46 protein-coding genes (1 of these 46 running past the window's edge) are annotated in these 57,671 nt (G+C 67.6%); 26 read left to right on the top strand and 20 right to left on the bottom strand.

What is annotated here, in order from left to right:
* Positions 1-66, top strand: the final stretch of a protein-coding gene (locus RA24_RS15060; protein WP_039192598.1) for a UDP-glucose dehydrogenase family protein. 1,251 nt of this gene lie to the left of the window's left edge; the window shows 66 of its 1,317 coding nt (coding positions 1,252-1,317); its start codon lies off the left edge, out of view; its stop codon occupies positions 64-66.
* A gap of 127 nt (positions 67-193) precedes the next feature.
* Here RA24_RS15060 and RA24_RS15055 read toward each other — a convergent pair whose 3' ends face one another.
* Complete coding sequence (locus RA24_RS15055) at positions 194-1,375, bottom strand: ParB/RepB/Spo0J family partition protein (protein ID WP_039192595.1); 1,182 nt, start codon at positions 1,373-1,375, stop codon at positions 194-196.
* Positions 1,376-1,435: 60 nt separating this feature from the next.
* A complete protein-coding gene (locus RA24_RS15050; RefSeq protein ID WP_039192593.1) occupies positions 1,436-2,845 on the bottom strand; it encodes an AAA family ATPase in 1,410 nt (469 codons plus the stop codon).
* Between the two features lie 482 nt (positions 2,846-3,327).
* Between RA24_RS15050 and RA24_RS15045 the strand changes: the two genes are divergently transcribed.
* Positions 3,328-4,350 carry a replication initiator protein A gene (locus RA24_RS15045; protein WP_039192591.1) on the top strand — a complete coding sequence of 341 codons (1,023 nt, stop codon included), beginning with the start codon at positions 3,328-3,330 and terminating at the stop codon, positions 4,348-4,350.
* 384 nt (positions 4,351-4,734) lie between these two features.
* Here the strand turns inward: RA24_RS15045 and RA24_RS15040 are convergent, their stop codons facing one another.
* From RA24_RS15040 to RA24_RS15020, 5 genes are all read right to left on the bottom strand, one after another.
* Entirely contained in the window at positions 4,735-6,156 is a 1,422-nt protein-coding gene (locus tag RA24_RS15040) for an HlyD family type I secretion periplasmic adaptor subunit (RefSeq protein WP_039146674.1), read from the bottom strand.
* A complete protein-coding gene (locus RA24_RS15035) occupies positions 6,153-7,922 on the bottom strand; it encodes a type I secretion system permease/ATPase (protein ID WP_052254328.1) in 1,770 nt (589 codons plus the stop codon). The genes RA24_RS15040 and RA24_RS15035 overlap by 4 nt, the downstream gene beginning before the upstream one ends.
* Positions 7,923-8,076: 154 nt before the next feature.
* Complete coding sequence (locus RA24_RS15030; protein WP_039192589.1) at positions 8,077-10,599, bottom strand: calcium-binding protein; 2,523 nt, start codon at positions 10,597-10,599, stop codon at positions 8,077-8,079.
* A 195-nt stretch (positions 10,600-10,794) separates the two neighbouring features.
* The gene (locus tag RA24_RS15025) at positions 10,795-11,427 is read right to left on the bottom strand and encodes a hypothetical protein (RefSeq protein WP_052269606.1); all 633 of its coding nucleotides are present in this window, start codon (positions 11,425-11,427) and stop codon (positions 10,795-10,797) included.
* On the bottom strand, positions 11,424-12,392 hold the full coding sequence (locus RA24_RS15020) for a helix-turn-helix transcriptional regulator (protein WP_241480950.1): 969 nt from the start codon (positions 12,390-12,392) through the stop codon (positions 11,424-11,426). Before RA24_RS15020 ends, RA24_RS15025 begins: the two co-directional genes overlap by 4 nt.
* A gap of 812 nt (positions 12,393-13,204) precedes the next feature.
* Here RA24_RS15020 and RA24_RS15015 point away from each other — a divergent pair.
* Positions 13,205-13,861, top strand: coding sequence for a helix-turn-helix transcriptional regulator (locus RA24_RS15015; protein WP_029204671.1), 657 nt, complete (start codon positions 13,205-13,207; stop codon positions 13,859-13,861).
* A 410-nt stretch (positions 13,862-14,271) separates the two neighbouring features.
* Here the strand turns inward: RA24_RS15015 and RA24_RS15010 are convergent, their stop codons facing one another.
* Positions 14,272-15,513 carry a glycosyltransferase family 4 protein gene (locus RA24_RS15010; protein ID WP_039192586.1) on the bottom strand — a complete coding sequence of 414 codons (1,242 nt, stop codon included), beginning with the start codon at positions 15,511-15,513 and terminating at the stop codon, positions 14,272-14,274.
* Between the two features lie 140 nt (positions 15,514-15,653).
* Between RA24_RS15010 and rfbC the strand changes: the two genes are divergently transcribed.
* The 4 genes from rfbC to rfbA are packed head-to-tail and all read left to right on the top strand — an operon-like array spanning position 15,654 to position 19,032.
* A complete protein-coding gene (gene rfbC, locus RA24_RS15005; RefSeq protein WP_019294850.1) occupies positions 15,654-16,208 on the top strand; it encodes a dTDP-4-dehydrorhamnose 3,5-epimerase in 555 nt (184 codons plus the stop codon).
* A gap of 3 nt (positions 16,209-16,211) precedes the next feature.
* Entirely contained in the window at positions 16,212-17,264 is a 1,053-nt protein-coding gene (gene rfbB, locus RA24_RS15000; protein ID WP_039192584.1) for a dTDP-glucose 4,6-dehydratase, read from the top strand.
* Between the two features lie 47 nt (positions 17,265-17,311).
* On the top strand, positions 17,312-18,163 hold the full coding sequence (gene rfbD / locus RA24_RS14995; protein WP_039192581.1) for a dTDP-4-dehydrorhamnose reductase: 852 nt from the start codon (positions 17,312-17,314) through the stop codon (positions 18,161-18,163).
* Positions 18,160-19,032: a glucose-1-phosphate thymidylyltransferase RfbA gene (gene rfbA / locus RA24_RS14990; protein WP_039192578.1), complete on the top strand. Its 873-nt coding sequence runs from the start codon at positions 18,160-18,162 to the stop codon at positions 19,030-19,032. The genes rfbD and rfbA overlap by 4 nt, the downstream gene beginning before the upstream one ends.
* Before the next feature lie 244 nt (positions 19,033-19,276).
* Here rfbA and RA24_RS14985 read toward each other — a convergent pair whose 3' ends face one another.
* Positions 19,277-20,395, bottom strand: a complete 1,119-nt coding sequence (locus RA24_RS14985; protein WP_039192574.1) for a polysaccharide biosynthesis/export family protein — start codon at positions 20,393-20,395, stop codon at positions 19,277-19,279.
* 81 nt (positions 20,396-20,476) lie between these two features.
* Between RA24_RS14985 and RA24_RS14980 the strand changes: the two genes are divergently transcribed.
* The 6 genes from RA24_RS14980 to RA24_RS14955 all read left to right on the top strand — a co-directional run bounded on the left by RA24_RS14980 (position 20,477) and on the right by RA24_RS14955 (position 27,688).
* On the top strand, positions 20,477-21,391 hold the full coding sequence (locus tag RA24_RS14980; protein ID WP_241480949.1) for an NAD-dependent epimerase/dehydratase family protein: 915 nt from the start codon (positions 20,477-20,479) through the stop codon (positions 21,389-21,391).
* A gap of 18 nt (positions 21,392-21,409) precedes the next feature.
* Positions 21,410-22,021, top strand: coding sequence for a sugar transferase (locus tag RA24_RS14975; RefSeq protein ID WP_019294856.1), 612 nt, complete (start codon positions 21,410-21,412; stop codon positions 22,019-22,021).
* 279 nt (positions 22,022-22,300) lie between these two features.
* A complete protein-coding gene (locus RA24_RS14970) occupies positions 22,301-24,181 on the top strand; it encodes a polysaccharide biosynthesis protein (RefSeq protein WP_019294857.1) in 1,881 nt (626 codons plus the stop codon).
* 190 nt (positions 24,182-24,371) lie between these two features.
* Positions 24,372-26,585, top strand: a complete 2,214-nt coding sequence (locus tag RA24_RS14965; RefSeq protein ID WP_039192568.1) for a YjbH domain-containing protein — start codon at positions 24,372-24,374, stop codon at positions 26,583-26,585.
* 2 nt (positions 26,586-26,587) lie between these two features.
* Positions 26,588-27,274, top strand: a complete 687-nt coding sequence (locus tag RA24_RS14960) for a YjbF family lipoprotein (protein ID WP_241480948.1) — start codon at positions 26,588-26,590, stop codon at positions 27,272-27,274.
* A gap of 186 nt (positions 27,275-27,460) precedes the next feature.
* A complete protein-coding gene (locus RA24_RS14955; RefSeq protein WP_039146712.1) occupies positions 27,461-27,688 on the top strand; it encodes a hypothetical protein in 228 nt (75 codons plus the stop codon).
* Between the two features lie 258 nt (positions 27,689-27,946).
* Here the strand turns inward: RA24_RS14955 and RA24_RS14950 are convergent, their stop codons facing one another.
* Positions 27,947-28,459, bottom strand: a complete 513-nt coding sequence (locus RA24_RS14950) for a hypothetical protein (protein WP_039192565.1) — start codon at positions 28,457-28,459, stop codon at positions 27,947-27,949.
* A 189-nt stretch (positions 28,460-28,648) separates the two neighbouring features.
* Positions 28,649-30,247, bottom strand: a complete 1,599-nt coding sequence (gene xrtE / locus RA24_RS14945) for an exosortase E/protease, VPEID-CTERM system (RefSeq protein WP_039192563.1) — start codon at positions 30,245-30,247, stop codon at positions 28,649-28,651.
* Between the two features lie 313 nt (positions 30,248-30,560).
* On the opposite strand from xrtE, the gene RA24_RS14940 reads away from it, so the two are divergent.
* The 10 genes from RA24_RS14940 (at position 30,561) to RA24_RS14895 (ending at position 42,260) form a co-directional block, all read left to right on the top strand.
* The gene (locus RA24_RS14940) at positions 30,561-32,021 is read left to right on the top strand and encodes a mannose-1-phosphate guanylyltransferase/mannose-6-phosphate isomerase (RefSeq protein ID WP_019294863.1); all 1,461 of its coding nucleotides are present in this window, start codon (positions 30,561-30,563) and stop codon (positions 32,019-32,021) included.
* A 4-nt stretch (positions 32,022-32,025) separates the two neighbouring features.
* Positions 32,026-33,192 carry a nucleotide sugar dehydrogenase gene (locus tag RA24_RS14935; protein WP_039192560.1) on the top strand — a complete coding sequence of 389 codons (1,167 nt, stop codon included), beginning with the start codon at positions 32,026-32,028 and terminating at the stop codon, positions 33,190-33,192.
* A gap of 60 nt (positions 33,193-33,252) precedes the next feature.
* Positions 33,253-34,227: an NAD-dependent epimerase/dehydratase family protein gene (locus RA24_RS14930; protein WP_019294865.1), complete on the top strand. Its 975-nt coding sequence runs from the start codon at positions 33,253-33,255 to the stop codon at positions 34,225-34,227.
* A gap of 10 nt (positions 34,228-34,237) precedes the next feature.
* A complete protein-coding gene (locus RA24_RS14925; protein WP_039192557.1) occupies positions 34,238-35,434 on the top strand; it encodes a glycosyltransferase family 4 protein in 1,197 nt (398 codons plus the stop codon).
* A complete protein-coding gene (locus RA24_RS14920) occupies positions 35,424-36,596 on the top strand; it encodes a polysaccharide pyruvyl transferase family protein (RefSeq protein WP_039192555.1) in 1,173 nt (390 codons plus the stop codon). Before RA24_RS14925 ends, RA24_RS14920 begins: the two co-directional genes overlap by 11 nt.
* Positions 36,596-37,870 carry an oligosaccharide flippase family protein gene (locus RA24_RS14915; RefSeq protein WP_082020372.1) on the top strand — a complete coding sequence of 425 codons (1,275 nt, stop codon included), beginning with the start codon at positions 36,596-36,598 and terminating at the stop codon, positions 37,868-37,870. The genes RA24_RS14920 and RA24_RS14915 overlap by 1 nt, the downstream gene beginning before the upstream one ends.
* Position 37,871: 1 nt before the next feature.
* Entirely contained in the window at positions 37,872-39,158 is a 1,287-nt protein-coding gene (locus tag RA24_RS14910; RefSeq protein WP_039192549.1) for a glycosyltransferase, read from the top strand.
* Entirely contained in the window at positions 39,155-40,396 is a 1,242-nt protein-coding gene (locus RA24_RS14905; protein ID WP_039192546.1) for a hypothetical protein, read from the top strand. Before RA24_RS14910 ends, RA24_RS14905 begins: the two co-directional genes overlap by 4 nt.
* The gene (locus RA24_RS14900) at positions 40,389-41,330 is read left to right on the top strand and encodes a glycosyltransferase (protein ID WP_039192543.1); all 942 of its coding nucleotides are present in this window, start codon (positions 40,389-40,391) and stop codon (positions 41,328-41,330) included. Before RA24_RS14905 ends, RA24_RS14900 begins: the two co-directional genes overlap by 8 nt.
* 63 nt (positions 41,331-41,393) lie before the next feature.
* On the top strand, positions 41,394-42,260 hold the full coding sequence (locus tag RA24_RS14895) for a sulfotransferase domain-containing protein (protein ID WP_019294872.1): 867 nt from the start codon (positions 41,394-41,396) through the stop codon (positions 42,258-42,260).
* A 22-nt stretch (positions 42,261-42,282) separates the two neighbouring features.
* On the opposite strand, the gene RA24_RS14890 is transcribed toward RA24_RS14895, so the two are convergent.
* Genes RA24_RS14890 through RA24_RS14880 form a run of 3 tightly spaced genes read right to left on the bottom strand, consistent with a single transcriptional unit; the run spans position 42,283 to position 46,449 of the window.
* Positions 42,283-43,698, bottom strand: coding sequence for a polysaccharide biosynthesis/export family protein (locus tag RA24_RS14890; RefSeq protein WP_237754635.1), 1,416 nt, complete (start codon positions 43,696-43,698; stop codon positions 42,283-42,285).
* Positions 43,688-44,323, bottom strand: coding sequence for a YjbF family lipoprotein (locus tag RA24_RS14885; protein ID WP_039192540.1), 636 nt, complete (start codon positions 44,321-44,323; stop codon positions 43,688-43,690). The genes RA24_RS14890 and RA24_RS14885 overlap by 11 nt, the downstream gene beginning before the upstream one ends.
* Positions 44,320-46,449, bottom strand: a complete 2,130-nt coding sequence (locus RA24_RS14880) for a YjbH domain-containing protein (protein WP_029204673.1) — start codon at positions 46,447-46,449, stop codon at positions 44,320-44,322. Before RA24_RS14880 ends, RA24_RS14885 begins: the two co-directional genes overlap by 4 nt.
* Positions 46,450-46,762: 313 nt before the next feature.
* Between RA24_RS14880 and RA24_RS14875 the strand changes: the two genes are divergently transcribed.
* A complete protein-coding gene (locus tag RA24_RS14875) occupies positions 46,763-47,050 on the top strand; it encodes a hypothetical protein (protein ID WP_152612440.1) in 288 nt (95 codons plus the stop codon).
* 128 nt (positions 47,051-47,178) lie between these two features.
* On the opposite strand, the gene RA24_RS14870 is transcribed toward RA24_RS14875, so the two are convergent.
* The 6 genes from RA24_RS14870 to RA24_RS21810 all read right to left on the bottom strand — a co-directional run bounded on the left by RA24_RS14870 (position 47,179) and on the right by RA24_RS21810 (position 55,440).
* Positions 47,179-49,323: a polysaccharide biosynthesis tyrosine autokinase gene (locus RA24_RS14870; protein ID WP_039192535.1), complete on the bottom strand. Its 2,145-nt coding sequence runs from the start codon at positions 49,321-49,323 to the stop codon at positions 47,179-47,181.
* 94 nt (positions 49,324-49,417) lie between these two features.
* A complete protein-coding gene (locus RA24_RS14865) occupies positions 49,418-50,122 on the bottom strand; it encodes a sugar transferase (protein ID WP_039192533.1) in 705 nt (234 codons plus the stop codon).
* 193 nt (positions 50,123-50,315) lie between these two features.
* On the bottom strand, positions 50,316-51,113 hold the full coding sequence (locus RA24_RS14860; RefSeq protein WP_029204675.1) for a sulfotransferase family protein: 798 nt from the start codon (positions 51,111-51,113) through the stop codon (positions 50,316-50,318).
* A 111-nt stretch (positions 51,114-51,224) separates the two neighbouring features.
* Positions 51,225-51,497 carry a VPEID-CTERM sorting domain-containing protein gene (locus RA24_RS14855; RefSeq protein ID WP_019294880.1) on the bottom strand — a complete coding sequence of 91 codons (273 nt, stop codon included), beginning with the start codon at positions 51,495-51,497 and terminating at the stop codon, positions 51,225-51,227.
* A gap of 132 nt (positions 51,498-51,629) precedes the next feature.
* The gene (locus RA24_RS14850) at positions 51,630-52,421 is read right to left on the bottom strand and encodes a metallophosphoesterase family protein (RefSeq protein WP_052269605.1); all 792 of its coding nucleotides are present in this window, start codon (positions 52,419-52,421) and stop codon (positions 51,630-51,632) included.
* A 109-nt stretch (positions 52,422-52,530) separates the two neighbouring features.
* Entirely contained in the window at positions 52,531-55,440 is a 2,910-nt protein-coding gene (locus RA24_RS21810; RefSeq protein WP_052269604.1) for a calcium-binding protein, read from the bottom strand.
* Between the two features lie 271 nt (positions 55,441-55,711).
* On the opposite strand from RA24_RS21810, the gene RA24_RS14840 reads away from it, so the two are divergent.
* Positions 55,712-56,896 carry a peptidase G2 autoproteolytic cleavage domain-containing protein gene (locus RA24_RS14840; RefSeq protein ID WP_039192531.1) on the top strand — a complete coding sequence of 395 codons (1,185 nt, stop codon included), beginning with the start codon at positions 55,712-55,714 and terminating at the stop codon, positions 56,894-56,896.
* A gap of 86 nt (positions 56,897-56,982) precedes the next feature.
* Positions 56,983-57,663 carry a sulfotransferase family 2 domain-containing protein gene (locus RA24_RS14835; protein ID WP_019294892.1) on the top strand — a complete coding sequence of 227 codons (681 nt, stop codon included), beginning with the start codon at positions 56,983-56,985 and terminating at the stop codon, positions 57,661-57,663.
* Positions 57,664-57,671 lie beyond the last annotated feature (8 nt).

Genomic DNA, 57,671 nt, shown 5'->3' with positions numbered 1-57,671 from the left:
GCCAAATCCGCCAAACGGGCGGGTTTCGAGACCTATACCTCGGTGGGACGGGGGGATGCAAAATAGGTCCGGTGCGGACCAAATGTTTCGCGCGCGAAACATTTGGTCAATCATACTGACCTAATATCAGGCTCTAACAAGGCAAAAAGAAGGGCGCGGAAACCGCGCCCTTTGCTGTTTTATCAGAGTCTGATCAGAGCTTTTTCAGCCAGGCCTCCAGCTCTTTCACCAGCGCGGCGCTGACGGCCTCGCCGCTGATTTCGATCTTCTGCTCGCCGGGGGTATAGGCCAGCCGCACGCCGCGGCGGGGGGCGGGCAGGATGATCCGCTCGCCCGGCATGGCAGCGTCCCAGTCGCCGGCGCCGCGCACCCGCGGGCCGCTGACCAGCGGCGGCACCGGGGATGCCGGGGGCAGGGAGTTTTCCGCTTCCCGGCCTGCATTCCGCTCCTTAACCTGGGCCGCCAGTTGCTCCAGGGTCGGCGGGGCAGGGGGTGTATCAGGCTCTAACTTGGGCGTTTCAGCCGCCTCTCCCTCCACCAGGCGGGTCAGCACCGCCAGCTCTGCCTCCGGGGTGCTGCGGTCGGCGGCCTGCAGCGCGGCGGTGGCGCGTTCCGCAAAACCCTCATCCGCCTCGATCGCCCGCACCAGCGCCAGGCCCAGCTTCTCGCTGATCGCAGTGGGGTAGAACAGCACCGCATCCAAGGCTTCCACCAGGGTGACAAAGCTTCCGATCTTGGAGCGCTTGGCGCGGGTCGCATTGCCGAACAGAGCCTGCAGCGCGTATTTGCGGCGGGTGAAGACGCCTTCCTTACAGGCGCGCACCGCAATCCGGGCGCGCTCGTAATGGGACAGGTTCACCCGGATCTCGTTTTCCTCGACCATCGCCACATAAGCGCCTTCGGCGCTGTCCGGGTGGATCACCAGCGCCTTCAAGGTGGCGAATTGCGGGTCTGAAGTCTCTTCATAGAGCCTGCGAAGCGCGGTCAGGCGGCGCCAGCCGGAGATGAGGCCATGGGTGCGGCCACCGAATGTATCTTCCAGCGGCACCACTTCTGCCGGGGTCTGCTGGCCGCGGGCGCGGATCGAGTCCATGAGCGATTGCAGCTCTTCCTCGTCCTGCTCGATGCGGTCGCGCACCAGGTGGTTCTCGTCGATTGCCGCCAGCGGCAGCTCCTCGATCATCAGCCCCTTGGCGCGGGCGTTTTCCAGGACGCCGCTGAGTTCCTGCAGCGCCGCCTGGGCGGACGCATCCGAGGCCACCTGGGCAATCGGCGCGGCACCGACGCTGGACGGGGTGCCAAGCGCGGGTTTGCCGGCAGGCGCCGCTGACAGGTAATCACTTTGCGCCGGGGAGAGCCGTTTGCGTTTTGCCATGATCCTCGTGCCTCTTTCCGGTTGGGGTGCTCACTCTACCCCAAATCTCTTGTTAGGGCCTTAGCCCGCCGCGCGCTGTTCGGCCTCTTGATGCAACACCTCGCGCCGCCAGACGCCGATCAGCAGCTTCTTGAAGGCGGCATAGGTCTCGTCAAAGGTCTCGCGCCCTCTCGCATAGGTCTCGCGGTTGAAGTCGCGGTAGTCGGCCTCGTAGATGCCGCTCACCTGCTCCCCCGCTTGACCGATCAGCGCGGTGAAATCCTGCTTATGGGGCGACAGCACCCGGCCCATATAGGCCTGCATCAGCGCCGCCAGCTCGCCCTGCTGGGCGCCGTCGTAGCGGGTGATGACGGCGCGCACCGCATCCCATTCGAAACTGAGGCCGGGGCGGCCGAGGGCGCGGGCGGCCAGGTTCTCACCCTCCTCGATGCTGGCAAAGGTGGAATGCAGCATGTCGAAGAAGCGGCCCGTCGAGTCGAACTCCAGGAAGGACGCGCCCATCGGCACCAGGAGGATGTCGGCCGCCGAGAGGCCGTTGATGGTCAGGTAGCCAAGCGCGGGGGGCGTGTCGATGAAGATCACATCATACTGGTCCAGCACCCCGTCGGCCTCCAGCCGTTCGGTCAGCGCATCCCACAGCTTCCAGCTGCGCGCCGCCATCCGCCAGACCGGGATCTGGAACTCGGCCCAGTAGAGGTTCAGCTGGGCGCCGATCAGGTCGATGTTGGGCCAATGGGTTTTCTGAATGACGTCCTGCGCCGTCATCTCCATGGCCGCGTCCAGCGCCTCGTCCAGCGGCTGCGGGGCGTCGCCGCGGTCGAGGCGGCGCTGGTTCTCCAGCCGCAGATGCTCGCCGTAGTGGCGCGCCAGCAGCGGAAAGGCGGTCTGCCATTCGTCGTCCACCTTGCCGCCGAAGATCGAGGTCATCGAGCCCTGGCTGTCCAGATCAATGACCAGCACCCTGTAGCCGTCCAGTGCCGCCGACATCGCCAGATGCGCCGCGGTCGAGGTCTTGCCGACGCCGCCCTTGAAGTTGGCCACCGCCACCATTTTGGCGGGCAGCCCTTCGGGACGGTAGGGGGTGTAGTCCTTGGCCTTGGACCCTTGCGCGGCAAAGAAGGCGCGCAGGCGCAGCACCTCATCCAGGGTGAACCATTTGGCGCCGCCCTCGGTCTCACTGCGGCCCTGGGGCAGATCGGGGTTGGCCTTCAGCACCCGGCGGAAATGGGCCTGGGCAACCGGGATCAGGTAGCGGGTGATCTCCCAGGTGGAGAACAGGCGCAGCTCCTTGCGGCCTTCCTCATTGAGGCCCCGGCTGGCGAGGTCGGCGCGGCCTTGCGCACAGGCGCTTGCAATCTCGGCAAAGCCTGCGGTGCTGGTGGGGGCATCAAGCTCTGCCAATGCGGCGTCCGGGTCGATGCTGAAATAGGGGGGGAGGCTGCTGCCTGCCTTGTGGATATCTCTGGCCATGAGGATCTGCCTGCTGTCCTTGGACCTCTGCGGCCCAGCTCATGTGAAGTGCTTATGGTTCTGCTCTGCAGCCCCTATGTGCTGCCTTTTTACCAGAATACCCAAAAACACGGCACATGGAAGAAAAATGCGCATCCCCCTTGGTTTTTCTAAGCAAATCCAGCGGTTGCGGCAGGGGAAAGCGGGGGTGTTTCAGGGCGTGCAAAAAATTCTGCCCTGTTAAATATGGGTTATTTATTAGTTACAGGGTAAGCGTGACTCGCGCAAAGCCCTTTTTTCATGGGGGATCGGGGCAGATTCCGGGGGAGGGATGACTCTGAAACCCCGTTGAAATGACTCCGAACCCCCGATCAGACGATTCCGAACCCCCGTTGCGGGGGCATGTGGATAACCCTAGGGTGAGTGTAATCAAAACCACGATAAACGAGTCGCACGGGATCGGCAGAATTCCGGCGGCGTGCAGAGCAGATACGGGCAGGCAGATGGCAGCAGAGCTGACAGCGGAAGGGATTCCGCCAGAGGGGCAGGGGGACTTTTTCCTCTGCGATATCTTCGGGGCGATCCCCAAGAATGATCTCGCATCGATGGAGCATCCGCTGTTCTCGCTTGGCACACGGCCGGACCGGCGCATTCTGAACTACCAGCACAATGGCGCCGAGATCACCGTGACCCCCTCGGTCAAGGGGCTGGCGACGATCCATGACAAGGACATCCTGATCTTCTGCATCAGCCAGCTGATGGCGGCGCTGAATGCCGGGCGGCAGGTGAGCCGGGTGCTGCATCTGAAGGCGCATGACCTGCTGGTGGCCTGCAACCGCGAAACTTCCGGCGATGCCTACCGGCGGCTGCGCGAGGCGTTCGAGCGCCTCGCAGGCACCCGCATCACCACCAATATCGTCACCGGCGGCCAGGAGGTGACCACCGGTTTCGGCCTCATTGAGAAATGGGAGATCGTGCGCAAGGCGCCGGCCGGCAAGAAGGGTGCCGGCAAGATGGTCAGCGTCGCGGTGACGCTTTCGGACTGGCTGTACCGCGCGGTCTTGTCGAAATCGGTGCTGACGCTTTCCCGCGATTACTTCCGGCTGAGGAAACCCTTGGAGCGGCGGATCTACGAGCTGGCGCGCAAGCATTGCGGGCGGCAGAACAGCTGGCAGGTCTCGGTGGAGACGCTCTTGAAGAAATCCGGCTCCGCCAGCCCGCGCCGGGTGTTCCGCAAGATGATCCGCGACATGATCGAAGCGCAGCCCTTGCCCGATTACGCGCTGGAGGAGCTGGAGGGTGATATCATCCGCTTCAGCCAGAAGGCGGCAGTGACCGAGGCGGTGCTGAATGCGCCCAGCCTGAAACCGCAGACGCTGGAGGAGGCGCGCGCGCTGATCCCGGGTGCCGATGCCTATGCGCTGGAGGCGGAATGGCGCGCCATGTGGGTGCGGTCCGGCAGCCCGCGGCTCAGGATGCCCGATGCGGCGTTTCTGGGCTGGGTCCGCAAACGCGCCGCGGAATAGGCGGCGGCCGCCCCCCGGGACTCACCGGGGAATTGGGTATTTGAAACCAGAAAGAAGCGGCCGGGCAGGGTGCCTTGCCGCTTCTTTCTGGTCTTAAATACCCGCGCCGCAGGCCGCCGCTTTTGCTGGGAAAGCGGCGTTCGGCCCCGCTTGAAAAAGGGTCAGCATGATTGACCAAATGTTTCGCGCGCGAAACATTTGGTCCGGTCCGGACCTATTTGCGGGCCGCGGGTTTTGCTGCAGCGCCGGGCGCAGAACGGATCAGGCCCGCTCCGGCACATGGCCGGAGCGGGCCCGGTCAGGCGGGCGGCCCTCCCCCCTGGGCCGCTGCCTTTCCTGCCGCCGCCCGGTCGGGGGGCGGCGGGTGTCTGTGCGGTTCCCGCCTCAGGTATCGCCTTCCTTCAGCGCCTGCGACATGCTGGCGAGCACCGGGCTGATCAGATAGTTGGCCAGGGTCTGGCGGCCGGTTTCGATCATTGCCTGGGCCGGCATGCCGGGCAGGGTCTTCACATTGGGCAGGGCCGCCAGTTCCGCGTCCTTGATGCGGATATGCACCGGGTAGTAGGTCTCGCCGGTGGCCCGGTCGGTGGTGGTGCCGGCCGCGACCATCACCACTTCGCCCTGCACAGGCGGGGTGGAACGGAAGCTGTAGGCGGTCAGCGAGACCCGCGCCTGGCTGCCCATCGACACCTCGTCGATGTCCGCCACTGCAACCCGGGTTTCCACCAGGAGGCCTGCATCCTCGGGCATCAGCTCCAAGAGGGTGCGGCCGGGATCGACCACCTGGCCCAGGGTGTTGATCTCAAGCCCGACCACCCGGCCGCTGCGCGGCGCGCGGATGGTCAGCCGCTCCTCCACATCGCGGGTGGCATCCAGCCGCTGGCGCAAGTCCAGCACCTCTTCCTGCACCTCCAGGCTCTGGGCGGCGATCCGCGCCACCCGGTCGCGGCCGGTCTGCAGCAGCCGCTCTTCCATCTCGCCGATCTGCTCCAGAACATTGCCGCGGTCGCTTTCCAGCGCGCCGAGGGTGCCCAGGAGGTCGCTTTGCTGCATCTGCCGCTGGCTGATGCGGGTTTTCGGCACCAGGCCCTTTTCGAACAGGCCGGTCAGATCCGCCAGCTCCGTCTGCACCAGATCCAGCTGCTCCTCGGTGGCGCGGATGCGGGCATCGCGGCCCTTGAGCTGGTCGCCCAGCTGGGTGATGCGGCCCTGGATGATTTCGATCTGGCCCTGATGCAGCGACTGGTTGGAGGCCAGCAGGTCCTGCTGCACTGCCACCAGCCGTGCCAGTTCCGGCGCCGCGGTGATCAGCCGGTCCAGCTCGGCGCCGGGCTGCAGGGTATCGGCCCCTGCCAGATCAGCCTCCAGCCGCGCCTGCTGCGCCAGGGCGCTGGCCAGCTGGCTGTTCAGGATCGACAGCTGCGCCTGGATCCGGCGGCCGTCGAGCCGGGCGATCACCTGGCCTTCGCGGACGCGGTCGCCTTCATTCACATTCAGCTCGCGCAGGATGCCGCCTTCGAAATGCTGCACCGCCAGCCGGTCGCCGGCCACGTTGAAGCTGCCGCCGGCCACCACCGCGCTGGTCAGCTCCGCCTTGGAGGCCCAGAACACCAGCCCGCCGAACAACCCGAAGCCGCAGACCACCAGCCACAGCACCAGCTGGCGCACCCGGGTGGGCGGGTGCTTGGGCAGCGGGATGTCCTGGCCGGTCCCTGCCGGCATCAGGTCGCGGAAGCCGTTCTGCAGCCCGTCCGGGCTTGTGCTGCTGCGGGCCGGGGTGCGGGTCTCTTGCTTGACCAGGCTCATGCGCTTTCTCCTTCAGCCGGAGGGATCCGGTTGTCCTGGTCCGCCGGGCCCTTGCGGTGGCGGAACGGGGCGATCTTGGGGTCGTCGGGATGCGCCGGGGCGGCCGCCATCGGCTGCGCCGCCGCCTCGATCACCTGGCGGGCCTCGCCGAAGCGGGCCAGGCGGCCGTCCTGCAGCAGCGCCGCATGGCTGACCCGGCGCAGCAGGCTGAGCCGGTGGGTCACGGCCACCACCGCAGCGCCGCGGGCGCAGGCTTCCTCGATGGCGCAGGCCAGCGCCTCTTCGCCCTCGGGGTCGAGATTGGCATTGGGCTCATCCAGGATGATCAGCTTGCGGTCGCCGAAGAAGGCGCGCGCCAGGCCGATGCGCTGGCGCTGGCCTGCGGACAGGAACTCGCCGCGCGGGCCGACCTCGGCGTTGTAGCCGCCGGGCAGCGCCAGGATCATCTCATGCACCTGCGCCAGCTTGGCCGCCGCCACCACATCGGAGGGTTTGGCGTCCGGGTCCATCAGCGCGATGTTTTCAGCCACCGTGCCCTGGAACAGCTCGACCCGCTGCGGCAGGAAGCCGACATGCTGGCCGATCTGCGCCGGATCCCAGTCCGAAAGCGCGGCATCGTCGATGCGGATATGGCCGCGCACCAAGGGCTGCAGCCCTGCCAGCGCATGGGCCAGGGTGGTCTTGCCGGCCCCGGAGGGGCCAATGAGCCCCAGCGACTGGCCGGGCTTCAGCTCAAAGGAGATGTCCATCAGCAGCGGGTCCGGGCGGCCGTGCAGCACCACGGTGGCGTTCTCCACCGCCAGCCGGCCTTCCGGCTCCGGCAGGGTGAGCCGCTCCGGCGCGGCGCCGAGATGGGCCAAGAGGGTGTTGAGCCGCCCTTGCGCGCTGCGCGCCTTGAGAAAGCCGCGCCAGCCGGCGATCGACTGTTCCACCGGCGCCGCGGCGCGGCCCAGCAGGATCGAGGAGGCAATCATCAGCCCCGGGGTCAGCTGGTTGTTGATCACCAGCACCACGCCGACGCCCAGCACCGCGATCTGCAGCCCCATGCGCGCGGCCTTGGCCAGCGAGGTGATCAGCGCCACCCGGTCGGTGGCCAGCGTGTTGAACAGCAGCGCCGAAAACGCCTTGAGCTGCCAGCGCCCGATCAGCGGGCCGGTCTTGCCCATGGCGCGGATCAGGCCTGCGTTCTGCATCATCTCGGAAACCGCGGCATTGGTCTCGGTGGCCTGCTTGCCGGCTTCATCCATCGGCTTGCGGGCCAGCATCTCGTTGAGCAGCGCCAGGCTGAACAGCACCGCGATGCCCGCCAGCGCCACCATCCCCAGCACCGGGCTGAACATGAAGATCAGCGCCAGGAATATCACCGACCAGGGCGCGTCCAGCAGCGCCAGGAACACCGGGCTGGTGACAAAGCTCCTGAGCTCCTGGATGTCGCGGACCGGTTCCGCCTTGCGCAGGGCCGGCGGCAGTTCGCCGTTGATCATGCCTTCCAGCACCACCGGGCTGAGCCGGGCCTCGAGGCGGGAGCCGAGCCGCGCCACCAGGCGCTGGCGCAGCATGTCGAAAATAAAAAAGAACACCAGCGCGATGCACGCGCCGGTGGTGAGAGCAATCAGGGTTGGAATGCTGCCCGAGGCCATGACCCGGGCAAACAGTTGCAGCATGTAGAGTGGCGCTGTCAGGATCAGGAGGTTCACAAAGATGCTGGCGGTGAAGATGGCTGCCAGCACACCCCTTTGTCCGTCGAATACCCGTTTTGTCTTCATTGTCGTTGCCCCCCGGCTGCACGAAGTGAAGTTGTAAAATCTGGAGGTCAGCGCCCTGGTCCAAGGATGCAATCCTTGGCCGGGGACCAAATCGCTGTCCTGAACCAGGGCTGGACGGGCCCGGAGCAAACCCCGGGCCCGCCGTTCCTATAGCTCAGGCACCGTAGTTGAGGTGGCCCCAGATGTTGTCGTAGCTGTCATCGAAGTCGTCAGCTGTGACCACACGGATCGCTTCATAGCTGCCCGCGTCGCCGCTGGAGACCGCGTTGATGCCGACACCGCCCCATGGGTTGGTGTCATGGCCCAGCGAGGAGAACGGCGCTTCGTTGCCCTGCAGGTCCTTGATGGTGACCCAGGCGCCGCCCACTTTGATCTGGGTATCGCCGCCGGATTCGGAGACCTGTGCGTGGCCGCCAACACCGTCCGGTCCGCCATTGAGCTTCTCGAAGGCATCCTGCGCCGAGATGTCGCCGTGGACACGGAACAGCAGCACGTCATGATCCTCGTCGATGTCGAAGTCATGAATGGTGTCATGGCCATCGTTCGACGTGAAGCTGTAGCCGTCCCACTTCAGATCGATGATGAAGACGTCCTTGCCGGTGCCGCCGGTCAGCCAGTCGTCGCCGGTGCCGCCTTTCAGCCAGTCGTTGCCGGCGTTGCCGAACAGCTTGTCGTTGCCGGAACCGCCATCCAGGAAGTCGTTGCCGAAGCCGCCGTAGAGGGTGTCGTAGCCCTCTTCGCCATAGAGGCAGTCCTTGCCGGTGTTGCCATAGAGCTTGTCGTCGTTGTAACCGCCCTTGAGCACGTCGCCGGCTTTGCCGCCATACAGCGTGTCTTCGCCTTTGCCGCCATCGATGAAGTCCTGGCTGCGGCCGCCCATCAGCTTGTCGTCACCGTCGTCGCCGAAGATCACGTCACGGCCAGTGCCGCCGCTGATGTAGTCGTCGTTATCGCCGCCGTGCAGCGTGTCATCGCCTTCCTGGCCGAAGATCTTGTCGTTGCCGGTGCCGCCAAAGGCCTTGTCGGCATCATCGCCGCCCTTGATGGTGTCGTTGCCGGAGCCGCCTTTCAGCAGGTCGTGGCCGTCTTCACCATGCAGGCAGTCATGGCCGTCATCGCCGGACAGCTTGTCGTTGCCGAGGCCGCCTTTGATGATGTCCTCGCCGTCGCCGCCGCTGACCACATCATTGCCGGTCTGGCCGTAGATGACGTCATTGCCGCCTTCACCGAAGATGGTGTCGTTGCCGGAGCCGCCGCGGATCACGTCGTGGCCTTCGACCTTCTCGCCGTTGTCTTCCGGCTCGTAGCAGTCCGGGCAATCAACCGGCTTCATCTTGTGGCCGCCGCCATGCTCGGTGGACGCCGTGGACGGTTCCTGGTCATCGTCGTCGCAGCAGCGCCAGTCAACATAAGGCATCTCGTAGTGGTCGCTGCCAAGATTGTCGGCCCGGTCGCCGAAGATCAGGTCGCCCTGGGCGCCGCCTTCCAGCACATCATTGCCGGTGCCGCCGCGCATGGTGTCCTTGCCGGCGCCGCCGTTGACGTCATCGTCGCCTTCGCCGCCGCCCATCACGTCGTTGCCGCGGCCGCCCTGCATCAGGTCGTTGTCTTCCTCACCGAACATGGTGTCGTTGCCGCCCTGGCCGTCCATGGTGTCTTCACCGGTGCCGCCCAGCATGCAGTCGTCGCCATCGACCTCGCCGTTCTTGTCGCCGGTGCCGCTGTCGGCGCCGAAGTCAAGATCGTCGCCCTGGCCCTGGCGTTCATCGCCGAACATCTCGTCGTCGCCGGAGCCGCCGATCACCAGGTCGTCGCCGAGGCCGCCGGACATCCGGTCGTTGCCCTGCTGGCCGTTCATCCGGTCATTGCCGTCGCGGCCGTACATGGTGTCGTTGTTGTTGGAATGGTCGTGGTCCAGATTGCCGTAGAGGTCGAACTGGCCGTCGTCGCCCCACATGCAGTCGTCGCCGCCTTCGCCATCCATGCAGTCGTTGCCGTCGTTGCCGTAGAGGTAGTCGCCGGCATCGCCGTCGCCTTCCGGCTTGCCTTTGCCGTAGTGGTCATAACCCCATTTGTCGTCGCTGCCGCCGCGCATGCTGTAGTCGCCGTCGGCATCGTCGCCGAAGATGTGGTCATCGCCGTCGCCGCCGAACACGGTGTCGGCGTCCAGGCCGCCCAGCAGGGTGTCGTTGCCGGTTTCGCCGTCGATGTAATCGCAGCCTTCCTCGCCGTCGATCCAGTCATCGCCGTCGTCGATATAGACCGTCTTGTAGACCGGCACCTGATATTCTTCCCAGGTGTCGTAGTCGATCTTGGTCTCGTAATAGGCCACCACCTTCTCGTAACGGCCCTTGCCGTCGCCGTCGCCGCCGAACAGCTTGTCGTTGCCGGTGCCGCCCTTGATCTTGTCGTCGCCGTCCTGGCCTTCGATGTAATCCTGGCCTTCTTCGCCATCGAGCTTGTTGTTGCGCTCGTTGCCGTAGATCGCGTCATCGCCGGCCCCGCCGCGGGCGTTGTCTGCCGCATAGTGGTCGTTCAGGTTGATGACGTTGCCGCCGCCGTCGCCCTGTTCTGTGGCGCCGTTGTTGTAGTTCGGATCATTCTTGTCCTTGGAGAACTCGATCCTGCACTCCGGATCACAGACTTCCCACTCAGGATTCTGGTCTTCAATACCCATGGTAAACTTCCTCCTCGTTAAAATGCGGGGCGGGGCTGCGGGCGGATGCCCGGGGCCGCGCCCCCGCCGGTGCCGCGGCCCTGGAAGGAATTCCCCGGGGGGCCGCTGGCGCAAAAAGGCGAGATCATGCCTTCTGGGAGTATTGCAGCGCATCCGCGCCGCAGCGGATGCCCCCAAATGGGGACAAAATGCCGATTAAAGGCCGGGCAGCTGCCAGCCGGTGCGGCTTTCGGCAGCCGCGGCAGCGGCCTGGGCCATTTCCTGCAGGGGGGCGTGCCAATAAACCCCGGCCGCCAGACCGGCGGCGCCCAGCAGGAGCGCGGCCGCGGCCAGCCCGCGGCGGCGGCGCGGCGGCGGCGCGGCCTGCGCCAGCGCCTCGGCCACCGCGGCCTTCAGCACCGGTTCGAACTCGATCCTGAGCGCCCCCTCCATCCGGTTCACCGCGGTTTCCAGCTGGTCGATGCGGGCGGTCAGCGCGGCGCGGTCGGCCGCGGCCTTCTGCGCGTGGCGCTCGCCCAGCCCCTCGTTGAGGGTGGTGAACATCTCGGCGATGCGCTTGTGCAGCGCCACCAGGTCGGCCTGGGCCGCCAGCGGCTCGCCGCCCTGGCGCAGCGCGGCGGAGATCTGCGCCAGCACCGCGTTGCTCAGCCGCGGCGGCTGCACCGGCTTGTCCTGGGAATTGCCCTGGGGTTTGTCCTGTGCGGGCTGCTCCATCCGGGCCGCTGCGGCCTGGGCCTGCGCGGTTTGGGGCTGAGCTGTCTGAGCCTGAGTTGCCTGGGCCGGCGCGGGCGGGCCCTGGAACGGGGTGTCCTGTGCCATCTTGTTCATGACGCTCTCCCCAGCGAGGCCTGCCAGGTCAGCCGCTGCGCCATTTCAGCCCGGCCGGGGGCCTGCATCTTGGCCAGCACCCGCTTGGCATAGGTGTTGAAGGTCTGCACCTTGAGGCCGGCGATATGCGCCGCCTCGCGGTTGGAGAGCCCGAGCTGAATGAGCGCCGCCACCCGCGCTTCGGCCGGCGACAGCCCCATTTTCTGGGCCAGCATCTCGATGCGGCGGCGGTCGGGCTGGCGCGGCAGGATCGCCACCACCAGCGGCTGGCCGGAGCCGGCGCAGCGGTAGCGGGTCAGCGACACCGGCAGCCGCATGCCGCTCTTGCGGTCCTCCAGGAACAGGATCAGCTCCTGCGGGCCGCGGGCACTGCCGCGGCGCGAGCGGGCGCATTCGGCGACGGCTGCATAAAAGCCCGCGGTCTCGCCGGGGCGGGCGCAGCTGAGGCGGCCGGACTGGTCGCTCAGCAGGTCGCCGCCATCCAGCATGTCGCGGCCCGATTCATTGCAGTGCAGAAGGCTGCCCTCGGCATCGAGCACCAGCACCGCGCTGTCGGTCTTCTTGGAGACGGTCCACAGCAGCGCGCTGGTCACTGCCGCCTGGGTTTCGCCGGCCAGCTCGCGCAAGCTGTCCTCGCGCAGCACCGGCCAGATCGCCTGCAGGATGTCGCCGCAATGGGCATCATGCGGGCCGCCTTCGAGGCGCAGCGCGATCAGGTCCTCGCTGCCGTCCTCGAAGCTGCAGGTGAACATGGCCCAGCCGCGCCCAGCCGCCAGCTCCGCTGCCAGCTCAGCCAGCTGCGGCTGGTCTGCCGCGGCCAGCTGTGCGGCCAGCATCCGCGCCGCGGCGCCGCCGGGCTGGCGGGGGCGGAAGGCGGTGGCGCTGCCGGGCTGCAGCTGGCGCCGCAGCACCGCCGCGGCGGCGCTGGAACAGGCGCCGCCCAGGCTGTCGTCGCTGGTCAGCACCGGGGCATGCCGGTGGCCGGGCTGGACCAGGGCCAGATGTGTCAGGGATGAGATTTGCCTCTGGAGAGACCGCGTGAAAAACAACCTGCCCGTTTGCGAAACGGACGCACTCAACATAACCATGTTGCCCCCCGGCATGACATAATGAATGTCTTGAGGGTAGCACTCTGGCGTCAGGGTCAAACCGGGCATAGGGGGTACGCCAAAGGCCGGGCGGCGCTGCGGCCTTTGGCTGGGCGCCCGGGCAAAATACCACCATGGGGGTAGCTGCCGGGGCCGGAAGCGGCGAATCGCTGAAACCTGAGGTTGTGATTCCAAAAAGTACGAATGTCTTAAAATTGTAGAAATTCAATCGGAAACACTGCGTTTCCGCTTTGGGGACAATGCCAAGGGGGTAGGGCGCCGGGGGCAGATCGCGTGAAAAAACAGGCCAGTAGGGCGGGGCAGGCCCCGGAGCCAGCCCTGCCGCTGCCAAAAAGCACTGCTCCGGGAGGGGAAGTTTCTTAACAATAAAGGCTGGATTCGCTACGGTTTATCCACAGCAATGCGCATCTGAAGTGTTTGAATGCCGGCGTGCGCTGCCTGGTCCGGGACGTTTTTTCCGGGTGTGTTCTGTATTTATCACGATCCGGAAACGGCGGCGCGCGGGCGCTGCCGGGGCCCAGGCGGCGGCAAGCAGGTGAGTTGTGTTCCGGGGTGTGCCGGCGCATTGCAAATCCGGCGGTCTGCGGGGGTGGGCCAGCCGAAACAGCACGCTCCAGGGGGACGGGCCGGAGGCAATTTCCGGCATGTTACGAGTAAAGGAGTTTTGGATGCCTGTGCACGTTGTGGGGGAAAGCAGGCTTCTCAGGGACATGTTTCTGACCATCTGTGAAGCAAACGACTATGAGACCGGGCGCTGCTGCGGCGCCCTGGCGGAACTGCCGCAGCTGCCGGAGCGCGACATGGTGCTGTGCTACAGCCATGCGGCCGGCGCGGAGCTGCAGCAGGAGCTGCAGGCCTTCCGCAGCCGCAACGGCGCGGTGCCGCTGATCCTGATCACCGGCGACGGCTGCCCGGCCTCGGCCCAGATGCAGCTCAGCCAGTATGCCGAGGCGGTGATCCCGGAGCGCAAATCGGCCGGCGCGCTGATTGCGGCGCTGCAGGTGGTGCAGGATGGCTACCGCATCGTGCTGTCCGCCGCAGCGGCGGCAGGGCCGGTGCCGGAGATGCTGAACGGGGCGGAGCCGCAGGCGGCGGCACCGGCCCGCCAGGACGTGCGGCACGGGCTGTCGGACCGCGAGCAGCTGATCCTGGCCAAGCTCACGGAAGGCGCCACCAACAAGAGCATCGCCAATGAACTGGGGATCTGCGAAGCCACGGTGAAAGTGCATCTGCGCACCTGTTTCCGCAAGATCGGCGCCAAGAACCGCACCCAGGCGGCGCTCTGGGCCTCCGAGCAGCTGCCGCCGCAGGCGCACCGCCACTGAACGGGCTGCGGGCGGCAGCGCCAGACATGCAACAGGCGCCCCGGCCCATGGCCGGCGGCGCCGCTTGCCGGATGCGGGCGGGGCCGGGGCCCGCCGCATCCGGCCGGTGCGCCAACCCGGTGCGCAAAAGTTTTCGAAAACTTTTGCCAAGACTTTTCGAAAAGTCTTGGGTGCCGCGCGCGGCGTTTGTTTGCTGAGAAGCGCTTGAGCGGCAGGTCTGCCTCTCAAGACGCCTTGCCCATTTTGGGACACGCCCGTTCCGCCTCAAGGCCAAGCCGCTGCGCGGCGGCTGCGCCGGTCTTGACCCGGAACAGGCGGAAACGGCCTGAACAGAGCCTGATCCGCCGCACCTCCGGCTGGACTTTTATTCTCCGTGCCTCCGGCTAGACTTTTATCCTCCGTGCCTCCGGCTAGACTTTTATCCTCCGTGCCTCCGGCACGAGCGCATTGATCTGCGCGATATGCTCCGGCAGGCAGCGGGTCAGGAAATCATATGTCTCCACCACATGGGCGCGGGCGGCGGGGCCGATATGGGCGTAAGCGCCAGGATTGGCCAGCACATCCGCCACCTGATCGGCCAGCGCCTCCGGGCTGAAGAAATCAACCAGCAGCCCGGTCTCATTATGGGTGATCGCCTCGCGCACCGGGGCGACATCCGCCGCCACCACGGTGGCCTGCATCGCCATCGATTCCAGGAGCGACCAGCTGAGCACAAAAGGCATCGTCAGATAGATGTGGCAGCGGCTGATCTGGATGATCCGGGTGAGGTCGTCATACGGCACCTTGCCGAGGAAATGCACCCGGCTCCAGTCGACGCTATCGCCCAGTTCCTCCTCCATCTCGCCGCGCAACCCGCCGGGGTGCTTGCTCTCGGCGCCATAAGAGGTCTCGTTGCCGCCGATCATCAGAATGCGCGCATTCGGGCGCTGCGCCTGGATCCGGGGCAGGGCGCGCATCATGATGTGGAAGCCGCGGGCGCGCTCCATGTTGCGGGCAATGTAAGTGACCACCTCGTCGTCGCGGGTAAGCGGCCTGTCCAGCCGCCCGAGGCTGACCGAGGCCGCCGGATCGGGGCCCAGCCGGTCGGTGCGGATGCCGTCATGGCAAAGATACATGCGGTCATGGAAGCTGGCCGGAAAACGGTCGCGCTGCCAGATGGTGGGCACATGGCCCAGGTCCACCTGCTCAATGCTGGCGTAAGGCACGGAGTTGCGCGCCTCGGCAAAGAAATAGGCCTGGTCGTTGGCCGGGTTTTCCGGGTCGAACCCGACCAGCCCGCCGGTTGTCTGGTAGAAATACTCGAAGAAGCCGATCACCGGCACATCGGGGTAGGGGTCCTTGATGAACATCAGCTCGCCCCAGCCGGTGTGGCCGATGATGATGTCGGGGGTGAAGCCCGCATCCCGCAACTGCCGCGCCGCCAGCGCCGCGCCAAGGCCCGCGCCGGCCGCCGCCTCCCAGTCCTTGGAGAGGCCGAAGGCGTCTTTTTCCGGGGTGCGGAAGGGCTTGTAGACCACGGTTTTGATGCCCGGGAGCTGCACGCCCCCGCGCTGGGTCAGAAAGACGATTTCATGGCCGCCCTGGGCGGCCAGCCAGGGGGCCAGCTCGCGGTACTGGCCGGGCATGTTCTGATGCACAAACAGGATTTTCATGGGGGTATGCTTGCCGGGGCGGCGGCGGGGATGCAAGCGCGGGAGGCAGGCGCGGGCAGGGATCTGCCGCGGCTGTTGCCCTGCCGCCAGCGCGGGGCTAGGAGTGGCAAAGGCATGAATGCGATGACGCGGAGACAGGAATGCAGGTTGAGGAAACGGGGCTGCCGGGGCTGAAGGTGCTGACACCGGCCCGGTTCGGCGATGCGCGCGGGTTTTTCAGCGAAAGCTGGAACCGGCGGCGGATGCAGGAGGCCGGGATCGATCTGGATTTCGTGCAGGACAATCATTCGCTGTCGCGCGAGCCCGGCACGTTGCGGGGCCTGCATTTCCAGGCGCCGCCCGCGGCCCAGGACAAGCTGGTGCGCTGCGGCCAGGGCGCGCTGTTTGATGTGGCGGTGGACATCCGCAAGGGATCGCCGTCTTACGGGGAATGGTTCGGCATCGAGCTGAGCGCGGAAAACGGCAAACAGCTCTTGGTGCCCAAGGGCTTCCTGCACGGCTTCATCACCCGGGTGCCCGATACCGAGGTGGTCTATAAATGCACCGATTACTACGCGCCGGACTGCGACGGCGCGGTGGCCTGGGACAGCTGCGGCATTGATTGGGAATTCGAAGGCACCCCGGTGCTGTCCGGGAAAGACGCCGCAGCGCCGGCGCTTGCGGATTTCGCCAGCCCCTTTGTCTGGGAAGGATAAGCCATGAAGCTTCTTGTGACCGGCGGCGCCGGCTTTATCGGGTCTGCCGTGGTGCGGCTGGCCATCGCCCGCGGCCATCAGGTGGTGAACCTCGATGCGCTGACCTATGCCGCCTGCCTGGAGAATGTGGCGGAGGCGGCGCAGAGCCCGGACTATGCCTTTGAACAGGCCGATATCCGCGACCGCGCCGCATTGGACCACGTGTTTGAGACCCATAAACCCGACGCGGTGATGCATCTGGCGGCCGAGAGCCATGTGGACCGCTCGATCGACGGGCCGGGCGATTTCATCGAGACCAATATCACCGGCACATTTAATATGCTGGAGGCAGCCCGGAAGTATTGGATCCAGGCGGGCAAGCCGGAGAGCTTCCGCTTCCACCATATTTCAACGGATGAGGTCTACGGCAGCCTGCCCGCGGATCCGTCGGTGCAGTTCACCGAAGAGACATCCTACGATCCGCGCTCGCCCTATTCGGCATCGAAAGCGGCGAGCGACCATCTGGTGCGGGCCTGGGCTGAGACCTATGGCCTGCCGGTGGTGCTGACCAATTGCTCCAACAACTACGGGCCCTATCACTTCCCGGAAAAGCTGATCCCGGTGGTGATCCTCAATGCGCTGGCGGGCAAATCGCTGCCGATCTACGGCGACGGCTCCAACGTGCGCGACTGGCTCTATGTGGAAGACCACGCCGATGCGCTGCTCTTGGTGGTGTCCGAGGGGCGCGTGGGGCGGTCCTACAATATCGGCGGCGAGAATGAGCGGTCGAACCTGGAGCTGGTGAACACGCTGTGTGAAATCCTGGACGGCAAACGCCCGCGCGCAGACGGCAAGTCCTACAAGGACCAGATCACCTTTGTCAGTGACCGCCCGGGCCATGACGCGCGCTATGCCATTGATCCCAGCCGCATCCGCGAGGAACTGGGCTGGCGCCCCTCGGTGACGGTGGAGGAAGGGCTGGAGAAAACCGTGCAGTGGTATCTCGACAACGAGGCCTGGTGGCGCGCCCTGCAGGACCGCGACGGGGTCGGCCAGCGGCTGGGAACGGGGAAGTGAGCGCGGCCGGGCAGGCGCCTCCCTCTGTTCCGGAAAAGGACTGAAGCATGACCATCCTTATTTTCGGCAAGACCGGCCAGCTGGCGCAGGAACTGGCAGCCTATGACGGCGTCACCTGCCTGGGCCGGGATCAGGCGGATCTGTCTGATCCGGCGGCCTGTGCAGCGGCGATCCGGCAGGCGCAGCCGCAGGCGGTGATCAATGCCGCCGCCTACACCGCCGTGGACAAGGCCGAAGAAGAAGAAGCGCTGGCAACCGTGATCAACGGCGGCGCCCCCGGCGCGATGGCGGCGGCCTGCGCGGACATGGGCATTCCCTTTGTCACCGTTTCCACCGACTACGTCTTTGACGGCAGCGGGGATGCGCCCTGGCAGACGGGGGATGCCACCGCGCCTTTGAATGCCTATGGCCGCTCCAAGCTCAAGGGCGAGGAGATGGTGCGCGCGGCGGGCGGACCTTATGCGGTGCTGCGCACCTCCTGGGTGGTCTCGGCCCACGGCAACAACTTCGTCAAGACCATGCTGCGCTTAGGCAAGGAACGGGACCGCCTGACCATCGTCGCCGACCAGATTGGCGCGCCGACGCCGGCACGGGACATCGCGGCGGCCTGCCTTGCGATGGCGCGGCAGCTGACGGCGGATCCGGGCAAATCCGGCACCTATCATTTTGCGGGCCAGCCGCAGACCAGCTGGGCCGGGTTCGCGCGCGAGATCTTTGCCCGTGCGAGGGTAGATTGCGGCGTGGAGGACATTCCCACCACTGCCTATCCGACGCCGGCGGCGCGGCCCTTGAACTCACGGCTTGATTGTACCGCATTAGACACTGTTTTTGGCATCCCGCAGCCGGACTGGCGGCTGGGGCTGGATGATATTCTGAAGGATTTGGGAGAGCTCTCATGACAGCACGCAAAGGCATTATCCTGGCAGGCGGCTCCGGCACCCGGCTCTATCCGATCACCATGGCGGTCTCCAAGCAGCTCTTGCCGCTCTATGACAAGCCGATGATCTACTATCCGCTGTCGGTGCTGATGCTGGCGGGCATCCGCGAGATTTGCGTGATCACCACGCCGCAGGATCAGGAGCAGTTCATCCGCCTCTTGGGCGACGGCAGCCAGTGGGGGGTGGAGCTCACTTACGTGGTGCAGCCCTCGCCCGACGGGCTGGCGCAGGCCTTTATCCTGGCAGAAGACTTCCTGGCGGGCGCGCCCTCGGCGCTGGTGCTGGGCGACAACATCTTCTTTGGCCATGGCCTGCCGAAACTCCTGGCCGCCGCAGACGGGCAGGCCGCGGGCGGCACCGTCTTCGGCTATCACGTGGCCGATCCGGAGCGCTACGGCGTGGTGGCCTTTGACGGGGACGGCAAGGCGCGCGAGATCATCGAGAAGCCCCCCGTTCCGCCCTCGAACTATGCGGTGACGGGCTTGTATTTCCTGGATGGAACCGCGCCGGTACGCGCGCGCGCGGTGCAGCCCAGCCCCCGCGGCGAATTGGAGATTACCGACCTGCTGCAGAGCTACCTGAATGAAGGGGATTTGCGGGTCGAGACCATGGGCCGCGGCTATGCCTGGCTGGACACCGGCACCCATGGCTCGCTGCTGGATGCGGGCAATTTCGTGCGCACCCTGCAGGAGCGCCAGGGCCTGCAGACCGGCTGCCCGGAAGAGATCGCCTATGAGCAGGGCTGGATTGATGACGCCCAGTTGAAGGCACGGGCGGAGAAATTCGCCAAGAACGCCTATGGCGCCTATCTGGAAGGGCTGCTGAAGTAGCGGGCCTGCCTTTCAGGCCGGCGCCGGGTCAAGGGAGGCGTCAGCCTCCGCGCATCTGCGCGGCTTGCCCTTGAGGCGGCGCTGGCCGCCGGTCCCATGGACAAGGCGTCTTCAGGTGCAGGCCGCACCTGAAGCGCTTCTCAGCAAGAAAACAGCGCCGCGCCAGCGGCGCCGGGCCCAAGGCTTCTGCCGCGGCATCTTTGATGCCGCGGGCAAGGCGCGGGAGTTTCCCCTCAGCGGCAGTTTACTCGATCACGCCGGCGCGGCTGAAGACGCCGAAGAAGTTGCCGAAGATGTTGGAGACGGTCAGCACGTCGTTGACCGGCGATTCGGTGGCCATCACCAGGTCGCCCGGGTTGATCTGGAACTGGCGCGCCGAAAACAGCCCGTCGGCGGAGGTGAGGTCGAGCGAGAACACCACCCGCTGCTGGCGCGGCCCGCGCACGCCGGGCGCAATGGCGGATGCCGGGTATTCGCGCAGGATCAGCAGGCCCTTGGGATCGGCCTTGCCGTCCTGAAAGCCGCCTGCCACGGACATTGCGTCCATCGCCGACATCTCATCCTTGGAGAAGATGTGCAGGTCTTCCTCGCCGGTGGCGCCGAAGGAGAGGAAATAGCGCTCGTCCTCCTCGACAAACACCCGGTCGCCGCCGCGCAGGAGCGTATCCAGGCGCGGGTTGTTCAGCAGGGTGTCGACCGAGGTGCCATAGATCGACTGGCCGCGCACCAGCCGGATCTGCGGGTTGTTGAGGGTGGCGCTGATGCCGCCGCCCGCGGAGATCAGCCCCATCACCGTATAGTTGCGGTCGGGCATCGGATAGGTGCCGGGCTGGGCAACGCCGGAGACCAGATCCACCGAGTTGCCGCGCCCCTCGGCCATCGCCAGCTGCACCTGGGCGGACGGAACAACAGGCTCCAGCGCCTCCTGCAGTTTGCGCCGCGCCAGGTCCGGGGTCAGCCCGTTCACGTTCACATCGCCCACATAGGGCATGAAGATGGTGCCGTTGGCGGCGACCTTCATGTCCTGCAGCTGCACCATCTTCTCTTCAAGCGAGGTGAGCAGCGAATTGTCGTTGCTGTCCCAGATGCTGAGCGTCAGCAGGTCGCCGGGCTGGATGATCTGGGTGCGGGCGCCCTGGCGGGCGTGCAGCCAGGAGAGCCGTTCCTGCTTGCCGGTGGGCGGCCAGGCCGCCACCGTGGGCAGCAGCGCCCGGTTCACCTTGTAGAGCGCGAAATTGGCATCCGCCTCGCCTGATTCCTTGAGGATCTCCTCGCTGGCGGGGGCGCCGCCGGGCAGGCGGGAACAGGCCGCGGGCAGAAGGCAAAGGCCGGCAGCGGCCAGCCAGGGAAGTAGTTTCAGCATCGGGAGCCTGCCCTTGAAGCGCTCGGGGCGCCCCCTGACCCATGTCTTGCCAATGTCTGGCCCATGCCCGGGGGAACCGCTTTGATTTTTGTCCGGGCAAAGGATACTGGGCTGGGCGAGAGGGTTCAACAGGAACGGGCAGCCGCGATGGCGAAACACGCCGTATTGGTTCTGGGCGCAACAGGGCGCATCGGGCGGCTGCTGCAGCTGTGCCCGCCCGAAGGCCTGGATCTGCGCCTGCAGGCGCGCCGGATGCCGCAGCTGCCGGGAGACTGGCACATTTTCGATCCGCTGGCAGAGCCGGCGGCGCTGGCGCGCGCTGCAGAGGGCGCGGCTGCGATTCTCTGCCTGGCGGGGCCGGTGCCCGGACGCGGGGCAGGGGATATGGCAGACCATATCCATCTGGGCGAAGCGGCGGTGCGGGCCGGCGCCGCTGCGGGCGCCCGGGTGCTCCTGGCCTCCTCAGCGGCGGTTTACGGCGCGGGCTCCGGCCTGCTGGCTGAGGACGCAGCCCTGCAGCCCGCCAATCCTTACGGCGCAGCCAAGGCAGAGATGGAGGCGCGCGCCGCGGCGCTGGGGGCGGAACTGGCGGTGCCGGTCTGTTCCCTGCGGATCGGCAATATTGCGGGCTTTGACGCGGCCTTGGGCGGCTGGCGCCGAGGCTTCACCCTGGACCGGTTCGCCGATGGCGCCACCCCGCGGCGCAGCTACATCGGGGTGCGCTGCCTGGCGCAGGTGCTGGGCGCGCTGCTGAGAGCGCCGGATCTGCCGCCGGTGCTGAATGTCGCGCAGCCCGAAGCGGTGGAGATGGGCGCGCTCTTGCAGGCGGCAGGCAAACCCTTTGCCACCCGCCCGGCGCCGCCCGCGGCAATCCCGGAGGTGGCGCTGGATGCGGCCCGCCTGCAGGCGCTGCTGCCCGTCCCGCTGCCCGCAGCGGATGCGGGCGCCATGGCGGCAGAATGGGCCGCATTAGAGCCTGATATGGCGGATGACTAACCTGATGAAAGACACGATATGACCTGGCGCAAACGGCTGTTCGACCTGTTCTTTGCCAGCCTGCTGATCGCGGTGCTGGGCCCCGTCCTGCTGCTCTTGATGGGCTGGCTGCTGTGGAAGGAGGGGCGGCCGCTGTTCTATGCGGGGGAGCGGATGAAGGGGGTGGACCAGCCCTTCCGCCTCTGGAAGCTCAGGACGATGACGGTGGTGGACACCGACACCGGGGTGTCGGGCGGCGACAAGTCGGCCCGCATCACCCGCACCGGCGCCTGGCTGCGCGGCAAGCGGCTGGATGAGTTTCCGCAGCTGTGGAACATCCTCAAGGGCGACATTTCCTTTGTCGGGCCGCGCCCGCCGCTCAGGCAGTATGTGGAGGCTAACCCCGCGCTTTACGCAGAGGTGCTGAAATCGCGCCCCGGGGTCACCGGGCTCGCCTCGATCACCTATCACAAGCATGAGGCGGCGCTGCTGGCGCGCTGCAAAAGCGCCGAAGAAACCCATGCGGTCTATTCCCGGCTCTGCGTGCCGATGAAGGCGCGGCTGGACCTGATCTACCAGCGCCATCAGAGCATGTGCTTTGATTTCGACATCGTGTTCCAGACCATTGGCAACATATTCCGCCGGGGGTAGACACAGTTTTAGTGATTCCCGCATAGCCTGCGCCGCCTGGCCGGGGCAGGCTGTCCAGACGGCTGGCGCTGTCCGGCGGGTTTCCGCCGCCGGCCGTTTTGCGGAACAGGGGAAGCCGGCTATGATAGAAACTGTGTTTTATGGGCCGCGCACCGGATTTCAGCGCATCTGGGCCGTGTTTGAGTTACTTTTTTCTGCTATCCGGCAGCAGGGCGCTGCCGGAACAGGCAAACGGATACAGAGCAGGGCAGGAATGCAGGCATTCAAGGGCAAACAGGCATGTACAACCTGATCAGCGCGCTGTCGCGCAGGCAGAAATCCTACGTCTTCCTGGCGGTGGACCTGGCGCTGTTGCCGCTGGCGCTGCTGTTCACCCTTGAGGTGCAGCCGCTGCCGGAGCCGGCGCTGGCCACCCTGGCGCAGCTGTCGCCGCTGCTGCCCTATGTGATGGCCGCCGCCGCGGCGCTGACCCTGTGGCTGGGGCTGCCCTATGTGCAGCTCAACGCCTATGAGCGCCACGCCGCGGCGCAAAGCGCACTGCTGGCTGCCGGCACCGCGCTGGTGCTGGCGGCGCTCACCGCCATCTTCGGGCCGGTGCTGGGCCCCGGCACCCATGTGGTGTTTGCGATCTGCTATTTCCTGTTCATGGTGGTCACCCGCGCCGCGATGCTGCAGCTGGTGCTGGCCGTTTACCGCCGCGCCAAGCCGCGCTGCCGGGTGCTGATCTACGGCGCCGGCAATACCGGCACCCAGCTGGCGCAGGCGCTGAAGGCGCACAGCGGCATCGACCCGGTCGCCTTTGCCGATGACAACTCCTCGCTGCAGGGGCTGACCCTGGTCGGGCTGCCGGTGTTCGCGCCGTCGCGGATTGCCGAGATCGTGCAGGCGCGCCAGATCCGCCGGGTGCTGCTGGCGATGCCCTCGCAGAGCCAGCCGCGCCAGGCGCAGATCACCCAGCGGCTGCAGAAACTGGGGCTGGAGGTGCAGGCGCTGCCCTCCTTTGCCCAGCTGATCGGCGAGGAGGCGCTGGTCGACAAGCTGACGCCGGTGGCGCCGCAGGCCTTCCTGGGCCGGGCCGCGCGTGATGTGCCGCTGCAGGAAGCGGCCGGTTCCTACCAGGGCAAATCGGTGCTGGTCTCCGGCGCCGGCGGCTCGATCGGCTCGGAACTGTGCCGCCAGGTGCTGGCCTGCCGCCCGTCCAAGCTGGTGCTGTTCGAGCTCAGCGAACTGGCGCTTTACACCGTGCATCAGGAGCTGGGGCCGCTGGCCGAGGAAGCCGGCATCGAGCTGGTGCCGGTCCTGGGCTCGGTCACCGATCCGCGCCAGGTGCGGATGGTTCTGAATGCCCATGAGGTGCAGGTGGTGCTGCATGCGGCCGCCTATAAACATGTGCCGCTGGTCGAAGCCAACCCGCTGCCGGGGCTGGCCAACAATGTCTTCGGCACCCAGACCCTGGCCCGCGCCGCGGCGCGCGCAGGCGTCGAGCGCTTCATCCTGATTTCGTCGGACAAGGCGGTGAACCCCACCAATGTGATGGGCGCCTCCAAGCGGATGGCAGAGCTCATTGTGCAGGACCTGGCCACCCGCTTCGGCAGCCGCACCGTGTTCACCATGGTGCGCTTCGGCAATGTGCTGGGCTCTTCCGGCTCGGTGGTGCCGCTGTTCCAGGAGCAGATCAGCCGCGGCGGCCCGGTCACCGTGACCGACCCGAATGTGAAGCGCTTCTTCATGACCATCAGCGAGGCGGTGCAGCTGGTCCTGCAGGCAGGCGACATGGCCAAGGGCGGCGAGGTCTTCGTGCTGGATATGGGCGCGCCGGTGCCGATCCTGCAGCTGGCCCGCCAGGTGATCGAAAGCGCAGGCCACACGGTGCGCGATGCAGAGCATCCCGAGGGCGACATCGCCATCGAGATCATCGGGCTGCGCCCCGGCGAGAAGATGGAAGAAGAGCTGACCCTCAGCGAGGAGCTGATCCACACCCGCCACCAGAAGATCTTCTGCGCCCGCGAAACCGTGCTGTCGGAGATCGAGGTCGCGGGCTTCCTGCGCAGCCTGCGCCAGGCGGTGGCCGCGGGCGACGAGGCGGCGGCGCTGCAGGTGGTGCGGCACTGGGTCGAAGGCTATTGCCAGGCGCCGGCCCCGGAGCGCAAGAGTTCCTGACAACGCGCCGGCCTCTGCGGCCGGGCAGGCGGGCCGGAGTGCGGCCCGGGGGCAGCAATGGCGGCAAAACCGCGGCCCCGGCGCCGCCGGCAATTGATCCGCCGCCCGCCCCATGGTCTAAGCGGGCCACAGACAACAGGCCGGGACCGCGAAGACCGGCGGCAGGCAGTTCCATAAGGCAGGTTTCCCCGTGACCCCGATCAAGACCCTTCTGCACAGCACCGGAGCGTTGGCGCTGCTGTGCCTGGCTGCCGCTCCGGGACAGGCAGAGGTGCCGCAGATCACCCGCGACGATCCGCAGGCGGCCCCGGGCACGGAAGCCGCGGCGCCGCGGCTGAAACCGCTGCCGCCGCCCAGCCTCAACTTCTACGGCAGCCCCGGCCTCATCGATATGCCAAGCGCCGAAATGCTGCCTGACGGCCAGTATGCGGTCACCTATTCCTGGTTCGCGGGCACGTCGCGCTACAACATCACCTTCCAGGCGCTGCCCTGGCTCAGCGCCTCGTTCCGCTACAACGGCATCCAGGACCTGAACCTGTTCGGCTTCAGCACCTATTACGACCGCGGCTTCGATGTGCGCGCCCGGCTCTGGCAAGAGCGCGGCTGGCTGCCCGAGGTCACCATGGGGCTGCAGGATTTTGCCGGCACCGGCATCTATGCCGCAGAGTATTTTGTTGCCACCAAGCGGTTTCAGGCCGCCGCCCTGGGCTGGGGCCGCGGTCCCGGCCGGCTGAAGATCTCGGCAGGGCTTGGCTGGGGGCGGCTCGGCAGCAACGGCGGCATCGGCTCAACCGGCACCCGCCCCGGCTTTGTCGGCGGCAGCACCGGCGGCAAGCTGGCCACGGACCAGTGGTTCCGCGGCCCCGTCGCGCCTTTTGCAGGCTTTGAATGGCAGCCGGATGAGCGCTGGAGCCTGAAGGCGGAATATTCCACCGACGCCTATGTGACCGAAACCCGCAGATCGGATGTGTTCGAGCATAAATCGGCCGCCAACTTCGGGGTGGAATACCAGTATTCCGACCGGGTGCGCCTGGGCGCCTATTACCTCTATGGCTCCGAGATCGGCCTGACCGCGCAGATCCAGCTCAATCCGAAGCATCCGCCCACCCTGATGGCGGTGCCGGCGCCGCACCCTGTCAACCCGCGCAGCCAATGGGCCACCGAAGAGGCGCACTGGAGCCAGGACTGGGCCGCCAGCGAAACCAAGTCCCGCACCGTCCGCGACCGGGCCGCCGAGGCGCTGAAGGCGGACGGGCTGGTGCTGGAGGCGATCACCCTCACCGGCACCAGCGCCGAGCTGCGCTACCGCAACATCCGCTACCGCTCGCAGAGCCAGGCAGCGGGCCGCGCCGCCCGCGCCCTGGCCCAGACCTTGCCGCCCTCGGTGGAGAGCTTCCGGCTGGTGCCGGTGCGCCGCGGCCTCGGCCTGTCTGTGATCGAGATCCGCCGTTCCGACCTGGAGGCGCTGGAGTTCGACCCGGAAGCCGCGGACGCGCTGTTCGCCGCCGCCGGGGTGCAGGACGCCGGGCCGCTGCCCGCGGATGCGCTGTTCTCCAGCGAGCTGTACCCGGCGTTTGCCAGCTCCATCAGCCCCTATACCGAGCCCGCCTATTTCGATCCCGAAAAGCCGTTCCGGATTGATGCGGGCCTCGATTTCACCGCCTCATATGCGCCCGCGCCCGGCTGGCGCATCGCCGGCACCATCCGCCAGCGGCTGGCCGGCAATGTGAAGAACGGCCGCGCCTCCAACTCGGTGCTGCCGCATGTGCGCACCGACCAGAGCGAATACGCCCAGTTCGGCACCACCCTGGAAAACCTCTATGTGAGCCGCCTGTGGAAACCGGGCCGCAACCTTTATGCCCGCGCCACCGCCGGCCTGTTTGAGACGATGTACGGCGGCATTTCGGGCGAGGTGCTGTGGAAACCGGTGAACAGCCGCATCGGCTTCGGGCTGGAGGCCAACTATGTGGTGCAGCGCGATTTCGACCAGCGGTTTTCGTTCCGCGATTACCGCACCTTCACCGGCCATGCCTCGGCCTATGCGGAACTGGGCAAGGGCTATCTGCTGCAGCTGGATGCGGGCCGCTACCTGGCCGGCGACTACGGCGGCACCTTCAGCCTGAACCGGGAGTTCGACAACGGCTTCCTGGTCGGCGCCTTCTTTACCCTGACAAATGTTTCCGCCGAGGATTTCGGCGAGGGCTCCTTTGACAAGGGCTTCCGCTTCCGCATTCCGGTCGACTGGATGCTGGGCAAACCGTCGCGGTCGGGCTTCGGCCTGACCATCCGCCCGACCCAGCGCGACGGCGGCCAGCGGGTGGCGGTGCCGGACCGGCTCTACGGTCCGGTGCGCGAGGCCCATCGCAAGAGCCTGGAAGACCAGCGCGCGAGGTTCTGGGAATGAGCATGAGCATGATCCGGATGGCCGCCGCCGCCCTGGCCGCTGCGCTGCTGCTGGCGGGCTGCAGCCAGGGGCCGGAAAAGACCCAGGCCGAGCTGGAAGTTGTGCAGGCGGTGGCAGAGCAGTTCAAACGCCGCCGCAGCCCGCCGCCGCTGCCCAAGCTGACCCGGGCGCTCCTGGACAACGAGACCCTGCCCCATATCGAGCTCACCATCGAGAATCGCGCGGTCACCGCCTACCTGACCCCGGGGCTGCGCCGCCGCGACAGCCATGCCGGCGAAATCGAGGTCTGGCGCAGCCGGGACAATGCCTCCGTTGCGCTGCGCCAGGGCATGCTGATTGCCACCCGCGGCCTGGGCGGCGGGCTGCTGTCGGCGCAGGTGCCGGCCGCAGACGGCAAGGGCGGCCCGGCGCGCGGCGGCGCGCGCCGCTATACCGTGCGCGCCGATGGCAACAGCCAGCGGGTGCTGAACATGGCCTGCAGCCTGCACGACCTCGGCCCGGAACCGGTGGAAATTGTCGAGATCACCCATCCGGCCCGCCACCTGCAGGAGCGCTGCGAAGGCGCCGGCGGGGCGGTGGTCAATGACTACTGGGTTGATTCCCGCCCGGGGCGCACCCTGGTCTGGCAATCGCGGCAATGGGCTGGTCCGGAGATCGGATATATCCGAATCCGCCAGCTGCAGCGGTGAGGCTGCGCCGGTTTTCCGCGCCGGTTTCCACCCTGTCCCCGCGGCATTGCGGCAACGGGCGGAAAAAATCTTCAATGCAAACGGGATTTCAACAGTTTTGCCGCTATTCCATACGTTGAAATAACCATCCGCCTCCCATAAGGTCGCCTCAACGCACCTATCACAGTTCTCCAAAGGAGTTTGAAAATGAAAAATCTTCTGTCCGCTCTGACCCTGGCAGCCCTGGCGTCGGCAACTGCCGTTTCCGCTCAGGAAACCGCTCCGGCACCGACCGGCGGCGAAAACACCGGCCTGCTCGGCACCGGCGTGACCGCTGGCACCGCTGCCGCTGTCGCTGGCGCTCTGCTGGTCGTCGGCATCATTGCCAACGACGACGATTCCGTCAGCACCACCACCACCACCACCACCAACTGATCTGACGGCCTGCCGCCGGCACCGGCGGCGCCGCAATCTTTGGAAAACGGGCCTCAACCGAGGCCCGTTTTTTTGTCCGCCTCCCGGGCTGCCCGGAGTTATTTTCCATAATACCCATTACAGGCTATGGTTGCGAGCGAGAATCGCCGATCCGGCCGGCGCACAAGAGTACGCCCCCGCCGCGGGAGCTCCTGCAGCGGGGGCGTGGGAAACAGCCGGGCACACGGCCCTGCCGGCAGCGGGTCCCGCAGGCCTGCGTCAGGCGTTGCGGCAGGCCGGCACGCCCATGCGGATGATCTCACTGCCTTTGATCTTGTGGACCCCGGAAATCCGGTTGCGGCCTTCGGCCATGAACCAGCTCTTCAGCGGCGCCGGATAATACCCGGCCATCACCCGGCTGAAGTAGTCGAATTTCTCCTGCGTCAGGCGGCGGCCGCCGCGCGAGGGGCCGTGGAAGCCGAAAGTGGTGGCCGGATCGACGCAGGCGCCCGGCAGGCCGAGGAACATGGTGCAGGTGGAATAGCAGACCTTGCCGCGGATCTCGACCCGGACGCCGTTCTGCTGCAGATTCTTCAGCTCGATCAGCCGGTCATGCAGATAGCCGCCGCGGTCGCTGCCCACCACATAGGTCTGCTGGGCGGCGGCGGCAGAGGGCTGCAGCGCCATCAGCGCCAGGCCCAGCACGGCGGCGGCTTTTGCGGCGGAATGAAACAGGGTGCGGCGGCGGCCAATTTGGGCGGCGGCGGAAGATGCGATGTTCTGTGCCAGCATGGTCAGGCCTCCAAAGCGTTAACGGGCGTTGGAGACTGATTAAGAAAGTGTTGCGCGCTGACCGGGTTGCGGATGTGGCAAAAATTAGCACATTATCAACACTTTAGATCTCATGTTAGGCAAATTTTAAGGGTTTGCGCCGCCGCGCCGCGCCGCACTTTCTGAACAGGCCTGTCCGCAAAGGCCGGATCAGAGCAGATCAAAATCCATCGCCGCGAGGGCGGCAGCGGCAATCAGGGCATTGGCCAGGATATGCGCCTGCACCGCGCCGCCGGGGCGGCGGCTGCGCAGGTAGAGCAGCCCGAAGACGATCCCCGCCCCGCCCCCGGCCAGCCAGCGGCCGTGCAGCGCCGCAAACAGCAGGCTGCTGGCCGCCAGCCCGGCCCAGGCCCGCCAGGCGGGCGCGCCGGGGCCGCCGGCGATGCGCTCCAGCACATAGGCGCGGAAGAACAGCTCCTCGATCACCGGCACCAGGAGCACCGTGCCCAGCAGGCGGGAGATGATCCAGACCGGATCCGGCGCCGCGGCGGTGCTGCCGCCGCTTTCCGGTGCGGTCCACAGCCACAGCGCCGCCACCGCGGCGCCCGCCAGCCAGTCCAGCGGCCCGGCCCGCCAGCTGAACGTCTTGAGCGCGGGCCAGAACAGCCCCAGCCCCAGCAGCATCAGCGCCGCCCGCAGCGGGTAGCCGTCGGACGGGACCTCCCAGAACAGCGGTGTCAGCGTGCCGCTGATCATGAACAGGATGAAGGGCACGATCCGGGCAAACAGCGGATCCGCCGCCAGGGACGGGGCCAAAGACGGGGCGCTGTCCGCCGCCGGCTTTTGAAACAGCGGCATGTTGTGGGCGGAAATCAGGATCGCCAGCGCCAGCAGCGAGAACACCAGCCAGCCCGCGTAGGAATGGAACCCCTCCACCGCCAGCGCCGGCGAGACATAGGCGCCGATCCAGATCAGCACCGAGATCCGCAGGACGTTGAAGGCCCAGCTCAGCAGCACCGCCAGCGGGAACAGCACCAGCCAGTAGGGCCGCAGGCGCAGGCTGCCGCGGCAGAGCAGCGCATAGCCGCCCATGAACAGGGCAATCAGGGCAAACCCCTCGATCCCGGAGCAGGCATCGCCGACCTGGACCGCAAAGCCGTTGAGCGCAAAGATGCGCTCTTCGGGCAGGCTGGTGACTGTGGTGTGAAACAGCGACAGGACTTGGTCCACGGCGGCAAAGGTGAGCCGGGTCAGCAGCTGATTGTCGCCCCAGACGGCCCCGGAGGCGTCCACGATATCCGGCAGCGCAAAGAAGGCCGCCAGGGTGAGCGGCAGCACCAGCCCGCTGCCGGACAGCCCCTGCCGCCAGGCCCGCAGCGGCATCAGCCACAGCAGCGCCCCCGCGGCGGCGCAGAAGGCGCCCAGCAGAAACACCGGCGCCAGCAGGGCAAACCGGGCCTCCAGATCCGCAAAGGACAGCTGCCAGAGCGGTGCGAACAGCAGCACCAGCCCCCCCAGATGCAGCAGCGCGGGCTTCGGGCGCAGCCCGGCAGCGGCGGCCGGCCGGGCCCCGCGCGCGCCCCAGAGAGACGGCTTCAGCGCAACCGCAGCCGCCAGGGCCAGGCCCGAAAAGACCGTGCGCAGCGGCAGGGTTTTCATCCAGGCGCACAGGCCGGGCAGCGTGGTGGCGGCACAGGAAAACGCCTCCCTGAACTGAAAGGCAAAGCGGATGGCCAGCACTTCGGCCAGCAGGACGGCCGCAAAGACCGCCAGCCGGGGGAGGAATGGCCTTGAGTAAACCGCCTGCATCACTGTCCTTGCCTGCCTTTCCCGGCCCCTGCCGTGCCGCTGTTCCGGAGCATATCTGTGGTGCCCGGATCAATGGCACGTATTGCGGCCGGCGTCATCCCTGCCGGGGCCGCCGCCGCCGCCTCTGCACAGGCCCTCTGGCGGAAACCTGCCCGCCCCGCAGCCGCAGCCGCCATCCCTTCCGCAGGCTGTGCCCAGTCCCGCCAGCTAAATCACAAGATGAATTTTTTACGGCGTTTCGCCCCTAAGGCTTGTCAGTGCGGCACGCATTCACTAGGACCGGAGACAGGCAAGCTTTAATCGAGTTTTAATCATGTTGATTACACCCGTCCTCCTGTGCGGAGGCTCCGGAACCCGTCTGTGGCCCTTGTCGCGCAAGAGCTACCCCAAGCAGTTCGTGCCTTTGATGGGTGAAGAGACGCTGTTCCAGGCCTCGGCCCGGCGGCTGTCCGCCCGGCCGGGTCCGGGGCAGGCAGAGGGCTTGCGCTTTGCCGCGCCGATGGTGCTGACCAACTCCGATTTCCGCTTCATCGTCACCGAGCAGCTGCAGGGCGCAGGCATCGACCCCGGCGCCATCCTGATCGAGCCGGAGGGGCGCAACACCGCGCCTGCGGTGCTGGCCGCGGCCCTGCGCGCCCGGGCGGACAATCCCGATGCGGTGCTCTTGGTGGCGCCTTCGGACCATGTGGTTCCGGATACCGCGGCCTTCCACGCCGCCGTTGCCCGCGGCCTTGAGGCAGTGGCAGCGGGCCAGCTGGTCACCTTCGGCATCACCCCCGCCCATGCCGAAACCGCCTATGGCTATCTCGAGCTGGCCGCTGCGCCAAAGACCGGGGGGGGCGCGGAGGGCGGTGCGGTGCCGCTCAAGCAGTTCGTGGAAAAACCCGATGCGGCCCGGGCCGCCGAGATGCTGGCGGCGGGCAATTTCAAGTGGAACGCGGGCATCTTCCTGTTCCGCGCCGCCGATATCATCGCCGCCTTCAAGGCCCATGCGCCGGCCCTGATCGCGCCGGTGCAGGCGGCGCTGGATCAGGCCAAGCCCGATCTCGGATTCCTGCGCCTGGCGCCTGAGCCCTGGAGCGCTGCCGAGGATATCTCGATCGACTATGCGGTGATGGAAAAGGCCGCGAACCTCTCGGTGGTGCCCTTTGATGCGGCCTGGTCCGACCTGGGCGGCTGGGATGCGGTCTGGCGCGAGAGCACCCCGGATGCAGACGGCGTCGTCACCAGCAGCGGCGCCACCGCAATTGATTGCCGGGACACGCTCTTGCGCGCCGACAGCGAGCGGCTGGAGGTGGTCGGCATCGGCCTGGACGGCATTATGGCGGTGGCGATGAACGATGCGGTTCTGGTCGCCGACAAATCCCGCGCCCAGGACGTCAAGCTGGCGGTGGCGGCGCTGAAGAAGAAGGCCGCCCCCCAGGCCACCCAGTTCCCCAAGGACCACCGCCCCTGGGGCTGGTTCGAGAGCCTGGCAGTGGGCGACCGGTTCCAGGTCAAGCGGATCCTGGTGCACCCGGGCGCGGCCCTGAGCCTGCAGAGCCATGTGCACCGCTCCGAGCATTGGATCGTGGTCGAGGGCACCGCCAAGGTGACGGTGGACGGGGTCGAAAAGCTGGTGACCGAGAACGAGAGCGTCTATGTGCCGCTGGGCGCGGTGCACCGGATGGAGAACCCCGGCAAGGTGCCGATGGTGCTGATCGAGGTGCAGACCGGCGCCTATGTCGGCGAGGATGACATCATCCGCTACGAAGATGTCTACGCGCGGGGCTGAGGGCATGAAAATCGCGGTTGCAGGACTGGGGTATGTCGGCCTGTCCAATGCGGTTCTGCTGGCGCAGAACCACACGGTCACCGCCGTTGACCTGTCGCAGGACCGGGTCAGGATGGTCAATGCCCGCAAATGCCCCATCGCAGACCCGGAACTGGAGGAGTTCCTCGCCAGCCGCCCGCTGGATCTGACCGCCACGCTGGATGCGGCTGCGGCCTGCCGCGATGCCGACTACGTGATTGTGGCCACGCCCACGGATTACGACCCCAGGACCAACTGTTTCGACACCGCCTCGGTGGAGGCGGTGATCCGCCAGGCCATCGCGGTGAACCGGACCGCCGCCATCGTGATCAAATCGACGATCCCGGTGGGCTATGTGCGCCGGATCCGGGCGGAGCTGGAGACGGACCAGGTGATCTTCTCGCCCGAGTTCCTGCGCGAAGGCCGGGCGCTTCACGACAACCTGCATCCCAGCCGCATCATCGTCGGCGAGCAGTCAGAACGCGCGCGGGCCTTTGCCGGGCTGCTGCTGGAAGGCTCCGCGGAAACCGATGTGCCGATGCTGTTCACCGGCCCGGATGAGGCGGAAGCGATCAAGCTGTTTGCAAACACGTACCTCGCGATGCGGGTGGCTTTCTTCAACGAGCTGGACAGCTACGCCATGGCCGGCGGCATGGACAGCCGCCAGATCATCGAAGGTGCCGGCCTCGATCCGCGCATCGGCAGCCATTACAACAACCCCTCCTTCGGCTACGGCGGCTATTGCCTGCCCAAGGACACCAAGCAGCTCCTGGCCAATTACAACCATGTGCCGCAGAACCTGATCCGCGCCATTGTCGACGCCAACCGCACCCGCAAGGATTTCCTGTCCGACCGGATCCTGATGCGCGGGCCCAAGGTGGTGGGGATCCACCGGCTGGTGATGAAGGCCGGCTCGGACAATTTCCGCCAGTCCTCCATTCAGGGCATCATGAAGCGGCTGAAGGCCAAGGGGGTCGAGGTGATCGTCTATGAGCCGGTGCTGGAGGAGACGCATTTCTTCCGGTCCCGGGTGGTCCGCGACCTGGCCGCCTTCAAGGCGGAAGCCGATCTGATTGTCGCCAACCGGCTGAGCGGCGAGCTCCGCGATGTGGCGGAAAAAGTTTTTACCCGCGACCTGTCCGGGGCGGATTGAGCCCGGCACGGAAGCCTTTTTTGAAACCGATCTTTAAAAGCATTTACGAAGGAGAACGACATGAAGACCGCACTTGTTCTGGGAGCCGGGGGCTTCATCGGCGGGCATCTGGTCAAGCGCCTGAAACGGGAAGGGTTCTGGGTGCGCGGCGTGGATATCAAATTCCACGAGCACGCGGAAACCGAAGCCGATGATTTCGTGATCGGCGATCTGCGGGACCAGCAGGTGGTCCGCAGCGTCATCGACCGCCGGTTCGACGAGGTCTACCAGCTGGCCGCCGACATGGGCGGCGCGGGCTATATCTTCACCGGCGAAAACGATGCCAACGTGATGCACAACTCCGCCACCATCAACCTGAACGTGCTGGATGCCTGCCACAAGCGGACCATCAAGCGGGTGTTCTATTCCTCCTCGGCCTGCATGTACCCGAGCCACAACCAGGAAGACCCGGACAATCCCAATTGCGCCGAAGACAGCGCCTACCCGGCCAACCCCGACAGTGAATACGGCTGGGAGAAGCTGTTCTCGGAACGGCTCTATCTGGCCTACAACCGGAACTTCGGCATGGAATGCCGGGTGGCGCGCTACCACAATATCTTCGGCCCCGAAGGCACCTGGGACGGCGGCAAGGAAAAGGCGCCGGCGGCCCTGTGCCGGAAAGTGGCCGCCACCCCCGACGGCGGCGAGATCGAAGTCTGGGGCGACGGGCTGCAGACCCGCTCCTTCCTCTACATCGACGAATGCCTGGAAGGCACCACCCGGCTGTTGCGCTCGGAATTTGAAGGCCCGGTCAATATCGGCTCCGAGGAGATGATCTCGATCAACGATCTGGCCCGCATGGTGGCGGAGATTTCCGGCAAGAGCATCTCGATCCGGAACATCCCCGGCCCCGAAGGCGTGCGCGGCCGCAATTCCGACAACCGGCTGATCGCCGAACGCCTCGGCTGGGCGCCGCAGATGCCGCTGCGGACCGGGATGGAGCGGACCTTCGACTGGATTTCCGGAGAGCTGAGCCGCCGTCCCAACCACGTCTGAAGGCCGCCGGATGCACATCTTGCTTCATGATTTTGCGGGCCACCCGTTTCAGGCGGAGCTGTCCCGCGTGCTGGCCCGGCGCGGCCACAGGGTCACCCATGCCTGGTTTGCGGGCGATACCGGCCCCAAGGGCCGGATGGCCCGCACCGAAGGCGACGCGGACACGCTCGCCTTCCTGCCGGCGGGGCAGGATCTCCGCTACTCGAAGACGGATTTTCTCCGGCGCCGGGCCGGCGATATCGCCTACGGGCAGGAGCTGGGGCAGGCCATTTGCGCCATGAAGCCGGATGTGGTGATTTCCGGGAACACGCCGACCGAGGCGCAGGAGGGCATCCAGAGGGCCTGCAGGCAGACCGGCACGCCCTTCATCTACTGGTGCCAGGACTTCTACTCGGTGGCGGCCTCCAGGCTTTTGGCCCGGAAACTGCCGGGGCCGGGCCACCTGATCGGCGGCTATTACCGGTTTCTTGAGCGCCGCCAGATGCGGCGCGCAAGCCGTGTCCTGCACATCACCGAAAGCTTCCGGGCGCAGACCGATGCCTGGGGCATCCCCCGGGAGCGCGTGTCCGTGATCCCCAACTGGGGGGCGCTGGATGAGATCGGCGTGCTGGACAGGAACACCGCCTGGGCGCAGGCCAACGGCCTGGGCCCGGGCACCCGGTTCCTCTATTCCGGCACCCTGGCCATGAAGCACAACCCGGAGCTTCTGGCCGGGCTTGCACGGGCTGTCACGGCTGGGGACCAGGTGGTGCTGGTGTCGGCGGGCGTCGGCGCGGACGGGCTGGCGGCGCGGGCTGCAGACGGCACATTGCCGGGGATGCGGGTTCTGCCGCTGCAGCCTTTTGAGGTGTTCCCGCAGGTCCTGGCCTCGGGGGACATTCTGCTGGCGGTCATCGAACGGGAGGCGGGAACCTTTTCGGTGCCCTCCAAGATCCTGTCCTATCTCTGTGCCGGCCGCCCCATCGTGCTGGCCGCGCCGGGCGACAACCTGGCGGCGCAGATCCTGCGGGAAACCGGTGCGGGACAGGTTGTGGAGCCCGAAGACACCGAAGGGTTTGCCGCTGCCGCGCAGGCCTTCCGCGATGACCCGGCGGCCCGCCAGGCCGCCGGCGCGGCCGGCCGGGCCTATGCCGAGGCGCATTTCGACCTGGAACGCGTTGCGGACAAGTTCGAAACCCTGTTCAGCGAAGCCCGCAATGGCCTATGACCTGAAGCGGTCAGAGAAGGCCGGCCCGCTGCCCCAGGGCGCTTGCACCCAGGGCCTTCAGGGCCGTCCGCTCAGGAAAGTCTCTTCGATGCCAGTCTATGTCTCGCTTGATACGCAATTCGAAAACCTCGGGGACGAGGTGATCAACGCGCTGCTGCTCCGGGAAACCGCCCGGCGGGCCCGGCTGCGCATCTTCACCGGCAAGGCGCCGGACTGGTACCGGGCGAACATTGCGTCCTGGCTGCCGGCAGGCGCCCCGCAGGCGGAATTCCTGCGCGGCAGGGCGCGCGGCCTGCTCCGGCTCCTGCTCGGCAGCCTGCTGCCGCCGGGCAGCGTGATGCTGTTGTCCTGCGGCGACGTCACCCGCGCCAGGCCCAATCGGAAGCGGGACCGGGCCATGGGCCTGCTGTCGCGGCTGCCCTTCCTGGAGATTGCCCAAATCGGCGCCTCGCGGCTGCAGGCCGGACGCAGCGAACAGGCGTGGCTGCAGCGGGCCGCAGACAGATCCGGCAAGATCACGGTGCGGGACGGCTATTCCCTGCAGGCGCTGCAAGCCGCGGGCATCCGGGCCGGGATCGTGCCCGACCTGGCCTTCCTGCTGGACTTCGCCCCCTCCGGGCGCGGCGGCAAGGCGCTGTTCATGTTCCGCGACCCCGGCACCGGGGCCGAGGCGTTTGCAGAACATCTGGCTCCCCTGGTGGCGCAGGCCAGGGAGATGGGCCTGGACCCCGTGTTCGGCTGGCAGGTGGCCCGGGACGAGGCCTGCAACCGCCGCCTGGCCGCGCTCACCGGAGCCGGGATCCTGCCCCTCCCCGGCAGCTGCGAGGGGCGGCTGGACGCCGCGCTGGAGGCTTACGGCGAGGCCGCCGTGATTGTCTCCAACCGGCTGCACGGGCTGCTCATCGCCGCCTCCCGCGGGGCCATCCCGGTGCCGCTGCTGAACAGCGGCGAACAGAAGATCCGCGGGGTGTTCGAACAGGCCGGGCTCGCCCCCCTGATCCTGGAGGCCGGCGCCCCGGCGGATGCCAATGCCGGCGCCCTGGCCGGGTTTGTTGCGGACCGCGGCACATGGCGCGGCACCCTCGCGCAGGCCTTTGCCGCAAACGCCGCGGAGATCCGGAAAGCCCTTGATGCGTTTTTCGGCAGCAGTGCCGTCCGGTGATGAAACCCAGGGGCCTCTTGCGCAACGGTGCGGTCATGGGATCCGGGGTTCTGGCCTCCCAGGCGATCGGCATCCTGTCCTACCCGGTCCTGTCCCGGCTGTTTTCGCCGGAGGATTTCGGCACCTTTGCGCTGTTCTTCTTCGGCATGCAGGTGCTGGGCGCCTCCCTGGCCGGGCGCTACGAGCAGGCCATCATGCTGTGCCGGTCCCAGGCCCGGGCCCGGCACACCCTGCAGCTGGCGCAGGCAACGGCGCTGGCGGCGGCGCTTGCCCTGGTGCTGCTGTCCGGGCTGTTCCGGCACCAGCTCGACGCCTGGAGCGGCGCCTCCCTGGGGGCGGCGTGGATGGCGGTGCCCGCGGCCGGCTTCTTTGTCTCCGTCCAGACCTCGCTCAGCTTCATGGCGGTGCGGCTGGGCCGGTTCGGTGCGGTGTCCGCGGCCCGCGTGGTCAAACCTGCCGCCGCCTTCGCCCTCCAGGTGGCTCTGGCCTATGCGCTCTGGGGCGGCACCGGGGCGCTGATTGCGGGCGAAACCCTGGGCGCGGCGCTGTCCATCCTGCCGGTGCTGCGGGCCGGGGGCAAAGGCCCCGTCCTCTGGCGCAGCGCGCGCGGCCGCCGCTATGCCGGCCGGCTGGCCCGGTTCTATGCCAGTCAGCCGCTCTGGAACCTGCCGCATGTGTTTGTGAACCAGGTGTCCCGCTGGATCATGGCGGCCCTGATCACCGCCCTCTACTCCGCCGCCGAGGCCGGCGCCTATTTCATGATGTTCCGGGTGGTGATGATGCCCTCCACGCTTGTCTCGGGGGCGCTGAGCCAGGTGTTCTTCCGCTCCGCCGCAGAAGAACAGCGCCAGGCCGGGTCTTTCAGGGGCGCGCTGAAGGCAACCGCGGCACCGCTGTTGGGAATTGGCGCGCTGACCGCCGCCGTCCTGGTCCTCTTCGGGCCGGATCTCTTTGTCCTGGTGCTGGGGCCGCAATGGCAGCCGGCCGGCCTGATGGCGGCCGTCTTTGCCCCCTATATCGTCCTGCAGATGGTGCTTGCCACCGTGGCGCCCTGCTATCTTCTGGCCGGCCGCCAGAAGGCGATGCTGGCGGTGGCCTGCGGTCAGACCGCGGTCTTCCTGGGCGGCTTTCTGCTGGGGCACTGGGGTGGCGGCAGCATGTTCCGGGCCCTCGGCACCTCCGTCTGGCTGTCTGTCCCCTATATGACCGCCATGCTTTTCTGGTATTGGCGGCTGGCAGCATCCCGCAACGCTTCGCAGAAGGAGGCCGGCTGAGATGACGCATGCCGCGGCACACCCGTCAACGCTTCTGCTGACCACATTCAAATACCCCTATGCCAGCGGCGAGCCCTTCCTGGCGGCAGAGCTGCCCTATCTGAAGGCACGGTTCGCCCGGGTCATCGTGCAGCCGGTGATGGGCGCGCCGCAGCGCCGGGAGCTGCCGGAGGGCTTTGAGCTGTGCCCGCCGCTGTACCACGGCAAGGACCGCAAGGCCCTTGCCGTGAAGGCGCTGCTGGATCCGGCAGTGTGGAAGATGGCGCTGGCGGAACGGCGGCAGCTGCGCCGCAGCGGCGATCCGGCGGACTGGAAGCGGCTCTTGGCCTGGGCCGCCATCCGCAAGCGCCTTGAGCAGTCCGAAGGGGTGCGCCGCCTGCTGGCGGCCAAAGGCCCCAGGGCGGCCTATTCCTACTGGGGGCACACCCCGGCGCTGGCCTCGGGCCTGTTCGCCCGCGAAGGCATTCCCTTTGCGGTGCGCTTTCACAGGGTCGATCTCTATGAATACGGCGGCCATGATTACACCGCCGGGCAAAGCCCGCTGCAAAGCTTCCCCTGGCGCCGCGACCTGGAGGGGGCCGCCCGGCTGGTGTTCATCTCCGAGCATGGCTGCAGCTATTTCGGGGACCGATGGGGCGGAGCCGGCTTTGCCGGCAGGGCCGTGGTCTCCCGCCTCGGCACCCCGGACATGGGCCAGGGCCGGCAGGCGCCCCGGGCGGGGCCCCTGGTGCTGGCGTCCTGCTCGCGGATCACCCAGGTCAAGCAGGTGCATCTGATCGCCCGGCTGGCGGCAGAGCTGGCCCGCCGCGGGCGGCAGGTGGAATGGCACCATTTCGGAACCGGGGAGGAGGATGCCGCCTTGCAGGCCATCGAGGCGGCCCGGGCGCAGGAGGGCCTCAGCATCCGGATGCACGGCTGGGTCGAAAACGCGGAGCTGATGGCCTTCTACCGCACAACGGCGGTGGACCTGTTTGTCAACCTGTCCAAATCCGAAGGCATTCCGGTGTCGATCATGGAGGCGGTCTCCTTTGGCATTCCGGTGCTGGCCACCGCGGTCGACGGCACCCCGGAAGCGGTTGTGGACGGCCGGAGCGGCAGCCTGTGCAGCCTGGCAGAGGCCCAGGACAGCGCCCGCCTGGCAGACAAGGCGGAAGCGCTGCTGGGGCCGGCCCGCCCGGCAGGCCTGGACCCGCGGGCGCTGTGGCAAGAGCGCTTTGACGCGGCGCGGAACTTTGCCGGGCACGCGGCTGCCCTTGCTGCCCTTGCAGAAGACGGGGCCGGCAGATGACACGCCCCGGACCGCTGCCGCAGCTTATGCTGCACATCTGTTTCTTTCTGTTCATGACCCGGACGGAATTTCCGGCCCTGGGCACCTTTGCCGGCCTCTCCTACCTGCTGCGGGGCCTGGCGGGGGCGGCGCTGCTGGTCCAGCTGGTGCAGCTGCACCGCGCCGGGCTGCGGTTCAGCCCCTTGATCTGGGCGGTTTTCATCTCCGTGATCTTCCTGCTGTCAAATGCTGCCGACCCCTCGCCTTTTGCGGTGATCGCCTGTTTTGCCATCCTCACCGGGCTGTTGCTGGGCGGGATCCAGCACCGGCCCGGGACCCGGGCGCTCTTCCTGCGGCTGGTGCGCGTCTACCTGCTGGTCAACTTCGCCGGCCTCTGCCTGGCGGCGGCCGCCTACTACGGCGGCGGCCTGGCCATCGACTTTCACGGCCTGATGTTCCCCTGGAGCGCAGCCCGGATCCATGAGTTCATGGGCTACTACCGGGTCACCGGGTTCCAGATCGAGCCGGGCACCTACACCGCAACGGTGTATTTCTGCGCCTTGCTGGCAGCCGTCCTGCGCGGGCGGCTGGCCGGGCGGCTGGAAACCGCGGCGATCCTGTCGACCGCGATCACCCTGTCGGCCTGGGCGGTGCTGGCCATTCTGAGCTACCTCTGCGGCTGCCTGGTGGAAGCCCTGCTGAACCGGCGGCGCCACAAGGCCCTGGCCATTGCCGCGGTGCTGGCCGCCGCCGCCATTCCCTGCCTGCTGCTCGTCAAGTCGCTGGATTTCCAGAACACGGCTTATATCCAGTATTTCCTCGACCGCTTTGAAACCGAGGATGCCTCCGGCTCGATGGTGATGAAGCTGCAGGCCTGGAATGCCTGGACCGCCAGGCTGGGAACGGAAATGCTGTTCCCGCACCCGCTGGGCCGCTCCTTCTGCGAAACCTGCGGCTCGCCGCAGGACCTGGGCACGCTGATCAACATGCTGTGGTTTGCGGGCATCCTGCTGGCAGTGCCGCTGCTCCTCTGGCTGGCGGTGATGGCGGTGCTGCATGCAGGCCCCGGCCTGCTGCTGGCCAGCCTGCCGCTGATCGTGGCCAAATTCTTTTTCTTCGACCCTTCCCTGTGGCTCTATTTCGGCCTTCTGATGTTCCTGCCGCTGACAGGCCGGAGACAGGCCGGCAAAGGACAGGCCGGCCGGCACCGGCCAGCCGCGCCGCCGCAGGATCCCGGAAAGGAGCCGCCCCTTGCCTGATCCCGCCCTGGCGCCCATTGCGATCTTTGCCTTCAACCGCCTGGACCTGGCGCAAAAGCTCGCCGCGTCGCTGGACGCAAACCCGGAGTGGCGGCAGTCGCAGGCCTATGTCTTTGTGGACGGCCCCAGAACGGAAGCCGAGCGGGCCCGGACAGACGCGGTCCGGCAGTTCTTCGAAACCCTCGGCCACCCGGCGATGACAGTGGCGGCCCGGCCGCAGAACCGCGGCCTCAAGGCGTCGCTGTCGGCGGGGATCAGCGAGGTCTGCAGCCGCCACGCCAGCCTCATCGTGCTGGAGGACGACCTGGTGCTCAGCCCGGATGCGCTGCGCTATTTCAACCAGGCGCTGACGGCCTATGGCGCCGACATGCGGGTCTGGAGCATCTGCGGCGATGTCCCCGACCTCAAGGGCTATGGCCGCGGGACCGCCCATTTCATGCCCGCGGGCAGTTCCTGGGGCTGGGCCACCTGGTCGGACCGCTGGGCCAAGTTCACCGGCACCTGCAGCCTGAGCCGCGAGGCCCGCCGCTGCCGCGCCTTCCGGGACCGGTTCAATGCGCACGGGCTGCGGGACTTCACCCGCATGCTGGAGATGGAGGAGGCCGGCCGCATCAGCAGCTGGTATGTGCACTGGCAGCGGACCATCGCCGAACACGGCGGCATGTCGCTGTTTCCGCCGGTGCCGATGCTGCGCAACTCCGGCTTCGGCGGCGGCACCCATGCCTCCCGGCTGAGCCTGCCAAGCCTGTTCGGGCTGGGGCAGAAGACGCCGGGGCGGATGGATTTCCAGCTTCCCGCCGAGGTCAAACTGGATTTTGATTTCACCCATCGGGTCATCACCAGCCCGGAATGGCGTATCCTCCGCCTCAATGCCCGGCTCGGCAGGATGCGGCGGCGGCTGCGGGACGCGGTCCCGCGGCTGAAGCCGCGCTGAGCCAGGCCGCCGCCCGCAGCCGCCACCCCTGCCCGCCCCCTGCAACATGGAAACGGTTTCCAGATGAACATTGACCAGATCGCCGACCTCCCCGCCGTGCGCAGGTCCTCCCTGCTGAGAAAGGGGATTGCCTTCCTGCGGGAACCGGCGGCCGCGCTGGAGCGGCGCCGGATCAGCGACAGCCAGTATCAGGGGCATCCCCCGGTTTTTGCCAACTCCCTGCCCAAGAGCGGCACCCATCTGCTGCTGCAGGTGACCCGGGCGCTGCCCGAGGCCCGCTATCTCGGCCGCTTCATCGCAACCAGCCCGTCGGTGACCCTGCGGCAGCGCTCCCCGGCAGCGCTGGCCCGGCGGATCAGCCGGATCCTGCCGTCGGAAACCCTGGGCAGCCATCTGCATTATTCCCCCGAAGCCGCCGCGGCGCTGGCGCGGATCAACGCCCTGCATCTCTTCATCTACCGCGACCCCCGCGACGTTCTGGTCTCTGAGGCGCATTACCTGGGCGAGATGAACCGCTGGCACCGGATGCACCGGCATTTTGCCCGGCTGCCCGGCAGCCGGGAGCGGCTGCAGCTGGCCCTGGACGGGTTCGACAGCCGCTATCCGGAGTGCAATGCCCGCCTGCTGCCCTATGCCGGCTGGCTGCAGGATCCCGGCACCCTGGCGATCCGCTACGAGGACCTCGCAGGCGCCGGCCAGGAGGCGCAGCTGGCCCGCATCATCGCCGGCTTTGCCGCCCGCAGCTCCGCCGCGGCTGGCAGCCCGGAGGCGCTGCTGGAGACCCTGAAAAGCGCCATTGCCCCGTCAAAGTCGCACACCTTCCGGCGCGGCGGGTCCGGCAAATGGCGGGACGGGCTGAGTGCACAGGAGGCCGCCGGGCTGACCCGGCGGCTGCGCCCGTCGCTGCAGGCCTTCGGCTACAGCGAATAGCCGCGCCCGCCCCGGCGCCGGATCAGTCGCTCAGCGCATTGACCGGCGTGGTGATCAGCGACGGCGTGATCTGGTCGATGGTGCGGCCCCAGCGGGTGACCGGGTTTTCCGCCACAAACACGATGTCGCCGGGGCGCAGCTCGAACCGGGCCGCCAGCGGCAGATGCGCGGCGTTGCGCACGTCCAGGTGCCAGGCGGTGACCGCGCCGAACTCGCGCACGTCCTGCGCCGCGCGCAGCACATAGACCTGGCTGGCGTCGCCGGTCTCCTTGGCGATGCCGCCGCCGGTGTCGAACAGCGCATCCGCCAGCATGGCCTTGCGCCCGAACGGCAGCGTGTAGCGGCCCTGGGTGCGGACCTCGCCGCTGAGATAGACGTAATCCCGGTCCACCGCGTCCAGCTCCAGCGCCTGGGAGAAGTTGTCGCGCCGCTCATCCAGATCGGCACGGCGCAGGGTCAGCGCCGCAGTCAGCTCGTCGATCGCGGCGCGGCGGCCTGCCAGCGTGGCTCTCTGCAGCTCGATCTGCTGGGTGAAATAACGCTCGGCGCGGCTGAGATCGTAGTCGGTGTCCACAAACACCGAGTCATCCGCCAAGAGGGGCAGGCGCTGCAGCGCCGGGCGGGCATAGAGATCCTCGAGCGGGATCTGGTACATGGTGCCATCGCGGTAGATCCGGACCGAGCTGGTGTCGATATCCGCCACCGAGACCGAGCCTGCGGCTGCCAGCGCCTCGCCCAGGGTGAGCGGGGTCAGGGTGATCGGGTAGACGCCGGGCTGGCCGACAGCGCCGCCGACCGACACCCGGCGGGAGTTGAACTCGGAAACCTCGAGGCTGAAGGTCGGGTCGATCTGGCTTTCCACCAGCCGCTGGAACAACAGCGCCTCGGCCTCGTCCACGGTGAGGCCGGCAACCCGCACCCGGCCCACATCCGGAATGTTGATCGCGCCGTCATCCTGCACCGTGTAGCCGTTGCGGCTGTTCTGCGCCGCCAGCAAGCCGGACAGCTCCGCCACCGTGCCTTGGGTCGAGGGCGTCGACAGCACCAGCACATCGCCGGTGCCGATGGTATAGGGGCCGGGGTCGATGCTGGGCGGCGGGTCCAGCCGCAGCCCCTGGCGGCTGCCGTCCTGGGAGGAGGGCGCCTGCGGCAGGGTGCCCGGCCCCCGCGGGCTGGCGCCCGCGCCCGAGCCTGCGGAAACCCCGAAGACGGCCGGCAGGGCCTTGGGCTGATAGGCGGCGCGGTTGGCGACCAGCACGGTTTCCGGCGTCACCGCCACCACCCGCACCTTGCCGGCGTCCGACACGCCGGCCTTCACGGCGGGGCTGCGGTAGATGGTCGAGCAGCCGGAGGCCAGTGCGGCCAGGGCCAGGGCGCTGAGGGCAAGGGAAATGCGGCGCACGATGCGTCCTCCAATCAACTGTCGTTCAATTTTCATCCGGCACCGTCTTCATGAAGAGGTTGCCCAGGAAACTGCCGGTCCACTGCGAGGACTGCAACACCGCCCCCTGCCGGACCCAATAGGTATTTGTGAAGCTGTCCGCCAGCCCGTGGCAGCGCTCCTCCAGCTTCTGCACCGCCACCGGCTCGCCGCGCAGGAAGATGGTCTCCGCGCCCGCATGCGTGACCGCGCAGCGGTAGGCGTGCAGCTCGATCTGGTCGTTGCCATTGAGGAAGCTGTGAAATCGCTCCACGGTGCCCTCCCGCGCCGCCAGCACCAGATCCGCGCTGTGCTGCACATCCGAGGCCGCCAGGCCGGAGCCGAAGCCCTTGGCCGAGGTCAGGAACCCCTGCTTGAGCGTGATGGTGGCGCCATCGGCGGTGAGCCAGGTCTGCACCCCCGCACGCTCGGTCTCCAAGAGCATGACACCGCTCAGATCGCGGCTCGGGAAGGACACCTCCAGCCGCGGCGGGATCGGCCGGACCGAGGCCAGCGCCGAGGCGCGCGGATGGAACCGGGGCGCATCGGGCTGCAGCGCGCCGCGCAACAGATCGAGGTCGTCCTGGGCCTCGCCGCAGGACAGCAGCAGCAGGGTGAGCAGCGCACTGCAGAGCCGTTTCATCGCAGGAACCTCCCCCAGCCTTTGACCAGCTGCTGGGCGCGCGCCTCGCGGGTGACGCCGTAAAGCCGGTTGCGCACGTTGAGCCGGGCGCCGCCATCGCGCAGCACCGGGCGGATCACCTGCGCCAGCCGGTCGCGCGACGGGCGGCCGGTCAGCCAGGAAATTGGTATTTCCAGCCGGATCCCCTTGTCGAAACTGCCTTCGCCGAAGTCGCTGAACCCCACCGAGGTCAGGGTGAAGAAAGCGCCGACCTTGAAGCCATTGGCAAATTCCCGGTCCAGGGTGACGGTGGCGCCGTAATCGCCCGCCAGGTAGCGGCCGGCATCGATCTGGGCGTGATACTCCCCCGGCAGATCGTAATAGGCCGACAGATGGCCGGTCACGGTGGAATAGTCCTGAAAGCCGAACAGCACGTCGAAATCGCGCTGGCGCACATAGTTCAGCTCAGCCCCCAGCGCCAGGCGGCTGTTGGCCGGAAACCACAAAAGCTCCCCCGACAGCCCGCCGTACATGGTTTCCAGATAGCCCAGCGTGGCGCGGGCATAGAGGTTTTCGCCGGGCCGCCAGATGTATTCACCGGTCAGATGCTCGATGCGCAGATCGGACTGCTGCGCATAAAGCCCCCAGTCCGAGCGCACCCGCTGGATCACCGAGTTGGACCGGCGCTGGCTGTCGTCCAGATTGCCGGCCGCAGGCTGGCGCAGCCCGGCCGACAGGCTGAGCCCCGGCGACAGCGTGTAGTCGAGCCCCAGCTGGGCGCCAACCTCATAGCGGAAAGGCGCGTCGGGGTCGAAGAAAGACGCCTGCAGATAGGGGCCGAAGCGGTAGCTGAAATGCGGATAGGCATCCCTTGTGAAGCCGCCCTTGACCAGGGAGATGCTGTCGGACACCTCGGCGCGAGCAAAGCTGCGCCAGGCGCCGTCCGGGTCATGCTCCAGCTCATAAAGGTCATCGCGGGCAATCCGCACCGAACTGAGCGGCACCCCGTTTGCCATCAGCGCGATGTCAAAGGCCTGCACGCCTGCGGGCTGGGTGTTGGCCAGCACCCGGGCGGTGCGGCCGATGGCCTGGGCGGCCTGGCCGTAGCGGCCGTTTTCCACCCCGATGCGGAAGGTTCCGCCCGCGTCCTCCAGATAGACCAGCCGCAGCCCTTCCTGCTGCAGCTGTTGCGCCAGAACCTGCTGGCGGCGGGCGGCGGCGGCGGGCGCGGACGGCAGGTTCCAGCTGGCCAGCGCCGCCTGGTTCAGCGGCAGCAAGGGCGGCGGCGCCGCCCCCTGCCCGCCCGGCGCCACGCTCTGGCGCGGGTCGATGAAATAGCTGTAATTGACCCCCAGGGTGCTGCCGTAGAGATAAGAGGCGGTCAGCTGCGCGCCGTTTTTGAAGCGGTACTGGAGGCCGAAATTGAACGGCGAATTGACCTCGAAGCCGTTGCGGGCCTGCTCCCGGGTATAAAGATCCGGCGAATATTCCGCCAGCAGGGTCAGACGGTCATTGTACTGCCAGCTGGCGCCGCCGAACAGCGCCGCATCGCCGCGGAACCAATTGCCGAAATCCAGCTGGCCGGTGGTTGAAATGCCGCCCGCGCCGGAGGTCTCGCGCGTCTTGAACCGGTCCGACAGCACCCCCAGCGGGTTGGAAAAACTGCCGCGCCCGGCCATCCGGCCCCAGCCGATGCCGCCGGAAATCTTCAGCCGCTCCCGGAAGGTCTTGGTGGCCACCAGATATTCCGAGGCATAAACCCCGGTGCCGCCGAAGTCGCGCAGCCCCAGCGCCAGGGCCGGGCCCCTGCGGCTTTCCCCGCGCAGCAGGAAATGAATGTCAAAACTGCGGTCATACAGGGTCTGCGCACCATCCGGCCGGTCCGGGAAGAACCCCTCGACCGCCCCGTAGCGGAAGCTGCCGTGCACCCAGGGCAGCATCTGAAAGGTCATCGTGGCCCGCAGCGTCTGGTCCAGCATGCCGCTGGTGAAGGCCAGGGTGCCATCGGGATACATTTCGGCGGTGGGCGTCTCGATCAGCCCCGGCGTGCCGTAATTCGAGGTGGTCTGGGCCCTCAGCGCGGCAGGGGCCGCCAGCACCAGCGCCGCCAGCAGAAAATGCCGTCCCTGGAGTATCCGTTGTCTCATACCGCTTGAAAAACCGCTTGTGGCCCGCTTCCCCATATCCGTTTTCCGGCGGGCTGTCCCGCCGCCGGGCGGGGCCGGGCGAATTGTCTCCTGCCTGTGGCGAATCTGCCTGTTTTCTTGCCCGTTCAGGGCCCCGCAGCCCCGCTTGCCGGCGCCGCCGCGGCGCCGGCAGGCCAGCGCCCGCAACGCCTGCCGGGCCGGCAGGCGGAACACCGCAAAAAAGCGAGGGCTTGCGGGCTTTTGCAACCGTGCGGCATTCTCAGAACAGCCCGGGCATGATAGGCTCGCGCCGAATAGGTTCAGGAGATTGATGATGATCCGGATTACCCTTTTGGCACTGGCCCTGTCCGCAACCGGCGTTGCCGCCCAGACTGCCAGCCAGGACGACTGCGAAGAAAACCAGACCAATGACGACGACGCCTGCATCGGCGCTTTGGCGGACGCAGCAGACGCCGCCGCGGCAGCGGAAGCGGAAGGCGTCACCGGCTTCGTGCCGCTGGTGGCTCCGGCCCTGGGCGCCGCCGCGGCAGCGGCCGGCCTTGCCGCCGCAGCGGGCGGCGGCTCCACCCCCTCCACCACCAGCACCGTCAGCACCAACTGATCCGGCCCGGTTCCCCGGAGCCTCCGGGGAACCCCGGCCCGGCCGGCAAGCCTGACAGGAGCAAAAGCAGCGGCGCGCCCCAAGCGGGGCGCGCCGTTTCCGCAGGGCGCCCGCCCCCGGGCGGCACCTCAGCTGACGTAGTATTTCGCGCCATAATCGCCGTAGCTGTAACCGTACTGCTTCATCCGGCGGGTGTTGACCTGGCCCAGGATCATCCCGGTCAGGCGCTGGTTGTCGGTGTGGAACAGGCGCAGGGATTCCGCCACATCCTGCTCCGCCGTGCCGTCCCATTTCACCGTCAGCAGCACCGCATCCGCATGGCGCGCAATCAGCCGCGCGTCAGACACGATCAGCACCGGCGGCGTGTCGATCAGAATGACGTCATAGCGCTGCCGCATCTGCTGCAGGAAGGCGCGGAACCGCTCCGAGGCAAACAGGTCGGCGGCATTGGCCGAGGTCGCCTCCCCGGCCAGCACGTCGCAGCCCAGCAGCGGATCGCGGAACACCGCGTCTTCGGGCGGCACGTCGCCTGCCAGCACCGAGACGATGCCCTGCGGCGGCACATCCTTGAGCTGCGCGGTCAGGGTCCGGCGCCGGATATCGCCCTCGACCAGCAGCACCGTCTTGCCGATGCCAACAAAGTTCTGCGCCAGCGCCAGCGCGTTGGTGGTCTTGCCCTCGCCGGGCAGCGAGGAGGTGATCACCACCACCTGCGGCGGCTGGTCGACATTGGACAGCATCAGCGAGGTGCGCAGGTTGCGCACCGCCTCGGCAGTGGCTGAGGAGGGTTTCTCGGCCAGGTATTCCAGCACCTTGCGCCGCCCGCTGGCCGGGAACACCGGGATCTGCCCCAGCACGCTGCAGCCGGTCTTATGCTCCAGCTCCCGGGCGGAGCGGTAGCCCTTGCGCCGCGCCTCCAGCAGCAGCACAATGCCCGCCCCCAGCATCAGCCCGAGGAGGCCGCTCACCGCCAGGATCAGGGATTTCTTCGGCGCCGAGGGCCGCAGCGGGATCACCGCCCGCGACAGCAGCCGGCTGTCGGCCTTCTGGATGCCCTCCTGGGCCGAGGTTTCCTTGAGGCGGGTCAGGAAATACTCATAGAGCAGCCGCACCGCCTCCGCTTCGCGGCTGAGCTGCTGCAGGGTGATCAGGTCTTCGCCCTGGCGGGCGGTCTGGCGGGACAATTCCGCCTCCGACTGCACCAGCGTCTGCAGCTGCTGGGCGGCGCGGCGGGCGTCCAGCGCGGCGCGGGCCAGCAGCCGCTGGAAAGCGGTGTCAAAGGCAGCATCCCCCGCATCAGTGCCGGTTTGCGCCAGCAGGCGCTGCAGCTGCCGGTCCTGGCTGATCTCCGCCTGCGCTTCCCGGGTCTCTGCGCTGCGCAGCCCGTCATAGCGCGCCTGCGCGGTCTCCGCGGCGGTGCCGGCCAGGAGGATGCGCTCGCGCAGGTCCTTCAGCTGCACCTCCTGCGCCTGCAGCGCCTCCGGCGACACCAGCGCGGTGCCGGCGTTGAATTCATTGGCCCTGGCCTCGGCGGTTTCCAGCTCCGCCTTCAGCTCCGCCACCCGGCCTGTCAGCCAGGTGGTGGCCTGCTCGGTGGCATCGAATTTCACCTCGATCTGGTTGAGGATATAGAGATCGACGATGGTGTCGGCGATCAGCGCCGACTTGCGGGCGGATTCGGTTTCCACGGACACCCGGAACACCAGCGTGTTGGGCACGTTCTGCACCGTGACCTTGCCCAGCAGGGCAGAGACCACGCTGTCCCGCAGCAGCTGCTCAGCCAGCTCTTCCGGCAGCGGCGCCCGGGGGCGGTGCAGCCCCAGCAGCGATTTGATCCCCGATTTGACGGACCGGACCAGCACCCCCAGGGCAGACGGTTCCGCCAGGGCGCCGTTGAACTCCGGATCCTCCGCCAGCTTCAGCTTGTCCGCCACCTTGCCCATCAGCCCGCGCGACTGCAGCACCTCCAGCTCGGAGTTGACCTCGGCGTAATCGCCCGACAGCCCGCTGACGACGCTTTGCAGGTCGACCACGCTTTGCTGCTTGGTCTCCAGCATCACCACGGCGCTGGAGGTGTAAAGCGGCACCGCCGCCACAAAGGCATAGAGGCCGCCCAGGAAAATGGCGGCCGTTGCGGCCAGCGCCATGATCCACTTGCCGCGCCACAGGGTGGCCGCCAGGGCGCCCAGATCGACGGCATCGTCTTCCAGCGCCTCTGCGGCCACCGGGCGCGGCGCCGGGAAGGAAGCTTCATTCAAAGGCGATTGTTTCATGATGACCCGAAACCCGTGAGACCCGCAGCGCGCCGCTGCGGCGCGTCCGCCCCCGCATACACGCGGGGGCGGCAAGAAGAAAGGCCGCCGCAGCTCAGCGGCCGGTGGTGCCGATCACCGCCAGGCCGGTTTTGGCGATGATTTTCAAATCCTTGAGGAAGCTGCGCCGGGTGAGATAGGCCACATCCAGCGCCACCCGCTCATCATAGCTGATGCCATTGCGCCCGGAGACCTGCCACAACCCGGTGATGCCGGGCTTCTGGGCCAGATAGGCCGGGGCGCTGCTGCCGTATTTGGCCAGTTCCCCGGTGACGATGGGGCGCGGGCCGACAAAGCTCATCTCGCCCTTCAGCACGTTCCAGACCTGCGGCAGCTCATCCAGGCTGGTCTTGCGCAGGATCCGGCCCAGCCGGCTGATGCGCGGATCATCGGCCAGCTTGTGGTTGCGCGCCCATTCCGCGGCCGCCGCGGGATCGGCGTCCAGGTAGGATTGCAGCCGGGCTTCGGCATCGGGCACCATGCTGCGCAGCTTCCAGCACCGGAACGGCTTGCCGCCCCGGCCGACCCGGACATGGCCGAAAAACCCCGCGCCGCCGTCGCAGCGCACGGCCCCCCACAAGACCAGGATGACCGGAACCAGGACCGGCAGCAGCAGCAGGGCAAAGCCGATGTCGAAAACCCGCTTGCCGGTGCGGGCATAAAACCCCGCAAACGCCGGGCCGGTCTCCAGGCTGCTCTCCTGGCCCGGCTCCTGACCGGTCTCCTCGAGAGCATAGGGCTGCAGTGCAAAATCCCGCATCGTCAAACACCCGTAAATTCAAACAGATAAATAAAAAACCACCCGCTTAACGCGAGCAGCCCACGCTTGATACACCCTAATTGTAATAAAATTAAGTAGGAATTCTCATACTTCCGGACCCTGGCTGTTTTTTGCCGCAGCGGCACGGAACAGGCCCGGCCCCCGGCCGGTCTGCCGGCGGCGGGATGCGCCCTTACACGCAATAGCCGAACCTGTCCCAGACCCCGCGGCCATAGACAGTTCCCTCATGCGCCTCGATATACTTGGGGTTCGAGTTTTCCAGCTCTGCAAACCGCTCTTCCATCGCAACGGCGCCGCGGCGCGCGGGCACCTGCAGGAACGCCCCCAGCCGCTGCATCTCCGCACCCGGCTGCTCCACGAAGTCCTCGTAGCGGCTGATGATGCAATCCGCTTCGGAGAAATCCGCATCGGCCTGGGAATAGGCCGCGTTCCAATGCATCATCAGCTCCGGCAGCGAGGTCTTGCTCCATTTCTGCGTCGCCGCCGCAACCGCCCGCGGGTCCCGGGTGACGATGATGAAGCGGCAGCCCGGAAACACCCGGCGCAGCCACCAGATCTTTGTCAGATGCGGCGGCGATTTCTCCAGCAGCACCGGCGCGCTGCCGACGACAAAGCGGCTCCAGTCCTGCAGGATCCGCTCCCGGCAGCCCGCGTAATCCGTCAGCTGCTGCAGCTCCTCCCGCATCCGGCGGCTGAAGGCAAAAGCCCCCGGGCCGCCGAACCCCCGGGCGGAGGCAAACACATTCTGCATATGCTGGCCTTCGCTTTCAGGCACGGTGGCCCGCAGGCAGGACAGCTCGAACTGCGCCGTCAGCATCCGCTCCAGCAGGGTGGTGCCGCTGCGGTGCAATCCGCAGATGAAGACCAGGGAGGAGATCTGCGGGTTGCCGTTATAGTCTTCCGACTCAATCCGGGCCGCCACCAGCGGTTTGCGGCGCCGCGGCGCCTTGGCGGGGGGCTTGGGACTCATCGTGCTTTCCATGGCCATGGCCTGTCTGTCTGGAGCTTCGCTGCCATCTGCGCCGCGCTCTGTCCGGGCCTGCGCTCCGGCGCGAAACCCCGCCTCGGAAATCCGCGCGCGTCAGGCGCGGCGGCGGCGGTTCACTTCCCAGGCCAGGACCAGGGCGGCGCTCACGGCTGCCAGTGCCAGCAGGCCGGTGCTTGCATCGATTTCCGGCACCCCGTGCGGGTTGCCGACGCCGTTGTTCCAGCCATTGCCGCCGGCGTTTCCATTGTTGCCGCCATTGCCGTTGCCAATGCCGTATCCATTGCCGTTGCCCATGGCAAAGGCAGCCGTCAGGGTCAGGCAGTGCGCCGCAAGTGCAGCGGCTGCTGCAGTCAGAAAAGTTTTCATTGCTCGGCCTCAACTGGTTCGCGTTCACACCCCTGCAAAAGCCGTTAACATTTTCCAAAAATACGCGCAACTTCCAGCCCCCGCCGGCTGCGGCTTTGCCACCGCCCCGTGTCCGGGCTGCACCGGTCTGCGTCAGCGCCCGGCCTGCAGGAACCGCACCGCCCCGCCGCCTAGGCAGGCCGCCGACAGAACTCCGCTGGCATAGGCGCCGGTGTCGATGGCAATCCGGCCCTGCGCGGCAGCGGGATGGTCCACGATGGTATGGCCATGCACCACCCAGACCCCGTCGCGGCGCGGGGTGCCCAGGAACGCCGGGTGCCCCCACATCAGCACCTCTTCCGCCTGCCGGTCCGCGGCAATCTGCGGGTCCGCACCGGCATGCGCCACCAGCACATTGCCCGACAGCAGCGAGGCCTCCAGCCCGGCCAGCCAGTTGATCAGCGCCGCCCCCATCCGCTCCTGCAGATGATCCCGGCACGCGCGCAGTTCCTCTGCGCGCATCTGCGGCCGCCCCCCCGGCACACCAAAGGAGGCCAGGGTCTGCAGCCCGCCGTTCCTGATCCAGCGGCCGCCCTCGCGTCCGGGATCGCGCAGGAAGCGCAGGAGCATGTCCTCGTGATTGCCCTTCAGGCAGGTCAGATCCGGGCGCGCGCTGAGACAGCGCAGCACCTCTGCGCTCTGCTCGCCCCGGCCGGTGTAATCGCCGGCCAGCACGATCCGGTGGCCCTGCGGCACCTGCGCCAGCATCCGTTCCAGCAGGTCCAGGCAGCCATGCACATCGCCGATCACGCAGAGCGGTTCGCCAGGCGCAGGCGCCGCAAAACCGGCAGGCATACCGGAGGCCTCCGGGCCGGATTTCTGCGGGCCGGATTTCTGCGGGCCGGATTTTTGCAGCCTGAGCTTTTGCAGCAGCGATGACAGCACGGGCAGAGAGCTCTCCGGTTGGCCTGCGCCGCGGCGCAGGGGGCATCAGGGTCCGGCGGTGATACCGCCCTGCCCGCGGCGGAGCAAGCCGCGGCGGCCGGCGGCCTGCTCAGAACAGGAAGTCATCCGCCGCCAGCTGATCCGGGCGCAGCCCCTCCAGCAAGATCCAGCCGCTGCCGCTGTCCGCCAGCACACCGTCCCCGGCCTGGCGGATCTCCAGATCCGCAAAACTGTCCGCGCCGGTGCCGCTCAGGCGGATCCGGTCGAGGCCGGGGGTGAAATCGGTGACCGTATCGCTGCCGTGGCTGCCGGCAAAGACAAAGACATCGGCACCCTCGCCGCCCGCCAGGCGGTCATTGCCGCTGCCGCCCTCCAGAAGGTCCGCGCCGGTGCCGCCCCACAGCCGGTCCGCCCCGGCTTCGCCGCGCAGCGTATCATTGCCGCTGCTGCCATAGAGCCGGTCATCGCCGCTGCCAGCCGCCAGAAAATCCGCGCCGCTCTCCCCCAGCAGGGTGTCATCGCCGCTGCCGCCATCCAGCACGTCATTGCCGCGCCCGCCGGCCAGCCGGTCAGTGCCGCTGCCGCCCCACAGCTTGTCGGCGCCGCCTTCGCCGCGCAGCGTATCGCTGCCGCCGCTGCCATAGAGCCGGTCATTGCCGCCGCCAGCCGCCAGATCATCCGCGCCGCCTTCCCCCAGCAGCGTGTCATCGCCGCTGCCGCCCAGCAGCACGTCATTGTCCTGCCCGCCGGCCAGCCGGTCATCGCCCTCGCCGCCGGCCAGCGTGTCGCGCCCGGTCTGGCCGGCCAGGCGGTCGTGGCCATCGCTGCCGTCCAGCATGTCGGCGCCTTCGCCGCCCCACAGCCGGTCATTGCCGTCCCCGCCCCACAGCTGGTCGTCGCCATCGCCGCCCTCCAGATGGTCCGTTCCGGTGCCGCCCCACAGCTTGTCGGTTCCGGCCTCGCCGCGCAGCGTGTCGTTGCCGCTGCTGCCGTACAGCCGGTCATCGCCCTTGCTGGCGGCCAGGAAATCCGCGCCGCTCTCCCCCAGCAGCGTGTCATTGCCGGCGCCGCCGCGCAGCACGTCGTTGTCGCGCCCGCCGGCCAGCCGGTCATCGCCGTCGCGGCCTGCCAGCGTGTCGCGCCCGGTCTGCCCCGTCAGCTGGTCATGCCCCGCGCCGCCGTCCAGCATATCGGCACCGGTGCCGCCCCACAGCTTGTCATAGCCGTTCTCTCCCAGCAGCCTGTCATCGCCGCTGCCGCCCCACAGCCAGTCATATCCGTCCTGCCCCGCCAGGCTGTCGCGGCCGCTGCCGCCCTGCATCACATCGCCGCTGCTGCCGCCCAGCAGCGTGTCATTGCCGCTGCCGCCCAGCAGCGTGTCGCGGTCATCCTTGCCGTCCAGCCGGTCGTTGCCCTCCCATCCGTAAAGCGCATCGCGGCCGCCAGTGCCCTCCAGAACATCATGCCCGCTGCCGCCGTAGTAGCCGCCGCCGGGCAGGGTATCGCCCAGTCCCTGGCGCTGCGGGAACTGGAAGTGCAGCGCCGGGCCGAACACATCCTCCAGCTCCAGCCGCCCGCCGCCCGCCTGCACCACCGCGATCCTGGTGCCGCCGGCCTCCAGGTCGATGCCGAAGCTGCGGCCGCGGCTCTGCAGCTGGGCCGGGCTGTAGAGCCCTTCGAACAGCGACAGGTCCAGCACATCCTCGCCGGGGGTGAAATCGCGCACCGTCACCGCCTCTGCACCCGGGGTAATGACAAAGATGTCAGCGCCTGCGCCGCCGGTCAGCTCACCGCCCTGCGCGCCCGAGACCAGCACGTCATCGCCGGCATGGCCATAAAGATCCGCCGCCCCTGCGCCGCCCTCCAGCACGTCATTTGCGGCGCTGCCATCAAGCCGCGCATCGCCTGCCTCCCCCCGGCGCACAACGCCCAGCTCCGCCAGCGGCAGGGTGAACCGGCTGATGCCGTCTTCCGCGCCCGAGGCCGCAAAGACCTGCAGCTGGCCATGTGCCGCCACTGCCTCCAGCGCGGTCACATTCTGCAGCCCCAGGCCGGGCATATGCTCCAGGCTCTGCAGATGGATCAGCGCGCCGCCCGGGGTCAGGGTGAACAGGCTGAGACCGCCGTCATTGCCCGCCGCCAGCACCAGGGTATGGCCTTCCGCCTGCACCACCTCCAGCGCCGACACCCCGCCGAAGCGGGTCATCGCGCTGTCCTGCAGCTGCGCCCGGAACTGCAGCCCGCCCGCCGCATCCACCTCCACCAGCGTCAGCGAGCTGCTGCCCGCCGCGCCCATCAGCGCCCAGGCCTTGCCATCCGTCTCAAAGCTTTCCAGCGCGGTGATGCCCGAGACCGAAAGCCCCTGCTCCGCGCCCAGTACCGCCCCGGGGGTGAGCGTACCGGTCGCCGCATCCGCGCTGTAGCCGCGCAAGCCCCCGGCGCCGGCTGCCAGCAGCACCGGCCCGCCCGCGGTCTCAACCGCGGCCAGCAGCGCCGCGGGATCCAGCTGGTAAGCATCCGCGCCGCCGCCCAGGGCAGCCTGCGCCTGCACAGTCCCGTCCGCATCCAGCCGCCAGCCCTGCAATCCGCCGCCGGACTGCCCGACCGCATAGAGCGCCGACTGGCCGCCCTGCAGCTGCAGCACCGCCGCATCGCCAAGCCCGCCCGCATCTGCACCCGCCAGGCTGTCCTGCTGGCGGCTGCCCAGGCTGCCGCCGCTGCCCAGGGCATAATAGCTGAGGCCGCCGCCCGCGTGCTCCTGCACCAGCCGCAGACCGCCGCCCATCTCCGCCAGCTCGAAACTGCCGGTGCGCAAGGACGCCTGGCTGTGCAGCTGCTGGCCTGCCAGCTGCGGCAGCCCGCCATTGCCCGGCAGCTGCCAGCGGCTGAGGCCGCCGTTCATGCCGCTGATGGCATAAAGCGTGGCCTGGCCGTCCTGCACCGCGATCTCAAGATCGCGCAGATCCGTGCCGAAAATCATGTCGCCGGTGCCGAACCGTCCCGTGAATGCCAGTGCCATTGTGCCGCTCCCATGCGCTGCAGAACCCAGGCGCGAGACTGGCGGGGCCGGGCGGCGCAAAGCGGGCGGCAAATCGGGCAAAACCGGGGACATTGTTTACAGATTGAGAACAATTGCGCGAACAGGCCGGGACTAAGCCGGGAACAGAGCGGGACCGCGCGGGCCCCGCAGGGGGGTGTTGCGTACCCAGCGTACGCCCCGTTAGCGCCGTTTTGACCTGGCTCTGGCATTCTGGCCGGCGATCCCGTTTTCCCATGCCGGAGCCCCGCTCATGACCCAGGCCTCGCCGATCCTCGCCCTGCCCTACCTGATGCCCTCCCAGGCGCAGAAACATGTGACCCACAACGAAGCGCTGCAGATGCTGGACGCGCTGGTGCAGCTCAGCGCCGAAGGGTTTGATGCCGCCACGCCCCCCGCCGCGCCCGCCCTGGGCGAGACCCATGTGCTGTCGGCCAGCCCCGCCGGCGCCTGGGCCGGCCATCCCCATGCCATTGCCGTCTGGCAGGGCGAGGGCTGGCTGTTCCTCTCCCCCCTGCCCGGCTGGCGCGCCTGGGGCACCGCGGAACAGGAACTCAGGGTCTGGGACGGCAGCGCCTGGGTGCTGCCGCCGGCGGACACCCAGAACCTTGACCATCTCGGGGTGGGCACCGCGGGTGATGCCGCCAACCCGCTGGCCGTCTCCGGCCCGGCAACGCTGCTGAGCCACGCAGGCGCCGGCCATCAGCTCAAGATCAACAAATCCGCCAGCGCAGAGACCGCCTCGCTCTTGTTCCAGTCAAACTGGAGCGGCCGCGCCGAAATGGGGCTGGCGGGCAGCAATGACTTCGCGGTGAAACTGTCGGATGATGGCAGCAGCTGGAGCACCGCCCTGGCGCTGACGCCGAACGGGCGCGCAGGATTTGGCACCGCCAGCCCGGCGGCGCATCTGGAGATCCGGGGCAGCAGCGATGATTACCTCTTGGCCGGTGATGGCGGCGGCGCCGATTTCCGGCTGGGATCAGACGGCAACGGCAGCTGCTCCGGCGCCTGGTCCGGCGGCGGCGCCGATTACGCCGAATGGTTCGAATGGGCGGACGGCAACCCTGCGGGCGAAGACCGCCGCGGGCTGTCCGTGGTGCTGGAAGGCGCAAAAATCCGCGCCGCAAACGCCGGCGAGACGCCGGTCGGCGTGATCAGCGCCAATCCGGCGGTGATCGGCGACGGCGACATGGACGGCTGGAAGCACCGCTGGCTGCGCGATGCCTACGGCGCCCTGCTGCGCGATGCGGACGGTAACCCGCAGGAGAACCCCGCCTATGATGCCTCCCGGGCCTATGTGCCGCGGGAGGCGCGCCCGGAATGGGCGCTGACGGGGCTTCTGGGCAAGCTGCGCCTGCGCCAGGGCCAGCCCGCGGCCCCGGGCTGGATCCGGATGCGGCAGGCAGGTCCGGACCTCGAGGAATGGCTGGTGCGCTGAGGCCTGCGGGACGCGGTCCGCGGCCAATATACGCGCTCCTGCCGCAGCGCCTGCCTTTCGGGTTTGAAACCCCTGCCGCGCCGGCTATGACACCCGCAGAAAACGACTCCAGAACAGAAGGCCGCAACTGCATGCCCCTTTACCGGAACGGCGATAAAGTCATTCTCTTTGTCCATATTCCCAAAACCGGCGGTTCTACGGTGGAAGAGGTGCTGAAGGCCGCGGGCGCGCCGCAGGCGCTGAAGTACCACAAGCGGCTGGGCTACTCCAACGCCACCCCCCAGCACATGCACTGGGAAGTGCTGAAACACTGGCTGCCTGCGGGGTTCTACGATTACGCCTTTGCGGTGGTCCGCCACCCGATGGCCCGGATGGTCAGCGAATACCGCTGGCGCCGGGTGCTCACCAAGACCCGGGAACTGCCGGATTTCGACACCTGGGTGCGGCGGCAGCTCAAGCGCTATGGCGAGGACAGCTTCATCCTGGACAACCACATCCGGCCGCAAGGCGAATTCATCGGCGCCCGCGTCGAGGTGTTCCGCCTCGAAGACGGGCTGGAGAGCCCGGTGCGGGCCGGGCTTGAGCATCTGGGCCTGGACACGGAGGCCCTCGAGATCCACCACGCCCGCAAATCCGAGCGCGACACGCTGAGCGCAACCGAACAGACCCTGCAGAGGATCCGCAAGTTCTATGCGGCGGATTTCGAGCGTTTCGGCTATGACCCGGAGCAGCTGCCGAAGGATCTGCAAATCAGCTCCCCCGCCTGACCCCCGCC

The sequence above is a fragment of the Leisingera sp. ANG-M6 genome (genome assembly GCF_000813905.1).
Classification (GTDB): Bacteria; Pseudomonadota; Alphaproteobacteria; order Rhodobacterales; family Rhodobacteraceae; genus Leisingera.
Note: the sequence above shows the minus strand (reverse complement) of the source record. Positions and strands in the feature narration are given on the sequence as shown.

Excerpts from the sequence above, each read along its gene's own strand:
- RA24_RS14865 (WP_039192533.1), bottom strand. The coding sequence starts at position 50,122 with ATGCGGGATTTTGCACTGCAGCCCTATGCTCTCGAGGAGACCGGTCAG.
- RA24_RS14885 (WP_039192540.1), bottom strand. The coding sequence starts at position 44,323 with ATGAAACGGCTCTGCAGTGCGCTGCTCACCCTGCTGCTGCTGTCCTGC.
- RA24_RS14950 (WP_039192565.1), bottom strand. The coding sequence starts at position 28,459 with ATGCTGGCACAGAACATCGCATCTTCCGCCGCCGCCCAAATTGGCCGC.
- RA24_RS15050 (WP_039192593.1), bottom strand. The coding sequence starts at position 2,845 with ATGGCCAGAGATATCCACAAGGCAGGCAGCAGCCTCCCCCCCTATTTC.
- rfbA (WP_039192578.1), top strand. The coding sequence starts at position 18,160 with ATGACAGCACGCAAAGGCATTATCCTGGCAGGCGGCTCCGGCACCCGG.
- RA24_RS14870 (WP_039192535.1), bottom strand. The coding sequence starts at position 49,323 with ATGAAACAATCGCCTTTGAATGAAGCTTCCTTCCCGGCGCCGCGCCCG.
- rfbC (WP_019294850.1), top strand. The coding sequence starts at position 15,654 with ATGCAGGTTGAGGAAACGGGGCTGCCGGGGCTGAAGGTGCTGACACCG.
- RA24_RS14880 (WP_029204673.1), bottom strand. The coding sequence starts at position 46,449 with ATGAGACAACGGATACTCCAGGGACGGCATTTTCTGCTGGCGGCGCTG.
- RA24_RS15045 (WP_039192591.1), top strand. The coding sequence starts at position 3,328 with ATGGCAGCAGAGCTGACAGCGGAAGGGATTCCGCCAGAGGGGCAGGGG.
- RA24_RS15040 (WP_039146674.1), bottom strand. The coding sequence starts at position 6,156 with ATGAGCCTGGTCAAGCAAGAGACCCGCACCCCGGCCCGCAGCAGCACA.
- RA24_RS14940 (WP_019294863.1), top strand. The coding sequence starts at position 30,561 with ATGTTGATTACACCCGTCCTCCTGTGCGGAGGCTCCGGAACCCGTCTG.
- RA24_RS14840 (WP_039192531.1), top strand. The coding sequence starts at position 55,712 with ATGACCCAGGCCTCGCCGATCCTCGCCCTGCCCTACCTGATGCCCTCC.
- RA24_RS14920 (WP_039192555.1), top strand. The coding sequence starts at position 35,424 with ATGGCCTATGACCTGAAGCGGTCAGAGAAGGCCGGCCCGCTGCCCCAG.
- RA24_RS14895 (WP_019294872.1), top strand. The coding sequence starts at position 41,394 with ATGAACATTGACCAGATCGCCGACCTCCCCGCCGTGCGCAGGTCCTCC.
- RA24_RS14935 (WP_039192560.1), top strand. The coding sequence starts at position 32,026 with ATGAAAATCGCGGTTGCAGGACTGGGGTATGTCGGCCTGTCCAATGCG.
- RA24_RS15010 (WP_039192586.1), bottom strand. The coding sequence starts at position 15,513 with ATGAAAATCCTGTTTGTGCATCAGAACATGCCCGGCCAGTACCGCGAG.
- RA24_RS14960 (WP_241480948.1), top strand. The coding sequence starts at position 26,588 with ATGAGCATGATCCGGATGGCCGCCGCCGCCCTGGCCGCTGCGCTGCTG.
- xrtE (WP_039192563.1), bottom strand. The coding sequence starts at position 30,247 with ATGCAGGCGGTTTACTCAAGGCCATTCCTCCCCCGGCTGGCGGTCTTT.
- RA24_RS14970 (WP_019294857.1), top strand. The coding sequence starts at position 22,301 with ATGTACAACCTGATCAGCGCGCTGTCGCGCAGGCAGAAATCCTACGTC.
- RA24_RS14855 (WP_019294880.1), bottom strand. The coding sequence starts at position 51,497 with ATGAAAACTTTTCTGACTGCAGCAGCCGCTGCACTTGCGGCGCACTGC.
- RA24_RS14875 (WP_152612440.1), top strand. The coding sequence starts at position 46,763 with ATGATCCGGATTACCCTTTTGGCACTGGCCCTGTCCGCAACCGGCGTT.
- RA24_RS14860 (WP_029204675.1), bottom strand. The coding sequence starts at position 51,113 with ATGAGTCCCAAGCCCCCCGCCAAGGCGCCGCGGCGCCGCAAACCGCTG.
- RA24_RS14955 (WP_039146712.1), top strand. The coding sequence starts at position 27,461 with ATGAAAAATCTTCTGTCCGCTCTGACCCTGGCAGCCCTGGCGTCGGCA.
- RA24_RS14905 (WP_039192546.1), top strand. The coding sequence starts at position 39,155 with ATGACACGCCCCGGACCGCTGCCGCAGCTTATGCTGCACATCTGTTTC.
- rfbB (WP_039192584.1), top strand. The coding sequence starts at position 16,212 with ATGAAGCTTCTTGTGACCGGCGGCGCCGGCTTTATCGGGTCTGCCGTG.
- RA24_RS15025 (WP_052269606.1), bottom strand. The coding sequence starts at position 11,427 with ATGAACAAGATGGCACAGGACACCCCGTTCCAGGGCCCGCCCGCGCCG.
- RA24_RS14835 (WP_019294892.1), top strand. The coding sequence starts at position 56,983 with ATGACACCCGCAGAAAACGACTCCAGAACAGAAGGCCGCAACTGCATG.
- RA24_RS14890 (WP_237754635.1), bottom strand. The coding sequence starts at position 43,698 with ATGAAAATTGAACGACAGTTGATTGGAGGACGCATCGTGCGCCGCATT.
- RA24_RS14915 (WP_082020372.1), top strand. The coding sequence starts at position 36,596 with ATGAAACCCAGGGGCCTCTTGCGCAACGGTGCGGTCATGGGATCCGGG.
- RA24_RS15035 (WP_052254328.1), bottom strand. The coding sequence starts at position 7,922 with ATGAAGACAAAACGGGTATTCGACGGACAAAGGGGTGTGCTGGCAGCC.
- RA24_RS15055 (WP_039192595.1), bottom strand. The coding sequence starts at position 1,375 with ATGGCAAAACGCAAACGGCTCTCCCCGGCGCAAAGTGATTACCTGTCA.
- RA24_RS14925 (WP_039192557.1), top strand. The coding sequence starts at position 34,238 with ATGCACATCTTGCTTCATGATTTTGCGGGCCACCCGTTTCAGGCGGAG.
- RA24_RS15030 (WP_039192589.1), bottom strand. The coding sequence starts at position 10,599 with ATGGGTATTGAAGACCAGAATCCTGAGTGGGAAGTCTGTGATCCGGAG.
- RA24_RS21810 (WP_052269604.1), bottom strand. The coding sequence starts at position 55,440 with ATGGCACTGGCATTCACGGGACGGTTCGGCACCGGCGACATGATTTTC.
- RA24_RS14975 (WP_019294856.1), top strand. The coding sequence starts at position 21,410 with ATGACCTGGCGCAAACGGCTGTTCGACCTGTTCTTTGCCAGCCTGCTG.
- RA24_RS14930 (WP_019294865.1), top strand. The coding sequence starts at position 33,253 with ATGAAGACCGCACTTGTTCTGGGAGCCGGGGGCTTCATCGGCGGGCAT.
- RA24_RS14910 (WP_039192549.1), top strand. The coding sequence starts at position 37,872 with ATGACGCATGCCGCGGCACACCCGTCAACGCTTCTGCTGACCACATTC.
- rfbD (WP_039192581.1), top strand. The coding sequence starts at position 17,312 with ATGACCATCCTTATTTTCGGCAAGACCGGCCAGCTGGCGCAGGAACTG.
- RA24_RS15015 (WP_029204671.1), top strand. The coding sequence starts at position 13,205 with ATGCCTGTGCACGTTGTGGGGGAAAGCAGGCTTCTCAGGGACATGTTT.
- RA24_RS14985 (WP_039192574.1), bottom strand. The coding sequence starts at position 20,395 with ATGCTGAAACTACTTCCCTGGCTGGCCGCTGCCGGCCTTTGCCTTCTG.